Source organism: Fulvimonas sp. R45, assembly GCF_030504985.1.
Taxonomy (GTDB): Bacteria; Pseudomonadota; Gammaproteobacteria; order Xanthomonadales; family Rhodanobacteraceae; genus Rhodanobacter_A.
Genome location: NZ_JASERU010000003.1, coordinates 277,464 through 325,912, shown reverse-complemented (window position 1 = coordinate 325,912; position 48,449 = coordinate 277,464). Strand labels below are relative to the sequence as shown.

At 70.4% G+C, this 48,449-nt stretch carries 38 protein-coding genes and 1 pseudogene (1 of these 39 only partly in view); 18 read left to right on the top strand and 21 right to left on the bottom strand.

The window, feature by feature from the left end; all coding sequences use genetic code 11:
• Positions 1–217: 217 nt before the first annotated feature.
• On the top strand, positions 218–1,054 hold the full coding sequence (fghA, locus tag QMK61_RS04565) for an S-formylglutathione hydrolase (protein WP_302070743.1): 837 nt from the start codon (positions 218–220) through the stop codon (positions 1,052–1,054).
• Positions 1,055–1,225: 171 nt separating this feature from the next.
• Here fghA and rapA read toward each other — a convergent pair whose 3' ends face one another.
• Complete coding sequence (rapA, locus tag QMK61_RS04560; RefSeq protein WP_302070741.1) at positions 1,226–4,066, bottom strand: RNA polymerase-associated protein RapA; 2,841 nt, start codon at positions 4,064–4,066, stop codon at positions 1,226–1,228.
• Positions 4,067–4,599: 533 nt separating this feature from the next.
• Here rapA and QMK61_RS04555 point away from each other — a divergent pair.
• Positions 4,600–4,737 carry a hypothetical protein gene (locus tag QMK61_RS04555; protein WP_302070740.1) on the top strand — a complete coding sequence of 46 codons (138 nt, stop codon included), beginning with the start codon at positions 4,600–4,602 and terminating at the stop codon, positions 4,735–4,737.
• Between the two features lie 217 nt (positions 4,738–4,954).
• Here the strand turns inward: QMK61_RS04555 and QMK61_RS04550 are convergent, their stop codons facing one another.
• The 3 genes from QMK61_RS04550 to QMK61_RS04540 form a co-directional block, all read right to left on the bottom strand.
• Positions 4,955–5,632 carry a Fe2+-dependent dioxygenase gene (locus QMK61_RS04550; RefSeq protein ID WP_302070738.1) on the bottom strand — a complete coding sequence of 226 codons (678 nt, stop codon included), beginning with the start codon at positions 5,630–5,632 and terminating at the stop codon, positions 4,955–4,957.
• A 77-nt stretch (positions 5,633–5,709) separates the two neighbouring features.
• On the bottom strand, positions 5,710–8,034 hold the full coding sequence (locus tag QMK61_RS04545; RefSeq protein ID WP_302070735.1) for a catecholate siderophore receptor Fiu: 2,325 nt from the start codon (positions 8,032–8,034) through the stop codon (positions 5,710–5,712).
• A 303-nt stretch (positions 8,035–8,337) separates the two neighbouring features.
• Positions 8,338–10,476, bottom strand: coding sequence for a M13 family metallopeptidase (locus QMK61_RS04540; protein WP_302070733.1), 2,139 nt, complete (start codon positions 10,474–10,476; stop codon positions 8,338–8,340).
• A 351-nt stretch (positions 10,477–10,827) separates the two neighbouring features.
• Here QMK61_RS04540 and QMK61_RS04535 point away from each other — a divergent pair, with 351 nt between their 5' ends.
• Positions 10,828–12,516 (top strand): alkaline phosphatase family protein, encoded by a 1,689-nt coding sequence (locus QMK61_RS04535; RefSeq protein WP_302070731.1) that lies wholly within the window; start codon positions 10,828–10,830, stop codon positions 12,514–12,516.
• Between the two features lie 93 nt (positions 12,517–12,609).
• Positions 12,610–14,223, top strand: coding sequence for a multicopper oxidase domain-containing protein (locus QMK61_RS04530; RefSeq protein ID WP_302070729.1), 1,614 nt, complete (start codon positions 12,610–12,612; stop codon positions 14,221–14,223).
• A 9-nt stretch (positions 14,224–14,232) separates the two neighbouring features.
• On the opposite strand, the gene QMK61_RS04525 is transcribed toward QMK61_RS04530, so the two are convergent.
• The 3 genes from QMK61_RS04525 to QMK61_RS04515 all read right to left on the bottom strand — a co-directional run bounded on the left by QMK61_RS04525 (position 14,233) and on the right by QMK61_RS04515 (position 17,881).
• Positions 14,233–16,035: a M14 family metallopeptidase gene (locus QMK61_RS04525; protein WP_302070727.1), complete on the bottom strand. Its 1,803-nt coding sequence runs from the start codon at positions 16,033–16,035 to the stop codon at positions 14,233–14,235.
• 85 nt (positions 16,036–16,120) lie between these two features.
• Positions 16,121–16,783, bottom strand: a complete 663-nt coding sequence (locus QMK61_RS04520) for a DUF502 domain-containing protein (RefSeq protein WP_302070725.1) — start codon at positions 16,781–16,783, stop codon at positions 16,121–16,123.
• Positions 16,784–16,825: 42 nt separating this feature from the next.
• Positions 16,826–17,881, bottom strand: coding sequence for a tellurite resistance/C4-dicarboxylate transporter family protein (locus QMK61_RS04515; protein ID WP_302070724.1), 1,056 nt, complete (start codon positions 17,879–17,881; stop codon positions 16,826–16,828).
• Positions 17,882–18,000: 119 nt separating this feature from the next.
• Here QMK61_RS04515 and QMK61_RS04510 point away from each other — a divergent pair, with 119 nt between their 5' ends.
• Positions 18,001–18,522, top strand: a complete 522-nt coding sequence (locus QMK61_RS04510) for a sigma-70 family RNA polymerase sigma factor (protein ID WP_302070722.1) — start codon at positions 18,001–18,003, stop codon at positions 18,520–18,522.
• 2 nt (positions 18,523–18,524) lie between these two features.
• Entirely contained in the window at positions 18,525–19,190 is a 666-nt protein-coding gene (locus QMK61_RS04505; RefSeq protein ID WP_302070720.1) for a hypothetical protein, read from the top strand.
• Positions 19,191–19,274: 84 nt separating this feature from the next.
• Here the strand turns inward: QMK61_RS04505 and QMK61_RS04500 are convergent, their stop codons facing one another.
• Positions 19,275–19,727: a DUF4442 domain-containing protein gene (locus tag QMK61_RS04500; protein WP_302070718.1), complete on the bottom strand. Its 453-nt coding sequence runs from the start codon at positions 19,725–19,727 to the stop codon at positions 19,275–19,277.
• A gap of 436 nt (positions 19,728–20,163) precedes the next feature.
• On the bottom strand, positions 20,164–21,027 hold the full coding sequence (gene trxA, locus QMK61_RS04495) for a thioredoxin (protein ID WP_302070716.1): 864 nt from the start codon (positions 21,025–21,027) through the stop codon (positions 20,164–20,166).
• A 121-nt stretch (positions 21,028–21,148) separates the two neighbouring features.
• Here trxA and QMK61_RS04490 point away from each other — a divergent pair, with 121 nt between their 5' ends.
• The 8 genes from QMK61_RS04490 (at position 21,149) to nadD (ending at position 29,807) form a co-directional block, all read left to right on the top strand.
• Positions 21,149–21,796 (top strand): paraquat-inducible protein A, encoded by a 648-nt coding sequence (locus QMK61_RS04490; RefSeq protein ID WP_302070715.1) that lies wholly within the window; start codon positions 21,149–21,151, stop codon positions 21,794–21,796.
• Positions 21,793–22,416, top strand: a complete 624-nt coding sequence (locus tag QMK61_RS04485) for a paraquat-inducible protein A (protein WP_302070714.1) — start codon at positions 21,793–21,795, stop codon at positions 22,414–22,416. Before QMK61_RS04490 ends, QMK61_RS04485 begins: the two co-directional genes overlap by 4 nt.
• Complete coding sequence (locus tag QMK61_RS04480; protein ID WP_302070713.1) at positions 22,409–24,097, top strand: MlaD family protein; 1,689 nt, start codon at positions 22,409–22,411, stop codon at positions 24,095–24,097. Before QMK61_RS04485 ends, QMK61_RS04480 begins: the two co-directional genes overlap by 8 nt.
• The gene (locus QMK61_RS04475; protein WP_302070712.1) at positions 24,094–24,696 is read left to right on the top strand and encodes a PqiC family protein; all 603 of its coding nucleotides are present in this window, start codon (positions 24,094–24,096) and stop codon (positions 24,694–24,696) included. The genes QMK61_RS04480 and QMK61_RS04475 overlap by 4 nt, the downstream gene beginning before the upstream one ends.
• A 108-nt stretch (positions 24,697–24,804) precedes the next feature.
• A complete protein-coding gene (leuS, locus tag QMK61_RS04470; RefSeq protein WP_302070711.1) occupies positions 24,805–27,498 on the top strand; it encodes a leucine--tRNA ligase in 2,694 nt (897 codons plus the stop codon).
• A 5-nt stretch (positions 27,499–27,503) separates the two neighbouring features.
• Complete coding sequence (gene lptE / locus QMK61_RS04465; RefSeq protein WP_302070708.1) at positions 27,504–28,052, top strand: LPS assembly lipoprotein LptE; 549 nt, start codon at positions 27,504–27,506, stop codon at positions 28,050–28,052.
• A gap of 9 nt (positions 28,053–28,061) precedes the next feature.
• The gene (gene holA / locus QMK61_RS04460; RefSeq protein WP_302070707.1) at positions 28,062–29,078 is read left to right on the top strand and encodes a DNA polymerase III subunit delta; all 1,017 of its coding nucleotides are present in this window, start codon (positions 28,062–28,064) and stop codon (positions 29,076–29,078) included.
• Positions 29,079–29,156: 78 nt separating this feature from the next.
• On the top strand, positions 29,157–29,807 hold the full coding sequence (gene nadD, locus QMK61_RS04455) for a nicotinate-nucleotide adenylyltransferase (RefSeq protein WP_302070706.1): 651 nt from the start codon (positions 29,157–29,159) through the stop codon (positions 29,805–29,807).
• A 54-nt stretch (positions 29,808–29,861) separates the two neighbouring features.
• Here nadD and QMK61_RS04450 read toward each other — a convergent pair whose 3' ends face one another.
• From QMK61_RS04450 to QMK61_RS04395, 12 genes and pseudogenes are all read right to left on the bottom strand, one after another.
• Complete coding sequence (locus tag QMK61_RS04450) at positions 29,862–30,467, bottom strand: hypothetical protein (RefSeq protein ID WP_302070705.1); 606 nt, start codon at positions 30,465–30,467, stop codon at positions 29,862–29,864.
• Positions 30,455–35,107, bottom strand: coding sequence for an RHS repeat-associated core domain-containing protein (locus tag QMK61_RS04445; protein WP_302070704.1), 4,653 nt, complete (start codon positions 35,105–35,107; stop codon positions 30,455–30,457). The genes QMK61_RS04450 and QMK61_RS04445 overlap by 13 nt, the downstream gene beginning before the upstream one ends.
• Before the next feature lie 18 nt (positions 35,108–35,125).
• A complete protein-coding gene (locus QMK61_RS04440) occupies positions 35,126–35,254 on the bottom strand; it encodes a hypothetical protein (protein ID WP_302070703.1) in 129 nt (42 codons plus the stop codon).
• Positions 35,251–36,879, bottom strand: a complete 1,629-nt coding sequence (locus QMK61_RS04435) for a hypothetical protein (RefSeq protein WP_302070702.1) — start codon at positions 36,877–36,879, stop codon at positions 35,251–35,253. The genes QMK61_RS04440 and QMK61_RS04435 overlap by 4 nt, the downstream gene beginning before the upstream one ends.
• A gap of 19 nt (positions 36,880–36,898) precedes the next feature.
• Positions 36,899–39,136: a type VI secretion system tip protein TssI/VgrG gene (gene tssI / locus QMK61_RS04430; protein WP_345783613.1), complete on the bottom strand. Its 2,238-nt coding sequence runs from the start codon at positions 39,134–39,136 to the stop codon at positions 36,899–36,901.
• Between the two features lie 216 nt (positions 39,137–39,352).
• Positions 39,353–40,915 carry a PepSY-associated TM helix domain-containing protein gene (locus tag QMK61_RS04425; RefSeq protein WP_302070701.1) on the bottom strand — a complete coding sequence of 521 codons (1,563 nt, stop codon included), beginning with the start codon at positions 40,913–40,915 and terminating at the stop codon, positions 39,353–39,355.
• A 10-nt stretch (positions 40,916–40,925) separates the two neighbouring features.
• Positions 40,926–41,189 (bottom strand): hypothetical protein, encoded by a 264-nt coding sequence (locus QMK61_RS04420; protein WP_302070700.1) that lies wholly within the window; start codon positions 41,187–41,189, stop codon positions 40,926–40,928.
• Positions 41,190–41,498, bottom strand: coding sequence for a hypothetical protein (locus tag QMK61_RS04415; protein WP_302070699.1), 309 nt, complete (start codon positions 41,496–41,498; stop codon positions 41,190–41,192). It abuts the gene before it with no gap.
• A 6-nt stretch (positions 41,499–41,504) separates the two neighbouring features.
• A complete protein-coding gene (locus QMK61_RS04410) occupies positions 41,505–42,884 on the bottom strand; it encodes a TonB-dependent siderophore receptor (RefSeq protein WP_302070698.1) in 1,380 nt (459 codons plus the stop codon).
• A 308-nt stretch (positions 42,885–43,192) separates the two neighbouring features.
• A pseudogene (locus QMK61_RS04405) lies at positions 43,193–43,390 on the bottom strand (hypothetical protein); the annotation flags it as partial.
• A gap of 458 nt (positions 43,391–43,848) precedes the next feature.
• Positions 43,849–44,466 carry a peptide-methionine (R)-S-oxide reductase MsrB gene (gene msrB / locus QMK61_RS04400; protein WP_302070697.1) on the bottom strand — a complete coding sequence of 206 codons (618 nt, stop codon included), beginning with the start codon at positions 44,464–44,466 and terminating at the stop codon, positions 43,849–43,851.
• 25 nt (positions 44,467–44,491) lie between these two features.
• Positions 44,492–46,219 carry a cytochrome c biogenesis protein DipZ gene (locus tag QMK61_RS04395; RefSeq protein WP_302070696.1) on the bottom strand — a complete coding sequence of 576 codons (1,728 nt, stop codon included), beginning with the start codon at positions 46,217–46,219 and terminating at the stop codon, positions 44,492–44,494.
• A 273-nt stretch (positions 46,220–46,492) separates the two neighbouring features.
• Here QMK61_RS04395 and QMK61_RS04390 point away from each other — a divergent pair, with 273 nt between their 5' ends.
• The 4 genes from QMK61_RS04390 to QMK61_RS04375 all read left to right on the top strand — a co-directional run.
• Complete coding sequence (locus tag QMK61_RS04390; RefSeq protein WP_302070760.1) at positions 46,493–47,017, top strand: sigma-70 family RNA polymerase sigma factor; 525 nt, start codon at positions 46,493–46,495, stop codon at positions 47,015–47,017.
• Positions 47,018–47,022: 5 nt separating this feature from the next.
• Positions 47,023–47,676: an NrsF family protein gene (locus QMK61_RS04385; protein ID WP_302070695.1), complete on the top strand. Its 654-nt coding sequence runs from the start codon at positions 47,023–47,025 to the stop codon at positions 47,674–47,676.
• A 103-nt stretch (positions 47,677–47,779) separates the two neighbouring features.
• Positions 47,780–48,070, top strand: a complete 291-nt coding sequence (locus QMK61_RS04380; RefSeq protein ID WP_302070694.1) for a pentapeptide MXKDX repeat protein — start codon at positions 47,780–47,782, stop codon at positions 48,068–48,070.
• Between the two features lie 105 nt (positions 48,071–48,175).
• Positions 48,176–48,449, top strand: partial view of a nitronate monooxygenase gene (locus QMK61_RS04375; RefSeq protein ID WP_345783612.1) — the start only. 791 nt of this gene lie beyond the right edge of the window; the window shows 274 of its 1,065 coding nt (coding positions 1–274); it begins with the start codon at positions 48,176–48,178; its stop codon lies beyond the right edge, outside the window.

Genomic DNA, 48,449 nt, shown 5'->3' with positions numbered 1-48,449 from the left:
TCGATGTCATCGAGCACACTTCCACCAGCGGCCGGAGGCTGCCCTGAACGTGTCCACCATCTCTCCGAACGAATGTCCGCTATGTGTCCGGGCTGAACACGTCGGGAGAGGGGGTGGGGGTGAGGGTACGGTCGAAGCGCAGCGCTCCAACCGTACCCTCATCCGCCCTTCAGGCACCTTCTCCCCGAGGGAGAAGGGAAAGCCAGGGAGATCCGACGTGAACCTCGAACGCATCGAACACCGTGCCTGCTTCGGCGGCTGGCAGGACGTGTACCGGCACGATTCCGCCGCGCTGGGCTGCGCGATGAACGTCGCCGTCTACCTGCCGCCGCAGGCGGAGCGGGAGCGACTGCCGGTGCTGTACTGGTTGTCGGGCCTCACCTGCACCGAGCAGAACTTCATCGCCAAGGCCGGCGCGCAGCGCTACGCGGCCGAGCACGGCGTGATCGTGGTGGCGCCGGACACCAGCCCGCGCGGCGCGGGCGTGGCGGACGACCCGGCCTGGGACCTGGGCCAGGGCGCGGGCTTCTACCTCAACGCCACCGAACAGCCCTGGGCCGCGCACTACCGCATGTACGACTACGTGACGGACGAGTTGCCCGCGCTGGTCGAGTCTTCGTTCCCGGCCAATGACGCGCGCGGCATCAGCGGGCATTCGATGGGCGGTCATGGCGCACTGACGATCGCGTTGCGCAACCCGGGGCGCTACCGCAGTGTGTCGGCGTTCGCGCCCATCGTGGCGCCCTCGCGGGTGCCCTGGGGCGAGAAGGCGTTCACCGCCTACCTCGGGCCGGACCGCGCAGGCTGGGCGCGCTACGACGCCACCGAGCTGCTGAAGACGACGACCGAGCGGTTGCCGCTGCTGGTGGACCAGGGCGAAGCCGACGAATTCCTCGCCACGCAACTCCAGCCGGAACGGCTGCGCGAGGCCTGCGCCAAGGCGGACCATCCACTGACCCTGCGCCTGCATCCCGGCTACGACCACAGCTACTACTTCGTGACCAGCTTCATCGGCGAGCACGTCGCCTGGCATGCACGGGCGATGAGGGGCTGACGCGGCAGGAAAGCACCCTTCCCCGGCCCTCCCCTGCAAGCAGGGGAGGGCGAACGGCTTGCCTGGCTGCAGGACGCTGCCGTAGCGAAGGACTTCTCCTCGCCAGGAAGGCAGGGCAGCGATGGACTTCTCCTCCCCCGGCTTGCAGGGGGAGGCCGGGAGGGGGTGCTTTCAGCGCAGCGCCAGGAAGTCCGCGCTGACCACGAAGCGCACCGCGTCCAGCCGCAGCCGTGCCTGCGGCAGCGCGGCGAGCAGGGCGGCGCGCTCGTCGGCGACGGCGGCGATCTCCGCCTCGCTGATCGACGGGTTCACCGCGTGCAGCGCGCGCAGGCGGGCCAGTTCCGCATCCAGCGTTTCGGTGGCCAGCACCGTGGCCTCGCCGATGGCCGACTGCGCGCGCAGCGCCGCGACCGCCTCGGTGCGTTCCAGCATCGGCGGCACCAGCCTGGCCAGGAACTTGCGGTAGCGCGGCACCTCGATGCTGCGGTCGGCCGCCTTGCGCAGCGCCGGCTCGCTGGGACGGAAGTCGGCGCGCTCGGCGAGCTTCGTATCCACCGTCACCACGATGGGCTGGGTGGGCATGAAGCGCTCGGCGTCGAGCCGGCGGTCGGCCACGCATTCGAGCAGGTACACCGCCTGCAGCAGCGCGCTGCGCGGCGGCAGCACGTCGTCCACCATGAAGGCGGCGTTGCCCTGTTCGCCGGACAGCGCCAGGTCCAGCGCGCCGGCCACCAGCGGGTGGTCGAGCCGCAGCAGCGGGAGATCCTCGCGGGCCAGCGCGACGTCGCGCGCGAACGTCACCGACTGCGGCCCCTCGGTGAAGCCGGGCAGGGCGTCGGTGGAGAGGTACTGCGGGTCGAGCAGCACGACCTTGCCGCCGAGTTCCTCGGCGTGGATGCCGAAGGCTTCCAGCAGGCGCTGCACGTAGGCGTCGCGGGCGGGGTCGTCGTCCTCGCGGCGGAAGGCGCGCTCCAGTTCGTCGGCGTGCAGGTCGCGGCGGGCGGCCAGTTCCAGCAGGTGGTCGCGGCCGGCGCGGATCAGCCCGGCCATCTGTTCGTGCGCGGCGCGGGTCTCGGCGAGCAGCGCTTCCAGCTCCTGGTCGCGGCTGTCGGTGCCGCGCGCGTGTTCTTCGGCCAGCTGCGCCAGGGTGGCGCCGAAGCGGCGCAGCAGTTCGCGGCCGTCGGCCGGACTGGCGCGGAAGGCGTCGATGCCCTCGTCGTACCAGCGCGCCAGCACGTGCTGCGCGCTGTCGGCCACGGCGAGGACGTGGATGGCGATGTCGTGCGCCTGGCCGATCCGGTCGAGGCGGCCGATGCGCTGCTCCAGCAGGTCGGGGTCGAGCGGCAGGTCCCACAGCACAAGGTGGTGGGCGAACTGGAAGTTGCGGCCTTCCGAGCCGATCTCCGAACACAGCAGCAGGCGTGCGCCGCCGGGCTGGGCGAAGAACGCGGCGTTGCGGTCGCGCTGCATGATGCCCAGGCCTTCGTGGAAGCGCGCGATGCCGGCGCCGGTGCGCGTGCGCAGCGCCTCTTCCAGCGCCAGCACCTTGGCCTGGCTGCGGCAGATCAGCAGGAATTTCTCCTGCGGATGCGCGTCGAGCAGGGCGACCAGGGCGGCCAGGCGCGGGTCGGCGGCGTAGTCCAGGTCCAGCGCGGGCACCGGCTGCTGGATGTCGGCGCGGAACTCGGCCAGCAGCGCCTGGCGGCCGGCCTCGTCCAGTGCGTCGGCGGGCAGCAGCTGCCATTCGGGCCGGCGCTGCGGGAAGCCGCCGACGCCGGCGCGGCGGTTGCGGAACATGGCGCGGCCGGTGCCGTGGCGGTCGATCAGCGCGTCGAGGATTTCGCGCGCGTGCGCGGGTCTGGTGGCGTCGGCAAGGCACGCGAGCAGCGGCGCGTCGCCGGCGAACAGGGCCTGCAGCTGGGCGAGCTGGCCGGCGTCCAGGGCCTCGCCGGCGAGCAGGCGGTCGGCGATGCGCGACAACGGCTGGAACTGCTCGGACTCGGCCAGGTAGGCGTCCAGGTCGTGGTAGCGCTGCGGATCGAGCAGGCGCAGGCGCGCGAAGTGGCCGCTGCGGCCGAGCTGTTCGGGCGTGGCGGTGAGCAGGATCACGCCGGGCGTCTTGGCGGCCAGCTGTTCCACCAGCGCGTAGCGCGGGCTGGCGGCTTCCGGCGTCCATTCCAGGTGGTGCGCCTCGTCCACCACCAGCAGGTCCCACGAGGCGTCGAGCAGTTGCCGCGCGCGCTTCGGGCTGGCCTCGAGGAAGCCGAAGTCGGCGATCACCAGTTGCTCGTCCTCGAACGGGTTGCGGTCGTCGCCGGCCTGTTCCAGCGCCTCGCAGCGTTCCTCGTCGTAGATCGCGAAGCTGAGGTTGAAGCGGCGCAGCAGTTCGACGAACCACTGGTAGACCAGGGTGTCGGGCAGCAGCACCAGCACGCGGGCGGCACGGCCGGTGGCGAGCTGGCGCGCCACGATCATGCCGGCCTCGATGGTCTTGCCCAGGCCCACCTCGTCGGCCAGCAGCACGCGCGGCGGGCGGCGCGCGGCGGCGATGCCGGCCACGCGCAGCTGGTGCGGCACCAGGCCGAGGCGCGCGGCGCCCAGGCCCCAGGTGGGCGAGCGGCGCGCCTCGGCGCGGCGCTGCAGGCCTTCCAGGCGCAGCTCGAAGTTCGCCACCGGGTCGGTGCGGCCGCCGACCAGGCGATCGTCGGCCTGGCTCACGCTCTGCTCGTCGTCGAGCTGGCCCTCGTGCAGCTCGCGACCCTCGCCGCGGTAGATCAGCAGCTCGTCCTTCACCTCGACGCGTTCGACCAGGAAGGCGATGCCCTTGCCGGCCACGCGCTGGCCGGCGCGGAATTCGGCGCGCACCAGCGGCGCGGAGTCGATGGCGTAGGGCCTGAGCACGCCGGCCTTGGCGAACAGCACCTGCACCCCGCGTCCTTCGACGCGCAGCACGGTGCCGAGGCCGAGCTCGGGCTCGGCGGTGGAGATCCAGCGTTGACCAGGGACGAACATTGCGCAGCCGCGGGTTTCGAGGGGGGCCAATTATCCGCGCATGGCGGGGTGCTGGGAACCTTTGGCTTTTGGTGGTCGCTGGGTTGCTCGCCTGCGTCGGACTTTTGCTCTTGGCACCTTCTCCCCTCCGGGGATGAGGGGCGGGTCTCGTGCCGCCCTTGATTGGGCATGGCTTTTGGCTGGTCGCCAGGTCGCTCGCCTGCGGCGGGCTTTCGGACGCCTGCCGGCGCCCGGGTTCCTTCTCTTTGCTGGCCCACGTCACCGTAGGAGCGGTGGCGAACGGCGAAGCCGGCCCGAAGGGCGGAGGGCAGGATGCCCGGAGTCAAGAGAAGGAACCAAGAGAAATGGCCTGTCGAGCCCGCCGACCCTACAGGCCTTGGCGGTCGAGGCCTCTTGGAACAGACGTGGCTCCTCCTGTTAAACCGACGGCCACACCGCGCCGTCGCCGTTGACTGAGGGTGGAGCGTGGGCGTCGTGGATTGTGGTGTCTTCGTCTGCTGCCGCGTGGCGGGCGCCTCAATCCGGCGTCCTCCATGTCCGATGACATGCTTAGCTTTTTGCTTTTGCTCGTCATCCCGGCGCAGGCCGGGATCCAGCGACGCCAGTTCAGGGTTGTCGCGAAAACCTACCGCTCCTGCTACTGGATTCCGGCCTGCGCCGGAATGACGTGAGGGGAACAGAACGTTCGGCAAGTAATGGAGCGGTTCGGCCACGTTGAGCGAGCGAGGCGCGGCAGTGTACGTCAATCACGCCCCAGGAACCCGGGTGCCGGTAGGCGTCCGAAAGCCGCCGCAGGCGAGCAACTCCGCGAGAAGGGCGCCGCATCAAATAATCCACCCCTGCCACTTGGGATGCCGACCCGGGACGACGGCCGAGTGAGCAGTCCGGTCAGGCCTCGGCCCACTGCCGCAGCAGGTTGTGGTAGACGCCGCTGAGTTGCAGCACGGCGTCGGGATCGGCGCCGGTGCCGCGGAGGCGCTGGATCGAGGCGTCCAGCTCGAACAGCAGACGACGGCGGCCGTCGTCGCGAACCAGGCTCTGCGCCCAAAAGAACGCCGCCAGCCGCGCGCCGCGGGTGACCGGCTGCACGCGGTGCAGGCTGCTGGCGGGATAGATGACGGCGTCGCCGGCGGGCAGCTTCACCTCGTGCTCGCCGTAGGTGTCGCTGACGACCAATTCGCCGCCGTCGTAGTCGCCCGGGTCGCTCAGGAACAGCGTGCAGGCGATGTCGCTGCGCAGTTGCTCGCCGTTCGGCAGCGCCATCACCGAGCCATCGACGTGCATGCCGTATTCGCCGCCGCCCTCGTAGCGGTTGAAGCGCGGCGGCAGCGTGCGCAGCGGCAGCGTGGCGGCGTGGTAGAGCGGGTGGCGCGCCAGCGCGGAGAGCACGGTCCGGCCCAGCTCCACGCGCAGCGGCGAGGCGTCAGGCAGCTGCCGGTTGCGCTTCACCTGCGCGCCCTGCGCCCCGACGGTCTCGCGGCCGTCCGTCCAGTCGGCGCCGTCCAGCGCCTGGCGCAGCCGCGCGACCTGTCCGTGGTCGAGCACGCCTGGGATGTGCAGCAGCATGGCGGGTCTCCTCAGCGCGGAAGCCTTCCCCGGCCATGGGGAAGGCTTCGAGTTTGCCTGAAAGCCTGCGGGTCGGGTCAGAGCCGGAAGCTGGCGGTCAGCATTGCCGCGCGCGGGGTGCCGGGCGTGTAGCGGTAGCCGCTCTTGTTGATCGCCGCCACGTAGTGCTTGTCGAACAGGTTGTACAGGTTCAGCTGCAGCTCGACGTGCCGGTTGACCGGATAGCTGGCCATCGCGTCGAACACCCAGTAGGCCCCGGTGTAGGCCGGCGTGCCGATGGCGCCGTCGGTGCCGCGCTTCATCTCGCCCGAGTAGCGCGCGCCGCCGCCGACGGTGAGGTTGAACGGCAGGTGGTAGGTGGTCCAGGCGGTGAACGCGCGCTTCGGCGTGTAGGCGAGGTCGTCGGAGCCGTCCTCGGAGACGTTCGGTCCCTTGGACACGGTGGCGTCCATCGTGGTGTAGCCGGCGCTCACCGCCCAGTTCTCGGTGAGCTTGCCGACGGCGGTCAGCTCGATGCCCTGCACGCGCTTCCTGCCGACCTGGTAGTACAGCAGGCTCACCGGGTCCTGCACCACGTCGTTGCTGACCGTGGTGCGGTACAGCGCGGCGGTCAGCAGCAGCTGGTCATCGGCCAGGCTCCACTTGGTGCCCAGTTCGGCGGTGCGCGCCTTCTGCGGGTCGAACACGGGGTTGTCGGCGCTGTTGGCCGAGGCGCTGAGCGACAGGCCGTTGCCGCCGGGGGGCTGCGCGGAGGTGGCGAAGTTGGCGTAGATGCTGCCGTTGGCGGCGGGCTTGTACACCACGCCGAGCTGCCAGTTGGGCAGGTTGCCGGTCTTGCGGGCGTGCACGCCGGGCACCGGGGTGCCGGCCGGGCGGCTGCCGCAGGCCGGGGCGTTCCTGGCGCCGCAGAGCACCACGCTGTCGAAGTCGGTGGTGTAGTGGTCGAGCCGGGCGCCGGCGTTGACCAGCCATCGCGTGCCGAACTTCAGCGTGTCGAACAGGTAGGCCGCCGTCGTGTTGGTCTTGCCCCGGCTGGAGGCGCCGGTGTCGCCGTAGACCAGGCCGCCGACGTCCGGATCGGGGTGGTAGAGGCTGGCCGCGGGCCACGCGCTCTTGCCCAGCACGCCGGGGCCGTCGGTGCTCAGCTTCTCCTGGGTCAGCTCGACGCCGGCGCTGAGGCTGTGGGCGATCGCGCCGGTCTCGAAGCTGGCGGTCAGGTTGGTCTGGTTGGTGACGATGCGGTTGGTCTGGTCCTTGAAGTTCGGGTTGCTCCGCGCCAGCGTCCAGGTGGACGGGTCGGCCGGGTCCGGAGTACGCAGGTTGGCGGCGGAGGCCATGAACGAGGTCAGCAGGTAGTCCTGGTGCGTGCGGCCCCAGCGCAAGGTGTCGTGCAGGGTCACGTCCGGCGAGAAGTCGTGCTCGAGGATCGCGGTGAACATGTCCTCGGCGACGCGGTCGTGGTTGTCGGTGGTGCCGTAGTAGCCGCTGGTGTCCACCCTGGGCGCGGTGCCGAGGAACGGCCGCGTCGGATCGGGGCTGCTGTAGCCGGGCAGGCCGATGGTGGGAATGCCGCCGTCGGGCACGTTGTTCTGCTTCACGTGCAGGTAGTCGAGGTAGACGCGGGTGGGCGTGCCGAGGCCGAACGCCAGCGACGGCGCCAGGCCCCAGCGGTTGTTCTTCACCTCGTCGCGGCCGGGCACGCCGCTCTTCTGGCCGAGCACGTTGAGGCGGAACGCGGCGTCGCCGCCGAGGGCCTGGTTCCAGTCGGCGGTGGCGCGCTTCTGGTTGCCGCTGCCGTAGGACACCGAACCGGACACGGCGGTGTCGAGCGTCGGCTGCTTGCTCACCATGTTGACCGCGCCGGTGGGGGCGGTGCGGCCGTATTCGGTGCTATCCGGGCCCTTGGTCACCTCGACCTGCTCGATGTTGAACACGTCGCGCGAGATCGTGCCGAGGTCGCGCACGCCGTCGACGAAGATGCTGCCGGCGGTGTCGAAGCCGCGCATGTAGATCTCGTCGCCGGTCGAGGTGCTGCCGTTCTCGCCGACGTAGAAGGTGCCCACGCCCGGGCTGTTCTGCAGCGCCTGGGTCAGGGTGGTGGCGCCCTGCTGCTGGAGCAGTTCGCGACTGATCACGCTGACCGTTTGCGGCGTGTCGAGTATCGGCTGGGTGAACTTGGGCGAGGAGAGCTGATCGACCTTGTACGGGTTGGCGATGCCTTGCACCTGCACGGCCGGCAGGCGCTTGGCCGAGGCGAGCTGGGCGTCGGTCGGCGCATCGGGCGTCGAGCCGGCCGCGGCCGGCAGCGCCAGCGCCATGCCCGTCATCAGCGTGGCGGCGGTGAGTGCCGGTGCAGGCGTGCGGCGCGCGACAGGGTGCTTGCGGCTTTTGATGAAGGCCATCGTCAAGGCTCCGGGAGGACATCGGGTGGGCGCGGACCGCCGGCTGACAGGCGGATCCGCGGGCACGAAGGGGAATCGCACCCATGCCGGAACCGACGGATTCGGGCTTCGGCCAGCGGGTTCGATCATTAGAGGAATGTTATTTTTAATGAGAATGATTTGCAACACCGGCGTGACGGTGACCGACCGCCACGGCACGCGGCGGTTTCCGTCCGCGCACGAAAAAGGCCCCGCATTCGCATGCGGGGCCTTGTCGCGGATGCCGCGCCGACGCGCGGTATCCGGGCGGTCAGCGCGACTGGCTCACCAGATCTTCACCTGCTTGTCGCCGGAGCGGACCATCGGGTCGGTCGGCTTGCACTGGAACGCCTGCGCGAAGGTGCTCATGTCCGACGGCGCCGCGATGGCGCGGATCGAGGCGGGCGAGTGCGGGTCGATGTTGAGGTACAGCTCGGCCTGCTTCTCGCGGATGTTGCCACGCCACACGCGGGCCCAGTTCAGGAAGAAGCGCTGGTCCTGGGTGTAGCCGTCGATCTTGGTGGCGGCTTCCTGCGGGTTGTTCTTCAGCGCGGTCTGCAGCGCGTCGTAGGCGATGTTCAGGCCGCCCAGGTCGGCGATGTTCTCGCCCAGGGTCAGCTTGCCGTTGACGTGCAGGTCCGGCTTGTCCTTGATCGGCGAGTAGCCGTCGAACTGCTCGACCAGCAGCTTGGTGCGCGCGTCGAACTGCTTCTTGTCGTCCGGCGTCCACCAGTTGGCGCGGTTGCCCTTGCCATCGAACTGGCTGCCCTGGTCGTCGAAGCCGTGGCTGGCCTCGTGGCCGATCACCGCGCCGATGCCGCCGTAGTTGATCGCGTCGTCGCCGTGCGCATAGAAGAACGGCGGCTGCAGGATCGCGGCCGGGAAGTTGATGGTGTTGGTGCTGGGGTCGTAGTAGGCGTTGACCGTCTGCGGCGTCATGCCCCATTCCTTGCGGTCGGTGGCCTTGCCGATCTTGCCGATGTCGTAGTGGTAGTTGTACTTGCCGGCCGCTTCCAGGTTGGCGAACCACTGGCCCTGCTCGAGCTGCAGGCCGCTCCAGTCGCGCCATTCGCCCTTGTCGGGGTAGCCGATCTTGGGCAGGAACTCGCCCCACTTCTCCAGCGCCTTCTGCTTGGTCGCGTCGCTCATCCAGTCGAGATGCTCGATGCGGTCCTTCAGCGCGTTGCGCACGTTGGTGACCAGCTCTTCGGCGCGCTGCTTGGCTTCCGGCGGGAAGTACTTGGCCACGTACAGCTCGCCCAGGCCCATGCCCATGGCGCCGTTGACCATGCCGGCCACGCGCTTCCAGCGCGGCTTCTGCTGCGGCTGGCCGGACAGGGTCTTGCCGTAGAAGTCGAAGCGGTTGTCCTCGAAGGCCTGGCTCAGCGCCGACGAGGCGCCGTTGACCAGGTGGAAGCGCAGGTAGGCCTGCCACTGCGAGACCGGCGCGCTGGCCAGCAGCTTGTCGAACTCGGCGATGAACTTCGGCTGCGACAGCGAGAAGCCGTCGCCCACGTCCACGCCCTGGGCGGCGAAGAACTTCTCCCAGCTGAAGTGGGGGCTGACCTTGTCCGCTTCCTTCACGCTCACCCAGTGGTACTGGTTGTCGAGGTTGCGCATCTCGGTGGGAGCGAGCGAGGCCTTGGCCAGCTCGGTCTCGAACTTCATCACCGCGTCGGCCTGCTTCTTGGCGTCGGCCTCGGACACGCCCACCAGCTGCAGCGTCTTGGCGATGTAGGCCACGTAGGCGGCGCGGATGTCCTTGTATTCCGGCTTGAAGTAGTAGTCCTTGGTGGGCAGGCCCAGGCCGTCCTGGAAGACGTAGCCGATCTGCTTGGTGGCGTCCTTGAAGTCGGCGCCGGAGCCGAACGAGAAGACGTAGCTGTCGCCGTCGTTGAAGCTCTGGTCGAGGAAGGCGGCGATATCGGCATTGCTCTTCAGCGCGTCGATCCTGGCCAGGCGCGGCTTGATCGGGTCGTAGCCGGCCTTGTCGATGGCGGCCTGGTCCATGCCGGCGGCGTACAGCCAGCCCAGCTTCTGCTGCACCGAGCCGGCCTGGGCGCTGGCGGCGTTCTTGGCGGCGTCGTCGAGGATCTGGTGCTGCTCGTCCAGGCTCTTCTCGGCGAGCTGGTCGAACGCGCCCCAGCGGGTGCGGTCGGCCGGGATCGGGTTGGCCGCCACCCACTTGGCGTTGACGAAGCTGTTGAAGTCCTGGCAGGCCTCGGTGGCCGGGCCCAGCTCGCTGACGTCGAACACGCTCTTGGGCGCGGCGGCCGCGGCGGTGCTGGCGGAAGAGGCCGGCGCGGCGGCGGTCTTGGCCGGCGCGGGTGCCGGCGCCGCGGCCTGCTCGCTCTTGCCGCAGGCGGCCAGCGCCAGGCTGAGGCTGGCGGCCAGCGCCAGCGGCTTCAGGTACTGCTTGGTCATGGGTATCCCTCTGGTATGTGATGTGCCCGTGGGCTTGCTGGTGCGCGCGAGCGTGCCATGGGCCTCCCCCGTTCGCGACCATGACCCTGCACGCTAGGCCAAAGGTCATGGAGCGCACAGTGTCAAAGGTCAGGGGTGGCGACGGCAACCCATGCCGGACGGGCGCCGGCCGGCGCCGGAGAGGGGCGGCCGGACGCACGCCGCAGATTCCAGCCGCGCCGGCGTCGTGTGCGTAGCTTCACGTTCGCGTGCGAGGCCGCGGCCGCCGTTACGAGCCTGTCATCTCGGCCGCCTAGGTTTGACGTGTCCGCGCTCGAGGGGAAGCGCATCACCCAGCCCAGGGAGCATGCCATGCGATCCAGACTCGCCGCTTGTCTTGCCGTTGCCGTACTGAGCGCTTCCGCCGCCGCGCTCGCCCAGGTCCCGACCGATGCGCCGGCCGCGTCGCCCTTCCACCGCCACTGGCCCGGCGGGCATCGCACCGCGACGCCGATCCGGCACCTGGTGGTGATCTTCCAGGAGAACGTGTCCTTCGACCATTACTTCGGCACCTACCCCTATGCCGCGAATCCCGCCGGCGAGCCAGCGTTCTACCCGCGGCCGTTCACGCCGCGGGCGAACGGGCTGACCCCGGCGCTGCTCGCGCACAACCCGAACGCGGGCAACCCGGCCAACGGCGACGGCGCGATCAACCCGTTCCGGCTGTCGCGCGCGCAGGCGGCCACCGCCGACCAGGACCATTCCTACCGCGCCGAGCAGCTCGCCTTCCACGGCGGCACGATGGACCTGTTCCCCGCGAACACCGGCAACGGCGAGACGCTGCCGGGCGCGCCGGCCGACGAGAACGGCAGCGGCCAGGTGATGGGCTACTACGACGGCAACACGGTCACCGCGCTGTGGCACTACGCGCAGTGGTACGCGATGAGCGACAACAGCTACGGCACCGTGACCGGCCCCTCGACGCCCGGCGCGCTCAACCTGGTCTCGGGCCAGACCAACGGCGTGGCCGAGACGCTGAACGGCACCGGCGAGGAAGTGGACGACGGCCAGGGCGGCCTGACCCTGGTCGGCGACGCCGATCCCGTCGGCGACGTGTGCTCCTCGCCCAGCGGCAACCAGGTGCGCATGGCCGGGCGCAACATCGGCGACCTGCTCAACGACGCCGGCGTGAGCTGGGGCTTCTTCGAGGGCGGCTTCGACCTCGGCCGCACCAACGCGGACGGCAGCACCGGCTGCAAGCGCCGCACCCTGTCGATGGTGACCGGGGTGGCCGAGAAGGACTACATCCCGCACCACCAGCCCTTCCAGTACTACGCCTCGACCGCCAACCCGACCCATGCGCGACCCGCCTCGGTGGCGGCGATCGGCCACAGCGGCGACGCGGCCAACCACCAGTACGACCTCGACGACTTCTACGCCGCGGTGGAGGCCGGCAATTTCCCCGCGGTCAGTTTCCTCAAGGCACCCGGCTACCAGGACGGCCACGCGGGCTACTCCGATCCGCTGGACGAGCAGCAGTTCATCGTGCACGTGCTGAACTTCCTGCAGCGCCGCCCGGAGTGGCGCGACACCGCGGTGGTGATCGCCTACGACGACTCCGACGGCTGGTACGACCACCAGGCGCCGCCGCGCGTGAACGCCTCGCACAGCAGCGCGGATGCGCTGGACGGCGACGGCGCGTGCGAGTCGCGCGGCACGCTGCCCGGCCCCGCCAGCCACGGCAGGCCGGTGCAGGGGCGCTGCGGCTACGGCCCGCGGCTGCCGCTGCTGGTGATCTCGCCGTGGGCGCGCAGCAACTACGTCGACCACACGCCGACCGACCAGAGCTCGATCGCCCGCTTCATCGAGGACAACTGGTTGCACGGCCGGCGCATCGGCGGCGGCTCCTTCGACGCCCTGGCCGGCCCGCTGGACGGCATGTTCGACTTCCGCGCGCCGCTGCCGTTCCGCCGCCACCTGCTGCTGGACGAGCGGACCGGCGAGCCGCTGCAGCGCCCGTGGCTGGCGCCGTGGCCCTGGGGCAGGCCGTCGCACGGGTAGGCGTGCGCGAGGCGTGCCCCTTCCCGACCGCGCCCCGGCCCCGCCGCCGGGGCGCGGCGTGTCGACCAACCGGAAACCCGCGGAGTGCCCGACGTGCATCCCTCCCGCCGCCGCTTCCTGAAAGGCATGGCCTGCGGCGCCGCCGCCGGCCTGCTGCCGCCGGCGCTGGCCGCCCACGGGCGCATGCCGATGCGCGCCCGGAGCGCCGCGTTGTGCCGCCATCCCGTGCCTTCGCCGGAAAAACTCCCGCGCCTGCTCGACCCGGCGCGGCTCGACGCCTTCGTCGATCCGCTGCCGGTGCCGCCGGTGCTGCGCGGCGCGCCCGGCGCCACGCTGCGCATCGCCATGCAGGAGGGCGAGCAGCGCCTGCACCGGCAACTGGCGCCGGCGCGGGTGTGGACCTACGGCGGCCACATGCCGGGGCCGACCATCGAGACGCGCAGCGGCGAGGCGCTGCGCGTCGAATGGGCCAACCACCTGCCGGCGAAGCACTTCCTGCCGGTCGATCCGCACGTCTGCGGCGCCGGGCCGGACGTGCCCGAGGTGCGCGCCGTGGTGCACGTGCACGGCGCGCGCGTGCCGGCGGATGCCGACGGCTACCCCGAGGACTGGTGGCTGCCGGGGCAGGCGCGCACGCTGGCCTATCCCAACCGGCAGGACGCCGCGATGCTGTGGTACCACGACCACACCATGGGCATCGAGCGGCTCAACCTCTATGCCGGCCTGTTCGGCACCTGGCTGGTGCGCGACGGACACGAGGCCTCGCTGGGCCTGCCCGGCGGCGAATTCGAGCTGCCGCTGGTGCTGTGCGACCGCCTGCTCACCGAACAGGGCCAGCTCTACTATCCGGTCTCCGGCGTCGAGGGCGCGCCGTGGGTGCCGGAGGTGTTCGGCAACGTGGTGCTGGTGAACGGCGCCGTGCTGCCGTACCTGGACGTGCAGCCGCGCCGCTACCGCTTCCGCGTGCTGAACGCCGCCAACGGGCGCTTCTTCCGCCTGCGGCTGCGCGACCGGCGGCCGTTCCTGCAGGTCGGCAGCGACCAGGGCCTGCTGCCGGCGCCGGTGGCGCAGGCGTCGCTGTTCCTGGCGCCGGCCGAGCGGGCAGACCTGGTGGTCGATTTCGCCGGGCTGGCCGGCCGCGACATCGAGCTGATGGACGGCGCCTCGCCGCTGATGCGCTTCCGCGTGGGCGCGGGCAAGGCGCGCGACGACAGCCGCGTGCCCGCCGTGCTGAACGCGGTGCCGCGCACGCCCGTGTCGGCCGCCACGCGCACGCGCGTGCTGACGCTGGACGAATACGCCGACTGCGTGGCCGAGCCGATGCGGATGCTGCTCGACGGCAAGCGCTGGCACGACCCGGTGAGCGAGCGGCCCGCGCTCGGCAGCACCGAGGTCTGGAGCCTGGTGAACCTCACCGAGGACACCCACCCGATCCACCTGCACCTGGTGCGCTTCCAGGTGCTCGACCGGTGGCCGTTCGACGTGGACGCCTGGATGGCCTCGAAGACCCTGCGCTACACCGGCCCGGCGCAGCCGCCCGCGCCGGAGGAGCGCGGCTGGAAGGACACCGCGAAGGCCTACCCGGGCATGGTCACGCGCCTCGTCATCACCTTCGAGGGCTATCCCGGCCGCTACGTGTGGCACTGCCACCTGCTGGAGCACGCGTCGAACGAGATGATGCGCCCGTTCGAGGTGCTGCCGGCGTAGGCGGCCGGATCAGTGCGACGCCGCGTCGAGCCGCGCAAGTTCCGCCGCGTCGAGCCGCAGCACCGGGTAGGCGCCGACGTGCTGCACCGCGTACCAGGGCGAGCGCTCGAAGAAGAACTGGAGCCGCGCGCGGCGGCTGCCGGCGAAGGCGGGGTCGTCATGCAGCTTGCGCTCGAACGCGGCCTTCAGCGCGGGATCCTTCGCCAGCATGTCGCGCGCCAGTTTCTCCAGCACGCGCGGCTCGCCGTATTCCTTCGGCTCGAAGATCGCGTCGAGGTCGCCCCATTGCAGCAGCGAATCGGGCGCCTGCGGTTCCAGCAGCTCGATCGCCACGTTGGCGGCGCGCTGGTCCATCGGCACGACCGCCGATCCGGGCGGCAGGGTGACGGTGCGCCGCACCGTGCCGAGCCTGAAGCCGCGCAGCATGAGGTGCCCCTCGAACGGCTGGGTGGCCCAGCGGGGGTCGTCCAACTGGTAGCCCTGCGCGGTGATCGTCACCGCGTGGTCGAGGCGGCGGTAGGCGATGCCGTGCGCGTCGAGCCGGTCGATGACGGTCGTCCACTGCGCCGGCACCACGTAGGCGGCCGGCGGCGCCACCGAGAGGTCGGGCAGCAGGCGGTTCCAGTTCGGGATGGTGTAGGTCCTCGGCGTGTGCGGGTCGTACTGGATCCAGGTGCCATCGGAGATGTCGCTGTGGGTCTGCGTGAAGGCATAGCCCTTCAGCGTGTACGGGGTGGACGCGGGATCGGGCTTGAAGGTCAGCGGCACGCGCGCGCCCGGATCGCGCGCCCGGGCGATCGTGTCGACATCGGCCTTCGCGGTGGCGGCGAGCAGGTCGGCCGGGTGCCGGTCGATGTCCGCCAGCATCAGTTCCAGCAGGTCGTACACGGCCTTCACGCGTACCGCGTACGGCTTGAGCATGTGCGTCTCGATCAGCAGCGCGGGCCGGTTCTGCAACGCCGCGTAGCCGGTGGAGAAGCGCGGGCCGGAGCCGAAGTTCTCGATGCCCTTGCGCGGGTCGGTGCCGTCCTTGAACTCCAGGTAGATCGAGGCGAGGTGGCCGCGCCGGTCGAAGGCGGGCATCACCGTGTCGGTGAGGCGTTTCTGCCAGCCGGCGACGGCGGGGTCGAGCTTGTGCGGGTCCTCGGTGTACCAGGTGAGGTCGTACTGGTAGTCGGCGCCGTCGGTGGTGTGCACGTCGACCAGGAAATCCGGCAGCCAGCGCTGCCACAGCTTCAGCCACGCGCGCATCTCCGGTGCGTCGGCCTTGACGTAGTCGCGGTTGAGGTTGAGGTACTGCGACTGGCCGCGGAAGCCCATGCTGGCCGGGCCGTTCTGGTTGATGCGGTTGTACGGCGAGCTCTGCTCGTGGCCGTCCACGCTGAATACCGGGATGTACACCAGCACCGCGTGGTCGAGCAGGTACGGGTACCTGCCGGCGATGGCGAAGTCGCGCAGCAGCATCAGGCCGGCGTCCTTGCCCTCGATCTCGCCGGGATGGATGCCGGCCTGCACCAGCACCACCGGCTTGTGCGCGGCGCGCGCGGCGGCGGGGGTGAAGGTGCCGTCGCCGCTGGCGACCACCACCGTCATCGGCCGGCCCTCCGGCGTGGTGCCGAAGGTCTCCAGCCGGATCCTGCCCGGGGCGGCCTGCTGCAGGCGCCGCAGGTAGGCCAGCGTGTCGGCGTAGCTGGGCGTGGTGCGGAAGTGCGCGGCCTCGGCCGGCGTGGTCCAGTCGGTGGCGGCGGAAGTGGCGGCGTGCGCGCTTGCGGCGGCAAGCGCGAGCAGCAGGGCGAGCGGCCATTTCGACATGGGGTTCCCCGGGCTCAGGCGTGAAGACCCGGCCATTGTCGCGGCGATGCGGCCCGCGCGCGCATGCCGTTCGTCGTGGCGCGGCCTACGGCGGCTGGCCGGGCAGGCGGGGCGGGGACGGCAGGGTGTCCGGCGACACCGCGCCGCCGGAGATGATGAAGGCCATCGCCTGGTCCATCGTCCAGTCGGTCGGGGTCAGCTCGTCCACCGGCACCAGCTCCAGGTAGCCGCCGGTGGGATTGGGCGTGGTGGGGATGTACACCGCGGCCATCTCGCGGCCGCTGCCTTCCTCGACCAGGGTGCGAGTGACGAAGCCCACTACCTTCATGCCGGGGCGGGGGAAGTCCACCAGCACCACGCGCTGCATGCCGCCGGGCTTGTTCTGCAGCACCGCCATCAGCTTCTTGGTGCCGCCGTAGATGGTCTGCACCAGCGGGATGCGCTGCAGCAGCGCGTCGAAGGCCTCGAGCAGGCGCTGGCCGATCACCCGGTTCGCCAGCCAGCCCAGCAGGTACAGCGCGCCCAGGGTCAGCAGCAGGGCGAGGATGAAGATCAGCCAGCGCTGGTTGAGCGCGTCGGCCACGCCGGGCGCCACCAGCGCCAGCGCGCTGACGAAGGCCGCGATCACCGGCGCGCCGATGCCGGCCAGCAGGCCCAGCACGAACTTGAACACCAGCACCGTCACCCACAGCGGCAGGAAGGTGAGCAGGCCGGTGAGCAGATAGCGTTTGAGGCGCAGGGGAGGCATGGCGGCACGCGCTGGGAAGGTGGGCCCATTGTAGGGAACGGTTCAATGCGATGGATGCGTGCCGTGGCGCAGCCCCTTGCGGTACAGCCGGCGCAGGCCGATCAGCGCCACCAGCAGCCACGCCGCCAGGCTCGCGTAGACGCCCGCGGCGGGGATGGCCAGCAGGAAGTCCGCGTGCAGGGCGTGGGCCAGTTCGAAGGTGCCCACGGTGTACATGCCGATCGGGAAGACGATGTCCCAGTCGTCCGTCTCGTAGCGCAGCGGCACGTGCCGCCACACGTGCCGCCACAGTTCCAGGATCACCAGCAGCGGGATCCACCACGACGCGGTGGCCCAGAAGAACAGCGTGAAGCCCTTCACGAACGGCAGCAGTTCCGCCAGCGTGCCGCCGGCCGGCGCGTGCAGCACGATCAGGCTGCCGGCCAGGGTGGTGACCGCCAGCGCGCCCATGTCGATCCAGTACGGCGGCGTGAATTCCCGCGCGCGCAGCGGGAAGAACACCATGCGGTACACCACCAGGGTGATGATCAGCAGGTACAGCGCCGCGCCCAGCATGTACAGGCACAGCGCCACGAACTGCAGCCGGTCCGGGTCGGCGCGGCTGGCCGCCACCAGGGTCAGCAGCGCCGACAACGCCTGCGTGGCCACCACCGCCACCAGCCAGCCGCCGTTGATGCTGCGGGTGAAGCCCGGCTTGAAGCGCGCGGTAATGGTGGCGGCGAAGAACAGGTAGATCAGCGCCAGCCACAGCGCGGCGCCCGCCACCGCGAGCCCGGCAGCCAGCGCGGGCAGCGCCGCCACCATCACGCACTGGCTGCCCAGCACGCAGGTGGCCGCCGCCAGGGTGAGGAAGCCGGCGCCGCGCGAGGGGTCGGTGAAGTCCGCCACCACCTCGCGGCGGAAACGCGCCAGCCGCAGCACGGTCAGCGCCAGCAGCCACGCATAGGCAGCCAGGTTGAACGCGAACAGCGCCCGCGCCAGCCGCGGCAGCGCGTGCTGGCCCGCGTCGATGGAGACGATGCCGGTGGCCATCACCAGCGCGAAGCATCCCGGTTCCAGCCGCCGCACCCGCTCCAGCCATGCCTCGCCGATCGTCATCGATGCCCCCGTCCGTCCCGTCGGTCCCATCATGGCGCGGGCGGCGTCACCGGAGGGTGATGTGATTTTTCCCGCGGTCACGCGAATCATGGGGGAAAGGGCAGGGGCGTGCGAAGGACATGAGCGGCAAGGCACAACGGCAGCGCTTCGAGGCACTGTGGCGGCAACACCAGGGCGTGGTGCTGAAGGTGGCCAGCGTCTACGCGCGCGGTGCCGAGGACCGGCGCGACCTGGCACAGGAGATCGGCGTGCAGTTGTGGCGGGCGTTCGCCGCCTACGACGAACGCCGCGCGAAGTTCGGCACCTGGCTGTACCGCATCGCGCTGAACGTGGCGATCTCGCACCTGCGCCGCACGGGCGGCGAGGCCGGGCGCTTCGAGCCCCTGGACGAGGGGCACCTGGACACGATCGCCGGCGAACCCGCCGCGGAACCGGACGAACGACTCGCCGCGCTGTACGCCTTCATCGGCGGGCTGGATGCGCTCAACCGCGCGCTGATCCTGCTTTACCTCGAAGACCGGAGCCACGCCGAGATCGCCGAAGTGCTCGGCATCAGCACCACCAACGTGGCCACCAAGATCAACCGCATCAAGCAGAGGCTGCGCGGGCAGATGACCGCCGCGGCCGCCACCGGAGCATGAGCATGGAACTCGACGAGATGAAACTGGCCTGGCAGGCGCTGGGCCGGCAACTGGAGCGGCAGCACGCGCTGAACCTCGAGCTGCTGCGAAGGGAACGGGCCGGCCGGGCACGGCGGCACCTGCGTCCGCTGGTGTGGGGGCAGTCGCTGCAGATCGTGCTGGGCGTCGTGATCATGCTGTGGGGCATCGGCTTCTGGTCGACGCACCCCGGCATCTGGCAGGCGGTGGCCTGCGGCATCGCCATGCAGCTGCTCGGCACCTTGGCCGTCGCCTTTCCGGTCCGCCTGCTGGTCGTGCAGCAGGGCATCGACTACGCCGCTCCCGTCCTGGACATCCAGCGGCGCCTCGCACGGATGCGCGCCTGGCGGGTGAAGGTGGAGGCGCCGGTGTTCGCGGTGCTGGGTGGCGTGATCTGGATCCCCGCGCTGATGATGTGGGCGCAGTACGAGGGCGATGGTTTCGGGTTGGACCTGTGGCAGCACGTGCGCTCCGGCTTCATGGTGTGGCTGCTGGCAACCGTGGCCGTCTCGGTCGGGGGAGTGTTCCTGACCCGCTTCGTGGTGCGCAGGCTCGGCCACGGTCGCTGGCTGGAAAACAGCCTGGCGGGCGGGTCCATCGTCAGGGCCGAGGCAGCGCTGGCGGAGATCGCGAGTTTCGAGCGCGAATAGGCCTTCGTTCGATCGTTCCGTAGACCTTCGCTCGCCGTTCCGGCGCTGCGCCGGAATGACGAGCGGGGCAGGTGGCGCCGTCGCTCAACGTGCCCGCGGCTTCAACCGAACGTAGAGCTGCTTGCGCACGCGGGCGACCACCTGGCCGGAGGCGGTGACCACGTCGGTGTCGAACCAGCGCAACACCTTTTCGCCGCCGGCCGCGGCGGCGCGCAGTTCATCGACGGTGGCGGCATCGAGGCGGAAGTGCGCCTGGACGTCCTCGCGGCCCGGCGTCACGAAGTCGATGCTGGCGGCCTTGTCCCACACGTAGTAGTCGCTGCCCAGCTGGTGCATCACCAGCAGCATCCAGAACGGGTCGGTCATCGCGAACAGGTTGCCGCCGAACTGGCTCTTCACGTAGTTGCGGTTCCACGGCCGCAACCGCAGCACCACCTTCGCCTCGGTGAAGTCATCGCTCACCGACTGTACGCGGATGCTGTTGAACAGGAACGGCGGCCACAGGTTCATCAGCCGGCGGAAGGTGGAGGCGCGCATGGGCGGGTGGAATGGGGGAGGGAGACCGGGACGATACCATACCTTTGCGTATGGTATGCCGGACGGAACCAGACAGGCAGGCGGGTGCCTGCCAGGGTGAGCGACCGGAGATGGGGCGCCGCTCATCGTCATTCGGCGAAGGCCCGTTGCTGTCCGGAATAGGTGTTGATGCCGGTCAAGCGCTTGCACCGAAGATCGGCAAACAGGCGTGCGGGTAAGACCGCCGTCTGCGCGGCGGGGCAGCCCCCTCCCCTGCGCGCAGGGAGGGTTGGGGAGGGGTGCTTTTGGCTTGAAGGCCAAAGCGTGCCCCCCTCCCAACCTCCCCCTGCGCGCAGGGGGAGGAGTTCATACAGTGGCAGGAAATAGTCCGGACAGCCATGGGCCTTCGCCGGAATGACGGCGGGTACGGCAGGTCCGGCAAGCGATGGCGTGCCGGCTAGAACAGCAACGAGGCCATCCTGCGCCGGTAGCGGCCGACCAGCTCGGCGTCGTCCAGCGTGTTGAAGGCGGCGAGCAGGCGCTTCTTCGCGGCGCCACCGTTCCAGTCGCGGGCTTTCTCCAGGATGTGCAGGAACTGGTCGAGGCCGGCGGCGGGGTCGTCGCCCAGCAGCAGGCGCACGCCGAGCAGGTCGCGTGCTTCCCAGTCCGCGGGATCGGCCTGCACGCGTTGCCGCAGGTCGGCGAGCGCGGGGGCGTCCTTCAGCGTGCGGGCCAGGTCGAGCTGGCTGCGCAGGCGTACCGCGCGGGTGTCGGTGGCGAGGTTGGCGGGCAGGGCGTCGAGTTCGGTTTCGGCGGCGTCGCTGCGGCCGGCCTGGGCCAGCGCCACGGCGAGGTCGAGCTTCAGCTCGGCGCGGTCCGGCTCGGCGGCGATGGCCTGCTGCAGGCGGTTGATCGCCTGCTCGGGCGTTTCCGCGGGCGCATCGGCTTCGACCTCGTCGCCGGCATCGTCCAGCGGCTGCACGTGGCGCGACAGGAATTCGCGCAACTGGCCCTCAGGCAGCGCGCCGGCGAAGCCGTCGGCGATCTGGCCGTCCTTCACCAGCATCACGGTGGGAATGGAGCGGATGCCGAACATCGCGGCCAGTTCCTGGTTGGCGTCCACGTCCACCTTGGCCAGGCGGAAGGCGCCGGCGTACTCGGCGGCCAGCTTCTCCAGCATCGGGCCCAGGGTCTTGCACGGACCGCACCAGGTGGCCCAGAAGTCCACCAGGATCGGCGTGTCCAGCGAGGCCTGCAGGACGTCGGCTTCGAAGTTGGTCTGGTCCACGTCGAAGACGTGGGCGGCGGCGGTATCGGTCACGGGCGGCTCCGGTGGCGTGATGCCGGCTGAAGGTCGGGGCGCGGGCGAGCATATCAAGGGGCGGCCGCAGCGCGCCGGGGCTTGTACGCGCGTTCCACGCGGATTTGCGAGAATGCGCGGCATGAGCGTCCCCTCCCACGCCGGCGCGGCGGAGCGGGCCGAGGTCCCGGCCCCGCTGCTGATCTGCGAGCACTGCGACACGGTGTACCGCCGCCGCCCGCTGGCGCGCGGCGAGACGGCGCGCTGCGCGCGCTGCGGCGCGTTGCTGGAGCGCCACCACGGCCTGGGCCCGGGCACGATGCTGGCGCTGGTGCTGACCGCGCTGGTGGTGTTCGTCGAGGCCAACGCGTGGCCCATCGTCACCCTGGGCCTGAACGGCGAGCAGGTGAGCACCACGCTGTGGGGCATGATCACGTTCATGTGGAAGCAGGACGCCCAGGTGGTGTCGGTGCTGGCCGCGGGTACGCTGTTCTTCTTCCCGCTGGCGAAGATCCTGCTGTTGGGCTGGGTGCTGCTGTTCGCCCGCGCCGGGCGGCGCGCGCCGGGCTTCCGGCCGGTGATGGTGGCGCTGCACTACCTGCACCCGTGGACGATGAGCGAGGTGTTCGTGCTGGGCGTGCTGGTGTCCATCGTCAAGGCGCACCTGTACTTCGACGTGGTGCCCGACCCGGGCGTGTTCGCCTACGCGGTGCTGGTGGTGCTGATCACCGTGTTCGCGGGCATCGACCTGCGCCGGCTGTGGGAGCTGGTGCCGGAGCGGCCCGCATGAGCGCGCTGCCGCGGGCGCACGAGCTGGGCCTGATCGGCTGCCACGTGTGCGGCCTGGTGTGCCGCGACGCGCCGGTGCCGGACGCGGCCTGCCCGCGCTGCGGCTCGCCGCTGCACCGGCGCAAGACCGCCAGCTGCGCGCGCACCTGGGCGCTGCTGATCGCCGCCTTCATCCTGTACATTCCCGCCAACGTGCTGCCGATCATGCGCACCGCCAGCCTGGGCGACGTGGACGACAACACCATCCTCAGCGGCGTGGTGGAGCTGTGGGTGAAGGGTTCGCCGGACCTGGCGGTGATCGTGTTCACCGCCAGCATCCTGGTGCCGTTGACCAAGTTCCTGGTGCTGGCCACGCTGCTGGTCAGCGCGCACCGCGGCAGCGCCTGGGCGCGGCTGCAGCGGGCGAGGCTCTACCGGCTGGTGGAGTTCATCGGCTACTGGTCGATGCTGGACGTGTTCGTGGTGGCGCTGCTGACCGCACTGGTGCAGTTCGGCGTGTTCAGCTTGGTGGCGCCGCTGCCGGGCGTGATCTTTTTCGGCCTGACCGTGGTGCTGACCATGCTGGCCTCGATGAGTTTCGACCCGCGTTTGATCTGGGATGGCAGGAGCGACGATGACTGACGAATCCAGCACGGGCCAGGGCGACGGGCTGCCGCAGCCGGTGGTGCGGCGGCGTCGCCGCGTCGGCGTCTCGGTGATCTGGCTGGTGCCGATCCTGGCGGCGCTGGTCGGCCTTTCGCTGGTGGTGCACGCCTGGCTGCAGGCCGGGCCCACCATCAGCATCAGCTTCCAGACCGCCGAGGGCCTGACCCCGGGCAAGACGCCGGTGAAGTACAAGAGCGTGGTGATCGGCAAGGTGGACAAGATCCGCCTCAGCGAGGACCACAGCCATGTCATCGTGAAGGTGGCGCTGGACAAGAGCGCGGAAGGCTTCGCCACCGCCGACACGCGTTTCTGGGTGGTGCGCCCGCGCATCGGCCTGGGCGGGGTGTCGGGCGTGGATACGCTCCTGTCCGGCGCCTTCATCGGCGCCGACGTGGGCGACTCGAAGCAGCCGCGCTACGACTTCAAGGGACTGGAACTGCCGCCCTCGGTGACACACGACGCCTCCGGGCGCAGCTTCGTGCTGCATGCCGACGACCTGGGCTCGCTCGACATCGGCTCGCCGGTGTACTACCGGCGCATCCAGGTCGGCCGGGTCGCCTCGTACCGGCTGGACCAGGACGGCCAGGGCGTATCGCTGCAGATCTTCGTGGACAGCCCGTACGACCGCTTCGTCACCGTGTCCACGCGCTTCTGGAACGCCAGCGGCGTGGACGTGTCGCTGGGCGCCAACGGGCTGAAGCTCAACACCCAGTCGCTGGCCACCGTGCTGGCCGGCGGCGTGGCCTTCCAGAACCCGCAGGGCCCGCACGACGGCACCGTGGCGAAGGAGAACGCCGGCTACCGCCTGTTCGACGACGAGACCACCGCGATGGCGCCGCCGGACGGCCCGCCGCACTACATCCGCATGCGCTTCGACCAGTCGCTGCGCGGCCTGGCGGTGGGCGCGCCGGTGGAGTTCCTCGGGGTGAACTTCGGCAAGGTGGTGTCGATCCGCATGGACTACGACGAGAAGACCCACCGCTTCCCGATCATCGTCGGCGCGGTGGTCTATCCCGACCGGCTCGGCCGCGCGCACGACAAGCTGGAGGCGCTGGCCAAGTCGCGCGGCGACAACGCCGACCTCTCGCACATGGTCGGCATGCTGGTGACGCATGGCCTGCGCGCCCAGGCGCGCACCGGCAACCTGCTCACCGGCCAGCTCTACATCGCGCTGGACTTCCTGCCGCATGCGGCCAAGGTGAGTTTCGATCCCGACGCACGGCCGCTGGAGATCCCCACCGCGCCGGGCAGCTTCGACAAGCTGCAGGAGCAGCTGGTACAGATCGTGGACAAGATCCAGAAGGTGCCGTTCGACCGCATCGGCGAACACCTGGACAGCACGCTGGCCGACCTCGACACCACCCTGAAGCAGGTCAACGGCCAGTTGCTGCCGCAGTTCCAGGACACGCTGCAGGGCGCGCAGCGCACGCTGGGCTCGGCCAACGACGCCTTGTCCGGCGACTCGCCGCTGCAGCAGAACCTGTCCACCACGTTGCAGGAACTGCAGCGCATGGCCCGTTCGCTGCGCGCGCTCACCGACTACCTGGGCGTGCATCCGGAATCGCTGATCCGTGGCCGCCGCGCCGACCCGGCCGTTTCGCCGCCGCCCACCGGAGGGCGCGCCCCGCAGCAGGACTCGCAAGGGAGCAAGCCATGATCCGCCCGCGTCATTCCGTCGCCGCCGTGCTGGCCGCCGCGCTGGCCGCCTGCGCCTCGGCGCCGATGCACTACTACACCCTGGTCGCGCCGGCACCGCCCGCGCCGGCGCCGGCCGCCGCGTCGGCGCCGCTGCGCTTCGAGCTGCTGCCGGTGGGCATCCCGGCGCAGGTGGACCAGCCGCAGCTGGTGGTGCGCGAGGGCGGCCAGGGCGTGGCGGTGCTGCAGGGGCGGCGCTGGATCGCGCCACTGGCCGACGAGGTGCGCGGCGCGCTGTCCGCCGACCTGTCGCGCGAACTGGGCGCGCAGGACGTCACCGGCCTGCCCGCGGGCAACGGGCCGGTGTTGCGCATCAAGGTGGACCTGCGCCGCTTCGACTCCGTGCCCGGCCGTTACGCGCTGATCGACGCGACCTGGAGCGTGCGCGCGCTGCAGGGCGGCGCGCCCCTGGCCTGCACCAGCCGGGTGGAGGAAAACGTGGGCGAGGGCTTCGATGCGCTGGTGGCCGGCCACCAGCGCGCCCTGGCGGCGCTGGCCGCGGGCATCGCCGGGGCGGCCCGCGCGCTGGCGGCGGGGCAGGCGACCTGCCCCGCCGGCTGAGCGCCCATCGGCCCCGACAGGCCGCCGTTCTGCTAGTCTGGCGCGTTCAACACGGCCGCCGGCCATGACGGTTTCCGGCGCCGGCCACGGGCACAACGGCAGCGGAACATGCAGGACATCCAGGAACAGGCTTCCCACGACTACGACCCGCAGGCGGTGGAAGCCGCCGCGCAGCGTTATTGGAACGAACAGCGCGCCTACGAGGTGAAGGAAGATCCGGCGCGGCCGAAGTTCTACTGCCTCTCCATGCTGCCGTACCCGAGCGGCGCGCTGCACATGGGGCACGTGCGCAACTACACCATCGGCGACGTGATCAGCCGCTTCCAGCGCATGAACGGGAAGAACGTGCTGCAGCCGATGGGCTGGGACGCCTTCGGCCTGCCGGCCGAGAACGCCGCGATCAAGAACCGCACCGCGCCGGCGAAGTGGACCTACGCCAACATCGAGCACATGCGCGGCCAGCTGAAGTCGCTGGGCTACGCGATCGACTGGTCGCGCGAATTCGCCACCTGCCGGCCCGACTACTACGTGCACGAGCAGCGGATGTTCGTGCGGCTGATGAAGAAGGGTCTGGCCTACCGCAGGAACAGCGTGGTCAACTGGGATCCGGTGGACCAGACCGTGCTGGCCAACGAACAGGTGATCGACGGCCGTGGCTGGCGCACCGGCGCGCTGGTGGAGAAGCGCGAGATCCCGCAGTGGTTCCTCAAGATCACCGATTACGCGCAGGAGCTGCTCGACGGCCTGGACGCGCTGCCCGGCTGGCCCGAGGCGGTGAAGACCATGCAGCGCAACTGGATCGGCCGCAGCGAGGGCCTGGAGATCGAGTTCGCGGTGGAGGGCGGGGCCGAGCCATTGACCGTGTTCACCACGCGCCCGGACACGCTGATGGGCGTCACCTTCGTCTCCATCGCCGGCGAGCATCCGCTGGCGCAGAAGGCTGCTGCGGGCAACCCGCAGCTCGCCGCCTTCCTGGAAGAGCTGAAGCACGGCGGCGTGTCGGAAGCCGAGCTGGAGACGCAAGAGAAGCGCGGCATGGCCACCGGCCTGTACGCGATCCATCCGGTCAGCGGCGACAGGCTGCCGGTATGGGTGGCCAACTTCGTGCTGATGGGCTACGGCACCGGCGCGGTGATGGCGGTGCCCGGTCACGACGAGCGCGATTTCGAGTTCGCCGCCAAGTATGGCTTGCCGGTCAGGCAGGTCATCGCGGTGGACGGCGAGGACTACGACCCCGCGCGCTGGCAGGACTGGTACGGCGACAAGACCCGCGCCGACATGCGCGTGGTCAATTCCGGCGTGCTCGACGGCAAGAACTACCGCGAAGCCTTCGACGCCATCGCCGACCTCCTGGAGAAGGACGGCAAGGGCCGCCGCCGGGTCAACTACCGCCTGCGCGACTGGGGCGTGAGCCGCCAGCGCTACTGGGGCTGCCCGATCCCGGTGATCCGCTGCCCGCACTGCGGCGACGTGCCGGTGCCGGAGGACCAGCTGCCGGTGCGGCTGCCCGAGGACGTGGCCTTCTCCGGCGTCCAGTCGCCGATCAAGGCCGATCCCGAATGGCGCAAGACCACCTGCCCGACCTGCGGCGGTGCGGCCGAGCGCGAGACCGACACCTTCGACACCTTCATGGAATCGAGCTGGTACTACGCGCGCTACACCTCGCCCGGCGCGGCGACCCAGGTGGACGAACGCGCCGACTACTGGCTGCCGGTGGACCAGTACATCGGCGGCATCGAGCACGCCATCCTGCACCTGCTGTACTTCCGCTTCTACCACAAGCTGATGCGCGACGCGGGCCTGGTGCGCTCGGACGAGCCGGCCACCAACCTGCTGTGCCAGGGCATGGTGATCGCCGAGACCTTCTACCGCGACAACGCCGACGGCTCGAAGGACTGGATCAACCCGGCCGACGTGGAGATCCAGCGCGACGACAAGGCGCGCGTGGTCGGCGCGGTGCTCAAGGCCGACGGCCGGCCGGTGATGATCGGCGGCACCGAGAAGATGTCCAAGTCGAAGAACAACGGCGTGGATCCGCAGGCGATGGTGGGCAAGTACGGTGCCGACACGGTGCGCCTGTTCTCCATGTTCGCCGCGCCACCGGAGCAGTCGCTGGAGTGGAACGAGGCCGGCGTGGAAGGCATGGCGCGCTTCCTTCGCCGCTTCTGGCGCGAGGTGGTCACCCACGCGTCGCAGCCCGATCATCCCCGTATCGGTGGCGTGGCCGCAGGCCGCTCCGATGCCCCTCCCCTGCAGGCAGGGGACGGTGCCGGAGGCGTGGTTGATCCGGCGCAGCTCGACGCCGCGCAGAAAACCCTGCGCCGCCAGCTGCACGAGACCATCCAGAAGGTCGGCGACGACCTTGGCCGCCGCCACTCCTTCAACACCGCCATCGCCGCGCTGATGGAGCTGCTCAACGCCGTGGGCAAATTCGCCGACACGGGCGAGCAGGGCCGCGCGGTGCGCCACGAGGCGCTGGAAACCATGGTGCTGCTGCTCAACCCGGTGGTGCCGCACGTCAGCCATCGCCTGTGGCAGGTGCTGGGCCACGCCGAGACCGTGCTGGAGGACCAGCCCTGGCCGCAGCCCGATCCGGCCGCGCTGGTGCGGGATTCGCTGACGCTCGCCGTTCAGGTCAACGGCAAGCTGCGCGGTACCATCGAGGTGGCCGCCGATGCCGACAAGGCGTCGGCGGAAGCGCAGGCGCTGGCCCTGCCCAACGTGCAGTCCTTCCTGGAGGGGCTGGCCGTGCGCAAGGTGATCGTGGTGCCGGGCAAGATCGTCAACATCGTCGCAGGATGAAAGCCATGAGCCGTCCGCTCCGAGTCGCGCTGCTGCTGTCGGGCATGCTTGCCCTGGCCGCCTGCGGCTTCCATTTGCGCCGCAGCGCCGCGTTGCCGTCGTCGATGCAGCACGTGCACCTGACCGTCAACGGCGGCGGCAGCCTGCAGCGCGACCTGGCCCGCACGCTGGTCGCGTCCGGCGTGGTGGTCGAGGACCAGGGCGGCCCGGGCATTGCCGAGCTGGCCGTGCCGGTGGCGAGCTTCAGCACGGACTCGCTGACCTTCAACGGCGCCGCCCGCGTCACCGAATACGCCGTGCGCTACCACGTGGAATTCAACGTGAAGGACGGCGGCGGCGCGTTGCTGGTGCCCAGCCAGCAGATCGACATGTCGCGCGAGTACAGCTACAACGCCGGCGATACCGTGGGCAGCACCGCCGAGGTGGAACAGCTGCAGCGCAGCCTCACCGACGACATGGTGCAGGCCATCCTGTTCCGCCTGCAGGCCGCGGCGAAGCATCCGCAGGCGGTGCAGGGCGAGGCCGCGCCGGCGGCGGCCAGCACCGCGCGCTGAGCCGCGGCCGTGCCGCTCAATCCTGCGCAATGGCAGAAGGCGCTGGCGGCCGACGGCCTGTGCCCGGTCTACCTGCTGGCGGGCGAGGAACTGCTGGTGCTGGAGGCCGCCGACGCGCTGCGTGCGCAGGCGCGCAAGCTCGGCTATACCGAGCGCGACGTACTCGACGCCGGCCCGCACTTCGACTGGAACGACCTGGCCCGCGCCGGCGCCGGCATGTCGCTGTTCGCCACGCGCCGGCTGATCGACCTGCGCCTGCCCGGCGGGCGCCCCGGCAAGGACGGCGCCGCCGCGCTCACCGAGTTCTGCGCCGACCCGCCCCCCGACGTGGCCCTGCTGGTCACCGCCACCACGTGGAGCAGCAAGCACGAAGGCGCGTGGAGCAAGAAGATCGACACCGCCGGCGCGATGGTGGTGTTCAACGCGCCCCGGCCGAGCGAATGGGGCGCCTGGGTGGGCGCCCGGCTCGCCTCGCGCGGCCTGTCGGCGACGCCGGACGCCGTGGCCCTGCTGGCCGAACGGGTGGAAGGCAACCTGCTCGCCGCCGCGCAGGAAATCGACAAGCTCGCCGTGCTGCGCGGCGGCGACGGCACGCGCATCGACGCCACCGCGATGGAAGACCTGGTCGCCGACAGTGCCCGCTACGACGCCTTCAAGCTCACCGACGCCGCCTTCGCCGGCGATGGCGCGCGCGCGCTGCGCATCCTCGCGGGCCTGCGCGCCGAAGGCGAGGAACTGATCGGCCTGATGGGCTGGCTGGTCAACCAGCTGCAGCTGGCATTGCGGCTGGCCAACGCCCGCGACTTCGCCGCGCAGGCCCGCGCCGAGCGCCTGTGGCCCGCGCGCGAGCAACTGTTCCGCAAGGCCCTGCGCCGCGCTCCGCGCGAACACTGGCTGGCGTGCCTCGCCCGCGCCTCGCGCATCGACCGCATGGCCAAGGGCCGCGAAGCGGGCGAGCCGTGGCAGGAGGCCGAGCGCCTGGTCGCCGCCATCGCCGAACCGCGGGCGGCAGTGGCGTTGGCATGAACGCCGCCCCCGTCAGCCGGAGCCCGCTTGTCTCCCTCCCCTGCGCGCAGGGGAGGGCTGGGGAGGGGTAACCCACTCTTGCCGAACATCCACTCCAAACCCCTGGCCATCCTCGGCGGCACCTTCGACCCGGTGCACATCGGCCATCTCAACGCCGCCTGGGAAGCCGCCGAACTGCTCGACGCCGACGTCCGCCTGATGCCGGCCAACGTGCCCCCGCACCGGCCGCCGCCGGTCGCCAGCGCGCAGCAGCGCGTGGCCATGCTCCGCGCCGCCCTGCACGGCCAGTCGCGGCTGACCCTGGACACGCGCGAGCTGGAACGCGAAGGACCGTCCTACACCGTCGACACCCTGGCCGAACTGCGCGCCGAGCAGGGCGACCGCCCGCTGGTGCTGCTGCTGGGCGAGGACGCCTTCGCCGGCCTGCCGACCTGGCACCGCTGGCGCGAGCTGTTCGACTTGGCTCACGTCGGCGTGCTGACGCGGCCGGGGGCGGAGTCGGCATGGCTTCCGGTATCGGGCGGCCAGGACGGCATCTGCAAAGTCGCTGCGCCCACAGCCTTGCGCGAAGCGCCTGCCGGTCTCATAGCCGCGCTGCCGATCACTCCGCTGGACATCTCCGCGACCCGGGTACGCGAACTGCTCGCTTCCGGACTCACGCCGCATTACCTGCTGCCTTCGGGCCTGCTCGGCAATCCAGCCTTGCTCGCGCCCTACGCAGGCGGGTGACTCCGTGGGCAAACGCATGGCCGATGGCCAGGCGTGAAGCCGGTTGAAGCCTCCCTAGGCCTGCGCCGCCACGAGCAGCCGATCGACCAGCCGGACGACGAAAGGCTGGTTGCGAAGCTGGTATTGCAAGGGGCCCGCGGCCGAGACGCATGTCAGCGTCCGGTCCTGCATGCGTACCTGCTTCACGGGGATCCGTTGCGAAGGATTGCCGCGGACGTAGAGCCATTCGCCATCGCGAAGGATCAGCGTGATGTAATCCTCGATGTCGCCCTGTTCGTGCCGCCCGATATCGAGCGAGTCGAGCACGCCATGATGGAACACGATCTCGACCCTGTCTTCATCGTCGGCATGGAATTTGAAACCACTTTCCCTAGCCTGGTCGATGGCATCGAAAAGTTCCCGGTCGCACGGGTTCGAGGATTGCACGCGGAAGGCTTCGGGCCCGTCCTGCGTGAGGACCTCGAAGTTCAGGCTGGTACGTCCGGCATCGACCTCCACACGGGTGACCGGTCGGAAATCCGGATCTCCGTAAGGGTTGACGTCAAAGGTGAAGCCCGCGGGCTCGACCAGATTCAGGCCAACATCGACGACCAATCGAAGGTCCTTGGCGCGAGGGATATAGATGAAGGCCGAGTATTCCGGGTTGCTTATTTCCTGCATGAATTGAATGCCTCGAGGATGGGCCACGCGCGCTTGGCTTTCTGGTTGTCGGCGATATCCATGTCGCGGATCTCGCGCATTTGCCGGCCGACCTCGGCAAAGTCCTTCGCGTCGATGGTGATGTAGTCGAGTACCTCATTGCTTACCGTCTTCGGGAAGGTGACGCTGGCGGCTCCACCACGTTGCAGTTCACTGAAGATGTCGCTGCGGCAATTCTTGCAGATCGGCACCGGCAGGACGCCATCCGACTTGAAATCGCCGACGACATCACTGATCACGACATGTTTGCCATTCAGGCCACCACCGTCGCGAATGAACCAGTTGAGCCCGTTGATTTCGGCGTGGTGCACCCGCGGAATGCTCTTGAACACCCTCGAGTCGACGACGCCATGGTCGTCGATCACCCAGATTCTTGCCGTGGCGCCATTCATTCCCCACGGCATCAGGCCCATGGGGTCGATCCAGCCGAGTGGATTCACCGCATAGGCGTAGAAGTTGATGCCGCCGGCAAATCCCGTGGGATCCTGTCCGACAAACTGTCCAAGCGCAGGGCTGTAGTAACGATAGCGGTTGTAATGCAGCCCGGTTTCCGTGTCGAAGTACTGGCCCTGAAGGCGAAGGGGGTTGTCCAGTTCGGCTGCGTGCAGCTTGGCGATCGCCCCCCATGCCGAGTAGCTGGCGGACCAGACGACATGGCCGGTTGGATCGGTGATCCGGGTGGGGCAGCCATTGGGATCGGTGTGGTAATGGAACACACGAGGCGCAGTCGGCGGGTAATCCGCGGGAGCCTGCGCTGCAGTTTCCGCGACGCCGGTCCGGCCGACACCGGACGCTTCGATCCGGGGGGCGGCCGGCGTCGATCCGGATGCCGGTGGCATTGGCGTCGCTGTGGTTGGCGTTCCCGCTTCGCCGCCCAGCGTGATGCCATGGAGGCCCCCAAGTACCATGGTCTTGGAGCCAGCCGGGACGTTTGGTGTGGTATTCGCTGTGGATGGGTCCGGTGGCGTGCCGCCCAGGCGCCCCAGCCCGCCGGAGGTAGACATGCCCGTGCGCCGGCCGGGGGAACGAACGGCAATCGCGTGTCGATCCCCGCGGGCAGGGCGTTCTCCGACGGCAGCCGACGGGGCCGCAGCGCTATCCGCCGGACCGCGATCGACAAGCGCCAGTGGCACGAAGCTGCCGGGATAGCAGACGTACTCGCGCGCGTGCTTGTGCAGCGCCTCGAACGCGGTCTTTCGCTTTCTGGCCGAGACGAAGTCGATCACGTTGCCGGCATCGGGTATCGGGGGAGCGCCCGGAGCGCCGTTCGCATGACTCACTTCGCCCAGCAGGACGTTGCCGTCCCAGAAAAACCACGTGGTGTGCGTCGAGCTGCGCTTGAAGACGCGACGGCCAAGCGGATCGTAGCCGTAGGCGGTACGTTCGCCATCGCGTTCGCCACCTTGCCAATGACTTTCGGTCAGGCGCTGGTTGGCATCCCAGGCCAGATGCAGCACCGGGCGGCCGGATTCCCCGACATGTTCGCGGCGAGCCAGGTTGCCCGCGCGGTCGAAGACGTAATGGCAGCCGCCGTAATCACCTTCGCGGGTCCAGCCGTCAACCGGTTGGCCACCGCCGACAGCCTGCCTCATGCGCGTCTCGAACACACGTGTGCCGAGACGGTCGCCGGCAGGATCGTTGAGGAAGCGAACAAGCTCTCCGCGCGGATCGGTATGCGACAGGATCCGCCCCATGGGGTCGTAGGAGTACTGGTCGGTACCTTGCACGCTGTCGCGGCGCTCGAGGAGATTGCCGCCGTGCCCATAGGCGTATGCGGTGTCGAACAGGGCAGCCTCGTCCTTCAGCACGACCTGGGCGGAGAGCAGCCCGCGCTCGTCATAGTCCAACTGGCGCCGGACCTGGGGACTGAGGTGTTCGACGATGGCGCGGCCAAGCCCATCGCGTTCGATGGCAATGGGCGGCTCGTCATTGATGGCAACGTCTGTAAGTTGGTCGCACGCGTCGAAGACGAAAGCGATTCGGTTGCCTGCGCCGCTTTCGCGCAGGATGCGGCGTCCGGAGGCGTCGTAGGCGCTGGTGACACGGAAACCATCCTGCATCTCCTCGATCAAGCGGCCTTCGGCATCGAGACGTCGCTGCACGTGACGATGCGGATTGCGCAATTCGACAAGCCGGCCGCACGGGTCGTATTGGAAGGTTTCCCGGAACGGCTGCCCGTCGTGCGCCGGTTCGGTCAACGTCCTGGTGACAATGCGGCCACATGGATCGGTGACATAGTCGACGGTACGGCCAAGCGGATCGGTCATGCCGGTAAGGCGCCCTGAGGCGTCGTAGCGATAGCAGCGAAGCTGTCCCCAGTAATCGATTTCCGCGATGATTCGGCCAAGCGGGTCGCGATGGAACTCGTGTCGTTCGCCGCGCTGGTTGATGACGGCAACGAGTCGTTCTTCGGTGTCGTACTCATACTGCACGGCGTGCCCATCGGGCTGGATACGTCTGGTGATCTGACCGATGCCAAAGTATTCAAGCCGGGTGACGGCGCCCGCTTCGTCGGTATATTGCAGCAGTTGGTCTTCGGCGTCGTATTCAACTCGCACGATACCGCCGCCGGGTTGAACCGAGGAGAGCAGCCGTCCCTTGGCATCGTAGGTGTACCGAGCCGTCTGCCCCATCACATCCGTCATGCGGATGAGGCGCCCCAATGCATCATGCGCGTAGCTGCTCCGCATGCCCAATGGGTCGACGACGTGATTCAGTTGGCCGTAGCGGTCGAAGTGGAGCCGCGTCGTGGCGCCGAGCGGATCGGTATAGGCAAGCAATTGCCCCGCCTTGTCGTAGGCATAGCGTGAAATCGCATCCAGAGGAGTGGATCGAGCCACAAGCAGCCCACGAGTGTCCCATTGCTGCGTCCATATCCCACCATTGGGATCGGTGACGGCGACCGGCTGGTCGTCCGCGTCGTAGGCCGACTGCACGGAGCTGCCGTCGGGCCGGGTGAGGACGAGCAGGTTGCCGCGCGCGTCGTACTCGAACTCCGTGCGCAGGCCCATCGGGTCGACCACGGCGGTGGTGCGGCCGACGTCGTCGTACTCGAACACGGTGACGCCGTCGAGCGGGTCGATCTCGCACAGCGGCAGGCCGTCGGGGTCGAACTTCACCAGCGAGACGTGGCCGAGCGAGTCGGTGACCTCGGTTTCCTGCAGCTGGGCGTCGTAGCGGAAGCGGTAGTCGTACAGGCCGCCGTCGCCCCAGGCGTGGATGACCTGGTGGCGGGCGTCGTATTCGTAGTGGAAGCTGAGGCCGGTGCGGTCGGTGTGGCGCACCAGGTGGTGTTCGGCGTATTCGAAGCGGCGTGCCGCGCCGAGCGCATCGAGGGCGGCAACGAGGTCGCCGGCGCCGTCGTGCTCGTAACCCACCAGCGGGTGGTTGAGGCCGGTGGCGGGATCGTGCAGCAGCAGTTGGCGGATGCGGCCCTCGTGCATGGCCACGTCGATGAAACGTCCCTGCAGTCCATCGATGCCGCTCTCCTGGATGCGGGTGAGGCGGCCGTCGGTGCGCTCGAAGCGCCAGTGGTTACCGCACAGGTCTTCGATGCGCTCGATCGGCAGGATCAATGTATCGAGATGGGCAACCTTGGCGGGCGGGCGGCGAAAGGCGTAGTACACGTTGCCCTTGGTGCGGACACGGTATTCGTCGGCTGTGGCGTAAAGGCGCGCACCGTCGACCAGTTCGAGCACCGCGTGCTCGAGGCCCTCGGCGACGGGCAACTGCGGAAACACCACGTGGCGCGCGCTGTCGACGAACACCGCGACGCCGTCGGCGTCGATCTCCAGCCGCAGGTCGGCCGGGGTGTGCCAGCCGTGGCCACACAGGCCCTCGTGGCGTTCGCGCGAGCGGTAGGCGCGCGTCCACGCCAGCGGCAGGCGGCCGGGGAGGGCGAAGTCCTCGTGCTCCACCACCACGCTGCCGTCGCGGATGTCCACCGGCTCGGCGCGCAGCACCTTGCACTTCAGGAAGCCGCTGGGCAGGTGGCCGAACCTGTCCTTGCGCCAGGCCTTGAACTTCGCCATCGCGCTCTCGACGCGCTGGAGCTTCTTCAGCGCCTTGAGGCCTTTCAGCGCACCGGCGAAGCCGGCCTGGAACAGCAGGCCTGCCATGTCGATGGTGGGCGGGCCGCCCACGCTGACGTTGGTGGGAATGGCCAGGTTGACCGCGGTGGGCAGGGTCAGCGAGAGCGAGGGCTTCTTCGGCTTCTTCAGCCGGACCGGCGGGACCATGCCGACCATGTTGCAGTCGAGCACGGGCATGCAGAGCCTGGAGAAGGGCGCGCCGTCGGCGACGACGGTCTTGCTGCCCATGAACAGCTGGTCGTCGGGCTGGGGGCCCTCGGCGACTTCCATGGGCGGGACCCACATGCCGCCGACGGGGATGTGCACGTCCAGGCCGCCGGTGCCGGCGGTGGCGCGCTTGATGCCGTTGACGTGGACGGTGCCGCCGATGAAGGGGATGTAGTCGAACGGATCGAACACCAGGCTGATGTGTGGCGTGGGCAGCGGCACCGGCACGGGATCGGGCGGGATCTCGTACAGGTGGATGTCGATGCCCAGTTGCGGGTCGAAATGCTTGGCGGCGATGGTCATTGGCGACGTCCCTGTGGTTTACAACACGCGATGCAAGGCGCGCAGCAGGCTGTGCGCGTCGTGCCGCTCCATGCCGAACCAGTACCCCAGCAGCACGGCCACGAGGATGGCGACGGCCAGTACGATCAGGCGCTGCGACCGGCTCATGCGAGTTTCTCCAGCGCCGGCTCGGCGGGGGCGGGATCGAGCGGGGTCTGCGCCAGGTCGTCGCCACCGGGCAGCGGCAGGTAGCCGGGCGGTTCGCTCCATTCCGCGACAGGCTTGTCCTGCGGGTGGCGCACGTCGGGCAGGCCGTTCCAGCCCGGGTGCAGCAGCTCGCGACCCACCGACACGACCTTGCGGAAGAAGGTGTCGCCGCCGGCGATCAGCTGCTCGCGTTCCTTCACTAGGCGAGTGAAGGCGGATTCACAATGCCGCATCAGCTCGGCGTCGAGGGCGTCCGTGGCTTCGCGGTTGGGCGCGTCGCCGAGTTTCGCGGCGAGGCGCTCGGCCTGTGCGTGAGCGTCGGCGACGGCCTTGCGGTAGTCGTCGGCGCATTTCGCCAGTTGCGTGGCGCGCCGGGCGTCCTGCAGGTGCAGCAGGTCCTGCAGCAGCAGCGGGAAGGTGGTCAGCGCGAGGTCGGCGGGCGCCATGTCGCGCGCCGCCGCCACGCCCTGCAGGCCGTGCTGCAGCGCCGCTTCGCGCTGGTGCGCCCGGGCCAGGCAATAGCCGGCCATGCGCCGGCCCTCGATCACGAACAGCGGGTTGGGGATGGCGGCGGCGGCCTGGGCGGCCTCGGCGTAGGCCGCGGCGGCGTGCTCCGGCTGCTGCGCGGCGAGCAGGGCGCCGGCTTCGCCGAACCAACCCTGCATCAGCAGGTCGCCGGCAGCGGGGTGTTCGCGCTCGCGTGCGACGAGCGCACATTCGCGGGCGCGACGATAGCGCCGGATGGCGTCGGCGTACTGCTTTTCCTTCAGGTGCGCGCCGGCCACGGCCATGTGCAGCGCCACCTGCTGGTCGGGCCATTGCTGCCGTTCGGCGATGGCCAGGGCGCGTTCGGCACGCTGCGCGGTGTCGGCGGCGCTGCGCTTGTCGAGCAGGCTCATCACGTCGGTGAGCAACTGCCGGTAGGCCGCCGCGCCGGCGGGGGCGCCGCCGGCGCCGGACTGCGCCGCGGTGGCGCGCGCCAGGTCGAACATGTCCAGCGGCGTCTCGATCAGGCACACCTGTTGCGGATGGCGCTCGACCAGCGGTTGCCAGGTCGGTTGCGCCACCGTGTCGACCAGGACCAGGCGGATCCGCTCGGGTACCGGTGCGGCCAGCGCCTGCTCCATCCACGCCATGGGGGCGGTGCCGGTGGCGACCTGTTCCGGCCACAGCACGGCCACGGCGTGGCGCAGGCGTTCGCCGTGGTGGCGGACGAAGGAATCGAGCAGGCCGAGGAAGCCGGCCGCGGTGTCGGGGCGGGTTTCGAATGGGCCGTCCCAGTCCACCTTCAGGCCGAGCTCGGCCAGCGTGTCGCGACTGCGCAGGTAGCCGTCGAGCAGGGCGTCCTTCAGCGCGCGGCTGTAGCGGTAGCCGGCCTCGAACGGGGCGTCGAACTTCACGAACAGGTCGGGCGTGCCGGCCGTCCCTGCATGCTGCTGCGCTTCGACGAAGGCGGCCAGCAGGCCCAGTGCGTTGCCGGGCACGCGCCATATCGCCAGCCGCAGTTCCGGATCGGCACTGGCTTCCAGCCAGCGTCCGCACAGGTTGTCGACGGCTTTCTCGACCGGGTTCTTCGCTGCAGGCATCGCTCGCTTCCCGGCAGCGTCAGTTGAGGCTGATCTTGGCGCCGTTGATGGTGACGCCGCCGCCGTCGATCTTGACGGTGGAGCCCGCCGCGCTGATCACGATGGAGCCGCCCACGATCTCGATGCCCGCGCCGCCCACCTGCATGATCATCTGGCTGGCCGAGGCCAGGGTCATCGGGCCGTTGGAGGCGCTGTCGTGCTTGCCCGCGGCCACGTGGCTGACGTCGCCGGCGACCATCGTCTTGTGGTTGCCGCCGATGTCCTGCTCGAGGTGGCTGCCCACCTGGTGCGTGTCGGTGGCGGCCACCGTGGTGGTGCGGCTGGCGTTGTGGGCCTCGGTGGTGGCGCCGTTGACGGTGCGGGTGGAGGTGCCGGCGACGGCTTCCGCCCAGGTGCCGTTGCGCAGGCTGGTGTGGTTGCCGTTGAGCGTGCCGGCGTAGTCGCCGGTGATGGTCTCGGTGTAGCCGCCGGTGACGTTGCGCGTGTGGCTGGCCTGGTAGGTCTCGCTGACGGCGCCGGCCACCGTGCTGGTCAGCGCGCCGGTGACGCTGTGGGTGGAGCTGCCGGTGATGCTGGAGCTGTGGTTGCCCTTGACGCTGACGTCCTGGTTGCCGCCCACCGAAATGCCCTGGTCGGCGGCCACGCTGAGGGTGTGGTTGGCGCCGACGCGGGTGGCCTTGTTGCTGCCCACCGAACTGTTGTGGTCGTTCAGCACCGTGGTGGCCATGTCGCGCTGGGCGCGCATGTTCAGCAGCTCGCTGCCGGCGGTGTCGTGCATGGTGAGTTCGTTGTAGCCCTCGCCCTGCACGGTCTTGGAGCGGATGCCGCTGACGTGCTTGTCGAACGGCTGCGGGTTGTCCTCGTTGTAGACGCGGCCGGTGACCAGCGGTCGGTCGGGATCGCCGTCGAGGAAGCTCACCACCACTTCCTGGCCGATGCGCGGCGCCGAGACGCCGCCCATGCCCGGTCCGGCCCAGGGGCTGGACACGCGCACCCAGCACGAGCTGCGCTCGTCGCGCCGGCCCAGCCGGTCCCAGTGGAACTGCACCTTGATGCGGCCGTAGCGGTCGGTCCAGATCTCCTCGCCGGCAGGGCCGACCACGGTGGCGGTCTGCGGTCCCCACATCCGCGGCAGCGGCGTGGTGCACGGCGGCCGGTACGGGATGCGCCGGCGCAGGCAGGTGGCCTCGACGCGGTAGACGCAGCCTTCCGCGTCGGAGAAGTCGGGCTTGAAGTTGTTGCGCGCGTCGTGGCGCACTTCGAGCAGGAAGAACTGGCGCGGCTCCTCGTCGTCCTCGGCGTGGTCGTAGTGGCCCTGCAGGGTGAAGTAGCACCCGGCGCGGAGCAGGCGGCAGGCGCCGCGGCCCTCGAACAGCTTGGTCTGCCAGGCCATTTCCTCGCCGCGCAGGCCGGCCAGCGCATCGCCCGCGGAGGTGTCGCCGAAGCGGGCGGCGCCGTCGTAGCGGTAGTGTTCCAGCACCGGCAGCGCGCCGCGCGGCGCGTCCAGCAGGCGGTCCACCGAGAGCGGGCTGCGCGGCTGCTTGAAGTCGAAGCTCTTGTGCGATTTCAGCCCCGCGCCGACGCGGCGGATGGCCGTCCAGCCGTCCAGGCCTTCCTCGTCGCGCACGCCCTGGTCGGACTGGAAGTGCACCACCGGATGCGCGCCCACCGGCGGACAGCGGGTGGAGTCGTCCGCCAGGCACATCACGTGGCCGTCCTCGGCGTGCTCGAAGCGGTAGTGGATGCCGGCGTCCTCCAGCAGGCGCGAGACGAAGGCGAAGTCCGACTCGTTGTACTGCACGCAGTACGGCAGCTTCGGGTAGCGCGCGGCATCGATCTCGGCGCGGTAGCTGGCCAGTTCGGCATAGCGGGCGAATACCTCGTCCACGATGTCCGGCACCGCCATGTCCTGGAAGATGCGGCAGTTGCTGGTGTGGCGCAGGAAGTCGAACCACGGCGCGACCTCGGCCCGGTAGGTGGCCAGGTCGCCGTCGGTGCCGGTGCGCGCGAACTCCTTCACGTAGCCGTGGAAAGGACGGTCGCCGTCGGGCGTGCGCAGGGTGAAGCGCATCGGCTGGCCGATCACCTGCTTCAGTTCCAGCGTCGCGTCGGGCGAGAGCAGGTCGGCGGTGAGCGCGAACGGACGCGACACCGCTTCGGTGCCGTGGAAGCGGTGCACCACGAACGGCTCGGGCTCCAGCGTGGAATGGACCAGGACCAGGCGGCGATCCTGCTGCAGGCGCGCCATACGGGGCATGGCGCCGGCGGTATCTCCGTACACGATCGTTACTCCTACACAGCGGAGCCATGGCGGGTGCCGTGGCTTTCACGTCGCGGTTGCCCCCTGCCGGCGAGAGTAAATCAGCGGTTTTCCGACGCAAAGTGCGCGGGCAGCGTGGTTCGGCTTGCGGGCGCTGCAGTGTGATGGCGTTCGCAGATGCGCGAAGGCGATCGCCGTGCTCGCCCCGCGGTTTTATGCGGGGCGTGCGAGTGCCCACACGCTGTTGGGTTCGCCGTCGCGCGCGCGGCGGGCGGTGGCGCGCGCCAGCGTGGCGAAGCCGAGGGCCAGCGCCAGCGCGCCCAGGTCCACCGCGGCCGGTGCCAGCTGGCCCGCCGCGGCGTTGCGCCAGAACCAGCCGCCGGTGGCGAAGCCATGCGCCAGCGGCGCCAGCGCGGTGAGGACGGCGGCCAGCCACAACAGTTCGCACGCGCCGCGCGCCGGCGCGCGTGCGCAGGCCCACAGCAGGCACAGCGCCCAGCCCGCGAAGCAGGCCCAGCGCTCGCCGGTCGCCACGTCCCAGCCCAGCCGCGGCAGCAGCTGCGCCGCGACGGCGGCGGCCGAGATCGCCACGCACACGCCGATGCACACGCCCACGGTGGCGCGCGCCATCACCTGCGAGGAGCGGCCCTGCTCGGCCTGGCGCCGGCGCCGGCGCGATTCGATCCACAGCAGGTTGCCGGAATAGAACAGGAACGCGCCGCCCAGGCCGAGCAGGAAGTACAGCCACTGCACGACGGCGTTGCCGTAGTTGCCGAAGTGCAGCGCATAGGCCCAGGCCAGGGTGGCGTGGTTGGCGTCGCGGTGGCCCGGCAACTGGCTGGCGAGCAGCGCGCCGCTGGTGGCGTCCAGCGCCAACGTGCCCGCGGCCAGCGTGCGCGGCGCGTCACCGGTGATCTCCACCGTGGCGTGGGCGTCGCCGCCGTGGGCGAGCTTGAGGTACTGCGGCGTGAAACCGTCGAGACCCTGGTCGCGCGCGACGGCCCGCGCATGCGCCACCCACGCCGCCACCGGCAGCATCGGCCGGGCGACGCCGGCCTGCCGCACCGCCGGCGCGGTGTCCATCGCCGGCCCCGAGGCCGCCAGCAGCTTGCCCTGCCAGCCCAGCGGGCCGAGCGCCATCATCAGCACCACCGACAGGCACAGCATCGCGCCGGTCACCGCGAACACCGCGTGGAACGGCAGGCTCAGCACGCCGATGGCGTTGTGCGCATCCTGCCAGAAGCGCTTGAGGTTGCGTCCGGGACGCAGCGCGAACAGGTCCCTGGCCAGCCGCGGCAGGTGGATGACCAGGCCGCTTACCAGCGCGATGCCGTAGAGCAGGCTGACCACGCCCATCAGGTACATGCCGAAGGTCTCGGGCAGGCCGAGCGAGAAGTGCAGCTCGTTGACCAGCACGGGCAGGTCGGCGCCCGGCCGTTGCGGGCTGCCGTCGGGGTTGTCCAGCGTGGCGAACTGCCAGGTGCCGTGGCGGTCCGGCCAGTACGCGCTCGGGCCGGCGCCCATGTAGCCGGGGAAGGTCATGCCCAGGTTCCCGCCCGCGTCCGGGTGGCGCGCCAGCACCGCGTCGAGCAGGCGCTGCATGTCGTCGATCGAGCCGGTGGCGGCGGCATGCGGCGTGGCCCATTGCTGCACGGGCTGCTGGAACACGGTGATCGCGCCCGCGTAGAACGCCACGAACAGCGCCAGCCCGGCGAGCAGGCCGACCCAGGAGTGCAGCGAGGTGAACACGCGCAGGGTGGCGGGTTTCGGTTTCATGGCGGACTCCTCAACGCACCCAACCCAGCGTTTGCAGCGCGTGCAGCAGCCCCAGTCCGGCCACCGCCGACGCGCCCAGCCACAGCCACGCGCGCCTGCCGCTGGCGAACTGCAGGCTGGCGCAGATCACCCCGACCCACACCGGCACGAAGGCCAGCACGCCCGGCACCAGCGTGCCCTGCCACGGACCCGGCAGCGACCAGCAGGCCAGGCCGACCAGCGCGGCGGAGAGAAAGAAGCCGGCCACCACGCCGGCGCCGACGCGCGCCCACATTCAGTCGTCCTCCAGCGCGGTGGCCTCGGCGGCGCGGCGGTCGGCGAGCAGCGCCAGCCAGGGCTGCGCCACCAGCGCCAGCATCCAGCCGACCAGCATCGCGCAGGTGCCGGCGCCGGTGCCGAGCGCGGCGATCCACGCGGCCAGTGCCAGCGCGGCCAGTGCGAAGCCGCCGGCCAGCACGCCGCGCCGGCGGCGCCACGCGTGCCACACGCAGTGCGGCGAGGCGGCGTAGAGCAGCGCGGCGGAGACCGCCGTCGTCACGCACGCCAGGCCGACCAGTGCCGCCGCCATGCCAGTACCCGCCATGCCGCCCTACCAGCGGTACCGCGCGCTGGCGGTCACGTTGCGCGCGTAGCCGTAGTAGCACCACACCGCGCTGTTGCAGGCCGAGACGTAGTCGCGGTCGAACAGGTTGCTGGCGTTGAGCTGGAAGCGCCAGCCGGAGATGTCGTAGTGCACCGCGGCGTCGGCCAGGGTGTACGACGGCGTCTTCCACTGGCCATAGCTGTCGCCGTAGTGCGCGCCCACGTAGCGCACGCCGCCGCCGAAGCCCAGCCCGGCCAGCGGGCCGGCGACGAGGGTGTAGTCGAAGCCCAGCGAGGCCTGCTGCTTCGGCAGCAGCGGGATCGGCTTGCCCAGCGAGGGCAGGTCGTTGGTCCGGGTGACCTTCGAGTCGCTCCAGGTGTAGTCGCCGTAGAGGCTGAAGTTCGTGCCGAAGTTCCAGCGCCCTTCCAGTTCCACGCCGCGCAGGCGCGTCTTGCCCTGCTGCACCTGGAACAGGGTGTGGTTGGGGTCGACGGTGAGCGAGTTCTTCTGGGTGATCTGGTAGGCGGCCAGGCTGAGCAGGCCGTTGCCGGCGGCGGGCTGGAACTTCAGGCCGGCCTCGTACTGGTCGCCGGTGGTGGGCTCGAAGGCGCGGCCGGCGAAGTCGGTGCCCACGGTGGGCTGGAACGAATGCGACCACGACACGTACGGCGCGAAGCCACTGTCGAACAGGTAGTTGACGCCGATGCGGCCAGAGAAGGCGTGGTCGCGCTGGTGCGCGTGACCGCCGCCGATCAACTGGTCGGTATCGGTGTCCACGTGGTCCTGGCGGCCGCCGACGGTGATGCCCCAGTGGTCGATACGGATCTGGTCCTGCGCGTACACGCCCAGCTGCTTCTGCACCTGTTTGGTGTGGGTGGTGTACGCGGGCACCGTCACCGGGCTGCCGTAGACCGGGTCGAAGATGTCCAGCGTGGGCGCGTCGAAGTCGAACGCGGAGGCGTAGTCGTCGCTCGCGCGGCGGTAGTCCACGCCCGCCAGCACGGTGTGCTGCAGCGCGCCGGTGTCGAAGTCGTACTGCAGGTTGTTGTCCACGCCGAAGGTCCTGGTGTGGTTCTCGTTGGGGAAGGCGTAGCGGATCAGGGTGCGGCCGTCGGCCTCCAGGCCGAACGCGCCGAGGTTGGCGCCGTCGTTGTCGACGTCGGCCTTGCCGTAGCGCAGGTTCTGGGTGAAGGTGACCCCGCTGGCGAAGTCATGGCGGAACTCGTAGCCGATCGAGGCCAGCGTCTTGTCGTAGTCGTTCTGGCCCGGCTCGCCGGTGAAGCGGTGGCGCGGGATCCTGCCGTTGGGGTTGTGCAGCAGGGTGCCCGCGGCCGGCAGGAAGCCGCCGCCGGAGGCGGTGTCGCCCTTCTGGAAGCGCGACAGCACGGTCGCGCGGTGGCGTCGGACGGCTTCCAGGTGAGCGCCGGCGCGAGGTAGTAGCGGTCGTCCTTGATGTGGTCGACCATGGTGTCGCTGTGGCGCGCCAGGCCGGTGAGGCGGTACAGCACGGTGCCGCCGTCGTCGAGCGGGCCGCCGAAGTCGAACTCGCCCTGGCGCAGGTCGAAGCTGCCCACTTCCACGCCCACTTCGTGCAGCGGCTGCACGGTAGGGCGCTTGCTGACCAGGTTGAGCATGCCGCCCGGCGGCATCGCGCCGTACAGCACCGAGGACGGTCCCTTGATCACTTCCAGCCGCTCCAGCCCGTAGGGCTCGATGCGGGTGATGCCGGTGCCGGAGCCGTCGGGCAGGGCCAGTCCGTCCAGGTAACGTGCCGGGGTGAAGCCGCGCACCAGCAGCCAGTCGCTGCGCGCGTCGGGGCCGTAGCCGCCGCCCTGGGCGCCGGCGGTGTACCACACCGCTTCCTCGATGCCCTGGATGCCGCGACGGCTCATCTGCTCGTCGGTGATCACCGAGACCGACTGCGGGATGGCGACGATCGGGGTGTCGGTCTTGGTCGCCGAATCGCTGTCCCTGGCGATCTTCGCGGTGACCTCGACGCCCTTGAGCGTGGTGGCCTGCGGCGGCGCGGTGTCGTCCGGGGCGGCCAGCGCCTGGGTAGACAGCGCCAGGCTGCCGAGCAGGGACAGGCCGGACAGGGCGCGACGGAGGGCGCGGGGAAGGCGGTGCGGATGGAGCGTGGACATCGAAAGCCTTGGGTGCGAGGTCATGGGCCGCGAGGCCGGTTGCCATGCGATCCCTCCGTGATCGGCGATGGCGCAGGCAGGCGGGTCGTTCCCACGGACCGGCGCGCGAGGGCGCGTCGATGCAGTTGAGAATGATTCTTATTATATGACCTGGCCGCGGGCGTGGCAATCCCGCGCCGCGTCCGTGCGGGGGCATTGCGCCCCTGTCAGCCCGCTGCCCTGGGCACGAAGCGCAGCGCCGGGGAGTTCATGCAGTAGCGCAGCCCGGTCGGGCGCGGGCCGTCGTCGAAGACATGGCCGAGGTGGCCCCCGCAGCATGCGCAGCGCACCTCGGTGCGTTCCATGCCGAGGCTGTCGTCGTCGAGCTGGACTACGTTGTGCTTCGAGATCGGCCGCCAGAAGCTGGGCCAGCCGGTGCCGGAGTCGAACTGGGTGGCGTCGTCGTACAGCGCGGTGGCGCAGCCCGCGCAGCGGTAGAGGCCGCGTGCCGCCGGCCGCTCGTGCGCGCCGCTGAAGGCCCGTTCGGTGCCGCCGCGCCGCAGGATGTCGAACGCCGCCGGCGACAGCCGCCGGTGCCATTCGGCGTCGCTCAGCACCAGCCGCGGCAGGCGCCGCGCGCCGAGGTCGCGGCCGTCGTCGGCGAAGACCTCCAGCAGCACCTCGCCGGGTTCGGTGCGGATCAGGCCCGGCGGCCAGCCGCTGCCCGCGGCGAGCAGGCGCGGCAGCGCGAGGCTGCCGCCGACCGCGAGCAGGGCGCCGCCGGCCAGGGCGGAACGGAGGAAGCGGCGGCGGTCCATCGCGACGACGTCGTCGATGCGTGACATGGCGGACTCCCTGGTCCCGAACCGATCAACCGAAGGTGAAGGCGTAGGCGTGCACGCCCGGGTCGAGGAAGGTGATCTCGAACACCCGCTCGCCGGTGCCGTGGGCCTGGCGCACCAGCTGGTACAGGCGCTGCGAGGTCACCGTGCCGTTGCCGTCGGCATCGGTGTCCATGCCGCGGTCGGCGCCGGGCGCCTTGCCGTCCAGGGTGACGCGGAAGCGCACCGGCCTGCCGTCCGTGCCGGGGCCCAGCACCAGGTGCAGGTCGCGGCCGCGGAAGCGGTAGGTGATGCGGCCGCCGGCGCGTTCCAGCGTGGCGTCCTGCGGGTGCACCGTCCAGCGGCCGTCCAGCGCCCACTGGTTGGTCGCCAGCGTCGCCGGCGCGCGGTAGACGAAGGCGTCGTCGTGCGCCACCGGGCCGCTGGCGAAGTCTTCGGCGCGGGCATAGCCGACGTAGGTTTCCGGCGAGCGCATGGCGTCGCCGGAGGAGGCCGCCTGCGCCCCCTTGGCGCCGGGCTGCACGTAGCCGCCGGGCAGGTCGGTCTGGCCGGCCTCCGCGAGCAGGCGGCGGATCACGTCCTCGCCTTCGGCATAACCGCCCTCGCCGAAATAGTGGTGGCGGATCCGGCCCTGCGCGTCGATGAAGTAGTCGGCCGGCCAGTATTCGTTGTTGAAGCCCTGCCAGATCGCGTAGTCGTCATCCAGCGCCACCGGGTAGGTCACGCCGAGCCGCTTCACCGCCGCGGCCACGTTGGCCGGGTCCTTCTCGAAGGCGAACTCGGGCGCGTGCACGCCGATGATCACCAGGCCGTGGTCCTTGTACTTCTGGTACCAGGCCTCGACGTAGGGCAGCGAGCGCAGGCAGTTGATGCAGGAGTAGGTCCAGAAATCGACCAGCACCACCTTGCCGCGCAGTGACGCCGGCGCCAGCGGCGCGCTGTTGAGCCATTGCGTGGCGCCGGCCAGCGAGGGAAACGTGCCCTCCACCGGCAGCGGCTGGCCGGCCTGCGGCGCGGGTTCCGCCGAGGCGGTCGGCACCGGCCTCACCGCGTCGATCAGCTTCTGCTCGATGCGGTTGGTGCCGGCCAGCGAGACGCGGGTGAGCAGGCCGGTGTCCACGCCGAGCGCGATCGCCGCCACGCCGCACAGCACCAGCACGCCCAGCGTGCGGCGCACCCATTCGCCGGCGCCCAGCGAACGCTTCATCAGCGCGAACACCCGGCCGCCCACGGCCAGCGCCAGCGCCAGCGAGGTGGCGGCGCCAGCGGCGTAGACCAGCAGCAGGAGGGTGGTGCCCACGCTGGCGCCCTTCAGCGCCGCGCCGGTCAGCAGCAGGCCGAGGATTGGCCCCGCGCACGGGGCCCACAGCAGGCCGGTGGCGATGCCCAGGCCGATGGAGCCCCAGACCGAATCGCCGTCGCCGGCCGAACGCTGCGACAGCTTGTTGCCCAGCGCCACGAACGGCCGCGTGATCCATTCGGCCAGACGGGTGGAGAGCAGGGTCAGCCCGAGGAAGGCCAGCACCACCAGCGCGACGACGCGGCCGTACTGGTTCGCATGCACCGCCCAGCCGCCGCCCACCGCCGCCAGCGTGGCGACCAGGGCGAAGGTGAGCGCCATGCCGGCCAGCATCGGCAGGCCGTTGCGCATGAACGGCCGGTCGGCGCGCGCGAACACGAACGGCAACACCGGCAGGATGCACGGGCTGAGGATGGTGAGTACGCCGCCGAGGTAGGCGAGCAGGAGCACGATCATGGCTAGCAATTCCCGATGGGGTTCGACGGGATATTCGATGCGGCGCCGGCGATGGTTACATCCGCCGGGGTGGCGGTGGCAGGGTAACGCGCGCGGCGGTCGCGGCGAATGGCTGGATGGGTTCCACGATTCCGGACACGCATGCTCCTCTTGACCGCCGACGGCTTCCGGGTACTAGATGACGGACTTTCTCCGCCACCGGATCGCCGCGCCGTCGTGTCCGCCGAACCCGCCAGTCCCAGCGAGCAGGCCGACCACCGGCGCGCCGCGTGGATGGCCGCCGCCCAGGCCGGCGACCGCCGCGCCTACGAGCGCGTGCTGGCCGACTCGGTGGCGCTGGTGCGCAGTGTCGCGCGCCGCCAGGGCGTGCCGGTGGACGCGCTGGACGACGTGGTGCAGGAGACCCTGCTCACCGTGCACCGTGTACGCCACACCTACGACCCGTCGCGTTCGTACGACGCCTGGCTGGCCGCCATCGCCGCCCGGCGTGCGATCGACGCCCTGCGCAGCCATGGCCGCCGCGACCGCCGCGAGGTGCACGACGAACTCGCGCTCGACCAGCACGCCGGACGCGACGACGCCAGCGCCGAAAGCGAACGCACGCAGCAGGCGCAGCGCCTGCGCCAGGCCATCGCCGGCCTGCCGCCGGGCCAGCGCCAGGCGGTGGAGCAACTGGGACTGCAGGAACAGTCGCTGGCCGAGGCGGCCGCCGCCACCGGGCGCAACGCCGGCGCCCTGAAAGTGAACCTGCACCGCGCGCTGAAGGCATTGCGCGGTCGACTGCACGGAGAACCCTGAACACCATGTCGTCCGACCCACGCCACCAGGCCCTGATCGATGCGCTCGGCGCGGAGCTGTCGCCGGTGCGGCGGCTGCCGCCGCCGTGGCTGCGCACGCTCGGCTGGCTGCTGGCGGTGGCGGTGCTCGCGGCCCTGCTGCTGATGCACTACGGCGCCGGCCTCATGCTGCGGCGCTGGGCCGGTGCGCCGGACCTGGGCTGGGCCGCCGCCGGCGCGGTGCTCACCACGGTCTGCGCCGCGTGGGCGGCATTCGTGCTCGGCGTGCCCGGGCGCTCGCGCGCCTGGGCGTGGCTGCCGCTGCCCGGCGCGCTGCTGTGGATCGGCGCCAGCGGCCTGGGTTGCCTGCGCACCTGGCTGGCGCCGGACACCAGCATCGCCACCATGCACCAGTCGGCCGATTGCCTGGTGTTCATCGTCAGCTTCTCGATCCCGCTGTCGGCGCTGATGGTGTGGCTGCTGCGGCGCGCCTGCCCGCTGCGGCCGGTGCTCACCGCGCTGCTGGTGGGTCTGGCCAGCGCGGCCGCGTCGGCCAGCCTGCTGGAGATCTGCCATTCCTTCGACGCGGCCGCCACCGACCTGCTCACCCACGCGCTGGCGGTGGGCATCGTGGTGGCGGCGAACGCGGCGATGGGCGGGCGGCTGCTGTCGCGGCACTGACGCTGCCGCGGCAGCGACGTAACCGGTGCGGCAGCCCGGGCGAAGCAAGGAACGGGACGGCGAAGCCGTTTCCATTTCCTTTTTCCTTCCGAAGGACACCACCATGAACGCACGCATGCTCGCCGCTCTGGCCGTCGCCGCCGCCGTCGGCGCCTTCGCCGTCGCCCCCGTTTCCGCGCAGGACGCGATGCCCGCCTCCTCCGGCCCGGCCATGTCGCACGACGCGATGAAGCAGGGCGCCATGCACAAGGACGGCATGATGAAGAAGGATGCGATGAAGCACGGCGCGATGAAGAAGCACAACGCCATGCGGCACGACGACAGGATGAAGAAGGACGACGCGATGAAGATGAAGGACTCGATGGACATGAAGAAGGACGGCAACGGCGGCTGACCCGCCACGTGCCGGGGCGGGCGCCGCCCGTCCCGGCACGGCATTCATCCCGGGCCGACACGGCAGGCGGATAATGGCCGCGGTTTCCCGCACGCGGTGGCCCGCATGTCCTCCTTCACGCGCCGGCTCGGCATCGAGCACCCCCTGGTCCAGGCCCCGATGGCCGGATCCACCACGCCGGCCCTGGCGGCCGCGGTCTCCGGCGCCGGCGGCCTGGGTTCGCTGGGCGCGGGCTACCTGGAGCCGCAGGCCATCCTCGACCAGGCCGCGCAGGTACGCGCGGCCACCGACCGTCCGTTCGCGATCAACCTGTTCGTGCTGCCCGACGACTTCACGCCCGACATGGCGGCGGTGGAGCGGGCGCGCGGGCTGCTCGACG

Coding starts and splice junctions, on each gene's coding strand:
- rapA (WP_302070741.1), bottom strand. CDS start 4,066: ATGTTCGTCCCTGGTCAACGCTGGATCTCCACCGCCGAGCCCGAGCTC.
- QMK61_RS04555 (WP_302070740.1), top strand. CDS start 4,600: ATGTCCGATGACATGCTTAGCTTTTTGCTTTTGCTCGTCATCCCGGCG.
- QMK61_RS04550 (WP_302070738.1), bottom strand. CDS start 5,632: ATGCTGCTGCACATCCCAGGCGTGCTCGACCACGGACAGGTCGCGCGG.
- QMK61_RS04545 (WP_302070735.1), bottom strand. CDS start 8,034: ATGGCCTTCATCAAAAGCCGCAAGCACCCTGTCGCGCGCCGCACGCCT.
- QMK61_RS04540 (WP_302070733.1), bottom strand. CDS start 10,476: ATGACCAAGCAGTACCTGAAGCCGCTGGCGCTGGCCGCCAGCCTCAGC.
- QMK61_RS04535 (WP_302070731.1), top strand. CDS start 10,828: ATGCGATCCAGACTCGCCGCTTGTCTTGCCGTTGCCGTACTGAGCGCT.
- QMK61_RS04525 (WP_302070727.1), bottom strand. CDS start 16,035: ATGTCGAAATGGCCGCTCGCCCTGCTGCTCGCGCTTGCCGCCGCAAGC.
- QMK61_RS04520 (WP_302070725.1), bottom strand. CDS start 16,783: ATGCCTCCCCTGCGCCTCAAACGCTATCTGCTCACCGGCCTGCTCACC.
- QMK61_RS04515 (WP_302070724.1), bottom strand. CDS start 17,881: ATGACGATCGGCGAGGCATGGCTGGAGCGGGTGCGGCGGCTGGAACCG.
- QMK61_RS04510 (WP_302070722.1), top strand. CDS start 18,001: ATGAGCGGCAAGGCACAACGGCAGCGCTTCGAGGCACTGTGGCGGCAA.
- QMK61_RS04505 (WP_302070720.1), top strand. CDS start 18,525: ATGGAACTCGACGAGATGAAACTGGCCTGGCAGGCGCTGGGCCGGCAA.
- QMK61_RS04500 (WP_302070718.1), bottom strand. CDS start 19,727: ATGCGCGCCTCCACCTTCCGCCGGCTGATGAACCTGTGGCCGCCGTTC.
- QMK61_RS04490 (WP_302070715.1), top strand. CDS start 21,149: ATGAGCGTCCCCTCCCACGCCGGCGCGGCGGAGCGGGCCGAGGTCCCG.
- QMK61_RS04485 (WP_302070714.1), top strand. CDS start 21,793: ATGAGCGCGCTGCCGCGGGCGCACGAGCTGGGCCTGATCGGCTGCCAC.
- QMK61_RS04480 (WP_302070713.1), top strand. CDS start 22,409: ATGACTGACGAATCCAGCACGGGCCAGGGCGACGGGCTGCCGCAGCCG.
- QMK61_RS04475 (WP_302070712.1), top strand. CDS start 24,094: ATGATCCGCCCGCGTCATTCCGTCGCCGCCGTGCTGGCCGCCGCGCTG.
- leuS (WP_302070711.1), top strand. CDS start 24,805: ATGCAGGACATCCAGGAACAGGCTTCCCACGACTACGACCCGCAGGCG.
- lptE (WP_302070708.1), top strand. CDS start 27,504: ATGAGCCGTCCGCTCCGAGTCGCGCTGCTGCTGTCGGGCATGCTTGCC.
- QMK61_RS04450 (WP_302070705.1), bottom strand. CDS start 30,467: ATGCAGGAAATAAGCAACCCGGAATACTCGGCCTTCATCTATATCCCT.
- QMK61_RS04445 (WP_302070704.1), bottom strand. CDS start 35,107: ATGACCATCGCCGCCAAGCATTTCGACCCGCAACTGGGCATCGACATC.
- QMK61_RS04440 (WP_302070703.1), bottom strand. CDS start 35,254: ATGAGCCGGTCGCAGCGCCTGATCGTACTGGCCGTCGCCATCCTCGTG.
- QMK61_RS04435 (WP_302070702.1), bottom strand. CDS start 36,879: ATGCCTGCAGCGAAGAACCCGGTCGAGAAAGCCGTCGACAACCTGTGC.
- tssI (WP_345783613.1), bottom strand. CDS start 39,136: ATGCCCCGTATGGCGCGCCTGCAGCAGGATCGCCGCCTGGTCCTGGTC.
- QMK61_RS04425 (WP_302070701.1), bottom strand. CDS start 40,915: ATGAAACCGAAACCCGCCACCCTGCGCGTGTTCACCTCGCTGCACTCC.
- QMK61_RS04420 (WP_302070700.1), bottom strand. CDS start 41,189: ATGTGGGCGCGCGTCGGCGCCGGCGTGGTGGCCGGCTTCTTTCTCTCC.
- QMK61_RS04415 (WP_302070699.1), bottom strand. CDS start 41,498: ATGGCGGGTACTGGCATGGCGGCGGCACTGGTCGGCCTGGCGTGCGTG.
- msrB (WP_302070697.1), bottom strand. CDS start 44,466: ATGTCACGCATCGACGACGTCGTCGCGATGGACCGCCGCCGCTTCCTC.
- QMK61_RS04395 (WP_302070696.1), bottom strand. CDS start 46,219: ATGATCGTGCTCCTGCTCGCCTACCTCGGCGGCGTACTCACCATCCTC.
- QMK61_RS04390 (WP_302070760.1), top strand. CDS start 46,493: ATGGCCGCCGCCCAGGCCGGCGACCGCCGCGCCTACGAGCGCGTGCTG.
- QMK61_RS04385 (WP_302070695.1), top strand. CDS start 47,023: ATGTCGTCCGACCCACGCCACCAGGCCCTGATCGATGCGCTCGGCGCG.
- QMK61_RS04380 (WP_302070694.1), top strand. CDS start 47,780: ATGAACGCACGCATGCTCGCCGCTCTGGCCGTCGCCGCCGCCGTCGGC.